Origin of the sequence: Cupriavidus numazuensis (assembly GCF_905397435.1) — a bacterium.
Classification (GTDB): Bacteria; Pseudomonadota; Gammaproteobacteria; order Burkholderiales; family Burkholderiaceae; genus Cupriavidus; species Cupriavidus numazuensis.
In genome coordinates this window covers 112059-165518 of record NZ_CAJPVI010000001.1, presented here as the reverse complement: position 1 = coordinate 165518, position 53460 = coordinate 112059, and the positions used below count along the sequence as shown (strand labels likewise).

Below are 53460 nucleotides of genomic sequence, written 5' to 3'. Positions count from 1 at the left end.
GAGCACGTCGATCAGCTCGCATTTCAGGCCGAGCACGCCGGCCTGGAACGCGGCGAACAGGCCGACCGGGCCCGCGCCCACGATCAGCACGTCGGTAGTGGTGGTGTCGGCGATGCCGGGCAGGGCAGTGGTGTTGTCGGTGGACATTGGCGGGTGCGGCGAGGAGATTCCAAAACCCGACTATACCGCGCGGACGGCGCCATCTTCCCGACGCCAGCGTTGCCGGCAAGGGCTTTGTGTGAGTGGTTGTGCACGCGTGCGGGTCAGCCCGAAAGCACATACAAGAGTAGAATAGTCATATGCCCGACATGCAAACGATCAACGCCGACCTGCACTGCCATTCCACCGTGTCCGATGGCACGATGTCGCCACGCGCCGTGGCTGAACGCGCGTATGCGGGCGGTGTGCGGCTGTGGTCGCTCACCGACCATGACGAGGTTGGCGGCCAGGCCGAGGCGCGTGCCGCGGCCGAGGCACTGGGCATGCGCTATGTATCCGGTGTCGAGATCTCGGTCACGTGGGCCGGGCAGACCGTGCATATCGTCGGGCTGCAGATCGATCCGTTCTGTCCCGACCTGATCGACGGGCTTGCCGACACGCGTTCCGGCCGTGCCCGGCGCGCACGCGATATCGGCGAAGCGCTCGCGAAGATCGGCATTGAAAACGCCTACCAGGGCGCGCTCAAGTATGTGGGCAATCCCGACCTGATCTCCCGCACGCACTTCGCGCGCTGGCTGGTGGATCAGGGCCACTGTGCGACGATCGGCGATGTATTCAGCCAGTACCTGTCCGAAGGGCGGCCAGGCTACGTGGGCCACCGCTGGGCGAAGCTGTCCGAGGCGATCGCCTGGATCAAGGCTGCGGGCGGCATTGCCGTGATGGCCCACCCGGGCCGCTACAACTACACCGATACGCAGCACGACGCGCTGTTCGACGAATTTACGGCCCTGGGCGGCCGTGCGGTCGAGGTCGTGACCGGCAGCCATACGCCGGACCAGTACCGGCGCTATGCCGAGGTGGCGCGCCACTACGGCCTGCTGGCGTCGCGTGGCTCGGACTTCCACGGCCCTGGTGAGGGTCGCGTGGAGCTCGGCGCGCTGCCGCCGCTGCCGTCGACGGTGACGCCGGTATGGCACGACTGGTAGCCTCCGCAGGCCGCCGGGCAGGCACGGCCGACAGGGCCTTGCCGCCGGGCACGAACTTCGTCAGATCCCGTCCCTGAGCCCGGCCATGTCCCAGTACTTCGAAATCCATCCGCAGAACCCGCAGCCGCGGCTCATCAAGCAGGCCGTGCAGATCGTCCGCCAGGGCGGGCTGATCGCGCTGCCGACCGACTCCAGCTACGCGCTGGGCTGCCAGCTTGACGACAAGGCCGCCGTGGAGCGCCTGCGCCGGCTGCGCGGCATCGACGACAAGCACCACCTCACGCTCATGTGCAGCGACCTGTCCGAACTGGGCAGCTTTGCGCGCGTCGACAACCGGCAGTACCGCTGGATCAAGGGCGCCACACCCGGGCCCTATGTCTTCATCCTGGAAGCCACCAAGGAAGTGCCACGGCGGCTGTCGCACCCCTCGCGCAAGACCATCGGCGTGCGCGTGCCCGAGCACGCCATCCCGCTGGCGCTGCTGGCCGAGGCCGGCGAGCCGTTGCTGACCGCCACGCTTCAGTTGCCAGGCGACGAGGAGCCGATGAACGATCCGGCGGAAATCCGCAGCCGGCTCGAAAAGCTGCTGGATCTGGTCATCTGCGGCGGCCCGGCGCCGGCCGAGCCTACCACCGTGATCGACCTGACCAGTGGAGAGCCCGAACTCGTGCGCCAGGGAAGGGGCGATATCGCACGGTTCGGTCTCTGAATTCCCGCCGCATGTGATGCGGCGGCCAGCCCGCCCGGTACAATAAGTCTCATGGATTCCTCCCTCATTCAGACCTTTGCCGTCTATGCCCTGCCCGTGCTGTTCGCGATCACGCTGCACGAGGCTTCGCACGGCTATGTGGCCAAGCACTTCGGTGACACGACGGCCTACGCGCTGGGTCGCGTCAGCCTGAACCCGGCACGGCACATCGACCCGATCGGCACCATTGCCGTGCCGCTGCTGCTGTATCTGCTGACCAGCGGCCAGTTCGTGTTCGGCTATGCCAAGCCGGTCCCGGTCGATTTCGGGCGGCTGCGCAATCCGCGCTGGCACGGCATGTGGGTGGCGCTGGCCGGTCCGGTCAGCAATATCGTGCAGGCCTTCCTGTGGGCGCTGATCGCGATCGGGCTGGCCTGGGGGCGGGTGTCGGAGCCGTTCTTCAGCGAAATGGCTCGCGCCGGTGTGCTGGTCAATCTGGTCGTGGCGGCGTTCAACCTGTTTCCGATTCCGCCGCTGGACGGCGGCCGTGTGCTGACCGCGCTGCTGCCGCCGCGCGTGGCCTATTCGGTGTCGCGCATCGAGCCGTATGGCATTTTTGTCGTGCTGGCGCTGGTGGCGGCAGGCGTGATCACCTCGGTCTGGATGCGGCCGGTGATCAACCTGCTGAGTTCGGTCGTCGAGCTGATGCTGCGGCCGATCATCATGCTGCTGCAGTAGGGGCGAGGTCCATGCTCGCCCATGCGCCGACCGGCGCTCCGTCCGACTGGGTCATGCGCTGGGCGCACCTTGTGCGCCCGGCCGGTCGCGTACTCGATCTTGCCTGTGGCAGCGGCCGGCATGCGCGCTGGTTCGCACAGCGCGGCCATGCGGTGGTCGGCGTCGACCGCGATGCCGAGGCCGTTGCCGCGCTGCCTGCGCCGATTGGCGGGCGCGTGGAAGACCTGGAGCAGGGTGCCTGGCCGCTCGCCGACGAGGCGCCGTTCGACGCGATCGTCATCACCAACTACCTGCATCGTCCGCTGTGGGCAGACCTTGCCGGCGCGCTGGCGCCGGGTGGCGTGCTGCTTTATGAGACCTTCGCGAGCGGAAACGAGACCGTCGGCAAGCCTTCGCGGCCGGATTTTCTTCTGAATCCCGGCGAACTTCTCGAAGTGGCGCGCACGCACGGGCTGCGTGTGATCGGCTATGAGGATGGCGTGCTGGAAGTGCCCCGTACGGCGTTTGTGCAGCGTCTTTGTGCGGTGCGCGAGGTGGCGCACACGGCAGGCGGCAGCGTGCCGCCACGCTACCGGCTACCGGGCTGAAGCGGCGTCTAAGTTGTCCGCGAGAATGCGGCTTCACACGTTGAACCGTTTGGTGTAACCCCTTGTCGGAACATCGGTCGAGCCGGCCGGCTGTTCCGGTACAATCTCGTTATTCGCATCCCGAATTCCCTAACGTTATGACACAGATTACCGGCAGCATTGTTGCCATCGTCACCCCGATGCATGAGGACGGCAGCCTGGATTACCCGGCGCTGCGCGCGCTCGTCGACTGGCACGTGGCCGAGGGTACCGATGCCATCGTGATCGTTGGCACCACCGGCGAATCGCCCACCGTCTCGGTGGACGAGCACTGCGAACTGATTCGCGTGGCGGTGGAGCAGGCTGGCAAGCGGATTCCCATCATCGCCGGTACCGGCGGCAACTCGACCAAGGAAGCCATCGAGCTGACGGCCTTCGCCAAGAAGGTTGGCGCCGATGCCTCGCTGCAGGTCGTGCCGTACTACAACAAGCCGACCCAGGAAGGCATGTACCGGCATTTCCGCACCATCGCCGAGGCGGTGGAGCTGCCGGTGCTGCTGTACAACGTGCCGGGCCGCACCGTTGCGGACATGACCAACGACACCATCCTGCGCCTCGCGCAGGTGCCGGGTATCGTCGGGGTGAAGGAAGCGACCGGCAACATCGACCGCGCCGCGCAACTGATCAAGGATGCGCCGGAAGGCTTTGCGATCTACAGCGGCGACGATCCGACCGCCGTGGCGCTGATCCTGCTGGGCGGCAAGGGCAATATCTCGGTGACTGCCAACGTGGCACCGCGCAAGATGCACGAGATGTGCGTGGCCGCGCTCAAGGGCGACGTGGTGACCGCGCGCCGCCTGCACATGGAGCTGATCGAGTTGAACAAGGCGATGTTCGTCGAGGCCAACCCGATTCCGGTCAAGTGGGCCCTGCAGCAGATGGGCAAGATGGAAGGCGGCATCCGCCTGCCGCTCACGCCGCTGCTGGAGTCCAACTACGAGACCGTGCGCAAGGCATTGGCCGCCGCTGGCCTGCTGCGCTGATTTTCCGGCGCACCCGTGCCGTCCCATCAACTAGGATTGCGTGTCAATGAAACTCAAGCTTAACCGCCGTGGCGCGACGCAAGTCCGCCGCGCCGCACTGGTTGTGCCCGTGCTTGCCGCGGGCGTGATCACGGGCTGCAGCAGCATCAACGATGCGATGCAGCCGGACAAGATCGACTACAAGTCGTCGGCTTCCAAGCGTACGCCGTCGCTCGACATCCCGCCTGACCTGACCAAGCTGGATGGCGATCGCCGCTACTCCGTGCCGGACCAGGGCGGTACGAACACCTCCACGCTGTCGAACTACAGCCAGGCGACCAAGACCCGCGAGGCATCGCCGACGGAAAACGTCCTGCCTTCGGCGCAGGGCATCCGCATGGAGCGCGACGGCAACCAGCGCTGGCTCGTGATCAGCAACGGCATGCGCGCCGACCAGCTGTGGCAGTCGCTGCGTGGCTTCTGGCAGGAAAGCGGTTTCCTGCTGGTCCAGGATTCGCCTGAGACCGGCATCATGGAAACGGACTGGGCGGAAAACCGCGCCAAGATTCCGCAGGACATCATCCGCAACACCATCGGCAAGGTGTTCGACGGCCTGTACTCGACGTCGGAGCGCGACAAGTTCCGCACGCGCGTCGAGCGCTCGCAGAACGGCACGCTCGAAGTCTTCATCAGCCATCGTGGCGCGCAGGAGCAACTGACCGGTGTCGACAAGTCGACCACCGTCTGGACGCCGCGTCCGGCCGATCCGGAACTGGAAGCCGAATTCCTTTCGCGCCTCGCGCAGCGCCTGGGCGTGCAGAAGGAACAGGCTAACCAGATGGCCAAGAACCCGGCGCCGGCGGGCAACGCCGCAGCGGCTGGTGCTGCTGCCGAGGCAACGGGTGCTGCGGCCGCGGGCGATGCCGCATCGGCCGCCGGCAAGTCCTACCTGTCGCAGGTCAATGGCTCGCCGGCGCTGCAGATCCCCGAGCCGTTCGACCGCGCCTGGCGTTCGGTGGGCCTGTCGCTCGACCGCGTGAACTTCACAGTCGAAGACCGCGACCGCGCCCAGGGCCTGTACTACGTGCGCTATGTCGATCCGCGCACCAATGTCGACAGCCGTGGCTTCTTCTCGAAGCTGTTCACCAAGCCGGATGATCCGAAGACCGCCAAGAAGTACCGCGTGGCGCTCAAGGGCACGGGCTCGGGCACGCTGGTGACGGTGCTCAACGATGCCGGTCAGCCGGAGAACGGCGAAGTCGGCAAGCGCATCCTCTCGCTGCTCGACGAGCAACTCCACTGATACGTGGAGTGCCGGTCGATCGAACGGGCCGCACGGCCCGGATTACGCGATATGTCATGAGGCGGGCGCTCGCATGATGCGCTTTGCCTTTCTTGGCAGTGGCAGCGAGGGCAACTCGCTGCTGGTTGAATCCCGCGAAGGAACCACCACCACCCGCATCCTGCTGGACTGCGGCTTCGGCATCCGCGAGACGGCCAGGCGCCTGGAGCGCCTTGGTGTCACGCCGGACCAGCTCGATGCTGTGCTGGTGACGCACGAGCATGGCGATCACGTCGGCTCCGCTTACCCGTTCGCGGCACGCCACGACCTGGCTGTGTATACGAGCCATGGTACATGGCTGGCAACCCGCCATATGCGGGGCGCCGAGTTGGCGGACGTGCGCGTCTGCGGTGCAGACCATGTGTTCAGCATCGGCAGCCTGCAGGTGTTGCCCTATACCGTGCCGCACGATGCGCGCGAACCTCTGCAATTCGTGCTGTCCGATGGGGATGCACGCCTTGGTGTGTTGACCGATATCGGCATGGAAACGCCTTATGTGACGGCGCGCCTGTCAGGCGTCGATGCACTGGTGCTCGAATGCAACCACGATCGCGAAATGCTGCGCAACTCGGTCTATCCGGCATCGCTCAAGCGTCGCATCGGCGGTGATCTCGGTCACCTGGCCAACGAGGTCGCGGCAAGCATCCTCGCGCAGGTTTCCCATAGCGGGTTGAACCGCGTGGTCGCGGCGCACCTGAGCAAGCAGAACAATACGCGTGAACTTGCCACGGAGGCGCTGGCGTCTGCGCTTGGCGCATTGCCGACGGACGTGCTGGTGGCGGATCAGGAAGCGGGGCTGGACTGGCAGTCAGTCCGGGGATAAGAGGCGACCAGATTTGGTGGCCTGAAAGAGCTGGTGGTGGCTAATGCAACCGCCGCAGAAACAAAAAAACCGACCCGAAGGTCGGTTTTTTTGTTGGTGCGAACCAATTACTGCTTGGCAGCCGGAGCCGAAGCGTCAGCGGCCGGAGCCGATGCGTCAGCAGCCGGGGCCGAGGCTTCAGCAGCCGGAGCGGCCGGGGCTTCAGCGGCGGGAGCCGAAGCGTCAGCGGCGGGAGCGGCAGCGGCCGGAGCAGCGGTGTCAGCAGCCGGAGCAGCAGCTTCTTCCTTCTTGCCGCAAGCGGCGAGAGCAACAGCGGCCAGCAGCGATGCGATCAGGAGAGACTTCTTCATTGTTCGTCCTTTAACTTGTAATAACCAAAAAAACAGGCGATGAATAATTACCGGTAATTATCGCTCTTGAACTGCAAAATAGAGGCTCTCCCGGTGCCGACAAATGCAGTGGTACACAGTACTAGCCAGCCGACGATTATATCCGCGTTTTCCCGGCTTGTGTAGCGTGAAAATTTACGGAATTGCAATGTTACGCATTATTACAGTGCAGGCGGTGACAGCTGTAACCAGCCTTCGAGAGACCAGTGATGGAAGGTGTCAAGCAGGTCCGGCAGGTCGGCACATGCCTCCATTTCCTTTGCGGAAAGTTGTCGATAATCGGCCAATCGCCGCAACCACTGTGCCAGTTCCGGCTCGGGTTCGTAGGCTTCGCCATTCAGGAAGAAATGCGTGTTGTCATAGAGCGCAATCGAACCGGGCGCCAATACGACGCCATGCGTGCGCGCAAGCTTGGCGTATTGGCGCATCGCGATATCGGGCACCTCGGCGAACTCGACCGTCGGCTTCGGTTCGGACAGGTAGGTACCCACGAATTCCGACACCATCGCACTGTTCCATTGCAGTGCCTTGAGGCGCTGCGCAACGGCCTTCGCCATGCCGGCGGGCAGTTGCGCGGGATGCTTCGCCGCACGCTCGCCAGGATCCGCGTAACGTCCGCCGAGGTCCTCGTTGTCTTCGACCGTCTCGGACAGCCACGCAAGGAAATGGCCCGCAAGTTCGCGGTACGCAGGCGCGCGGAAGCCGATCGAGCATGTCATGCATTCGCCTTCGGCAATGCCGTCGTGCGCATACTGCGGCGGCAGGTAGAGCATGTCGCCGGGCTCCAGCACCCATTCCTCTTCGGCGCTGAAGTCGGCCAGGATTTTCAGCGGCATGTTCGGCACGAGGTCGAGCTTCGTCTGCGACGAAATGCGCCAGCGGCGCCGGCCCGAAACCTGCAACAGAAATACGTCGTAAGAATCGAAGTGCGGACCGACGCCGCCGCCGTCGGTCGCGTAGCTGATCATCAAGTCGTCCAGGCGCGCGTCGGGCACGAAGCGGAACTGGCCCATCAAGTCGGCCGCGGCTGCGTCATGGAGGTTGACACCCTGCACCAGCAGGGTCCACTGTTTAGTCTTGATGGTCGGCAGGTTGTCGGCGGCGAAAGGGCCGTTCTCGAGCTTCCACCTGTTGCGGAAGTGCGTCACCAGGCGCGACTCGACTTCGTCGCGGTCGGCCAGGGCGAAAAGCGCCTCGCGCGACACAGGCGGCACAATCTCGGGAAATGCCTGTCGAATCAACAGCGGTTTCCGTTGCCAGATATCGCGCATGAATGCAGCGGGCGTCATGCCACCGAGAAGGCCGAGCGGTGCATCCGGATCGACGGGGCCAGGTGGCAGGGCGTGCGCGTATAATGCGGAATCGTTCATGGAGTCAAGAATTGAAAATCGCTAAGAACACGGTGGTGTCCGTGGTGTACAAGCTGTCGGATGCGCAAGGCAATCTGATCGAGGAATCGGATGAGGCCATGGTCTACTTGCACGGCGGCTATGATGGCACGTTCCCCAAGATCGAGGAAGCACTCGACGGCCACGACACGGGCTTCGAGACTCAGTTGCAGCTGGAACCCGAAGACGCGTTCGGCGACTACGACGCCGACCTCGTCAAGGTCGAGCCGCGCGACCGTTTCCCCGAGCCGCTCGAAGTCGGCATGCAGTTCGAAGGCATGCCGGAAGATGGCGATGAAGAAGACTCCGTCATCTACACCGTGACCGATGTGGCCGAAGACAAGGTGGTGCTCGACGGCAACCATCCGCTGGCCGGCATGGCGCTGCGCTTCTGGCTGAAGGTGTCCGAAGTGCGCGAAGCCACGGCCGAGGAAATCGAGCACGGTCACGCGCACGGCGCATCGGGCGTCGAGGTGGTCGACGAAGATGACGACGACACCCCGCGTACGCTGCACTGAGATCTCGCAGTAGCGATGTCAGCAAAAGAGCCGGTCATGCCGGCTCTTTTGTTTTATGGCGAGCGCCGGCTAATTTCCGACCCCGTCCTTCAGCACCACACTGAACGGCGAGGCCGCTTGCGGCGTCACGATCAGTTCGGTCCATTGCGCCGTCGTGCCGACCGGCAACGCCACGCGCGTGAAGTTCGGCATCGGCTTGCCCGCCGAGTCACGTAATGGCTTGTCGGTGCGATAACCACTGCTGCCCGCGTGCACGAGCAGCACCTGCCCACGATAGCGGCCAGCCAGTTCGCGCAGCTGCCGCTTGAACTCCAGATAGCCATCCCGCGGGCGCCGGCGCATGAATCCGTCAAGCAGCGACGGCTTGCCGCGCTTCTCCCAGCCGTTGCCAAACTGCGGATCGCCATGCGCGACGATGATGATCCCCGTCATGCCATGCTGCTGCGCGAGCGAGAACGCGCGCGCGAGCCACTGCCGGTTGGCTTCGCGACGATCCTCGAACTCGCCGTTGCGGCCACCTTCGTTACGGTAGTGGTTGTTGTCGCCCGGGACGTTCAGGCCGACCAGCAGGATGTTGCCGAGGCTGAGCCGCACGTTCTCGCGGAAGCTGCGGAACATGGCCTGGTCCGACTGGCGCACGACTGCGCGTGGGTGCCTGCCAAGCGTGGCGTCTTCCGGAAAGTACAGCTCGCGCAAGCGGTTGAGCCGCTCCATGGCATCGAAGTTGCCATTGACTGGCAGGTGGCATTCGGCCCAGTCGGTTTCGCCAGGCACGTACACCAGCGGCAGCGGCGACTGGTCGAGCAGGTGTTGCCTGGCCTGCAGCACCGCATCGCCGCATGACTCCGTATCGCCCTTGATGCCGCCTGCATGGACAACGAGGTCGAGCTTGCGCTCGGCCAGCAGGTCGAGGAGGGCGGCGAACCGGTCTTCGGCTGCCGGCCATTGCGGCAGGTCCGACAGCAACGCGATGCGGATGGTCTCCGGGGCAGCGGCCTTGCCCGCGCGGCGGGCTGGCGCGGCGGCGGACACTGACATGGCGGCCAGCAACGGCAGCAATGCGGCAATGATCAAAGCCCGGCCACGGAGCCGGCAGCCACAGGCGTTCATGCGGCGTCAACAACCTCGCCAGCCAGCACCTTGAGCCGGTAGAGCGCATCCAGCGCAGCGCGCGGCGTGAGGCTGTCCGGGTCCAGATCCGCGAGCGCGTCGAGTACGGCTGCTTGCTCCGGCAGCAGAGAGGCAATTTGCGCAGGCTTCGTCGTGGCGGTCGGCTCGTCTTCGTCGCTCGTGTCCGGATGCGGCGGCGGGGCGAACAGGTCGAGCTGCGGCGTTGGCGTGGCATCGGCCGACTGCTGCTCGAGCCATGCGAGATGCTTGCGCGCCGCGCGGATCACCGGTTGCGGCACGCCGGCGAGCTGCGCGACCTGCAGGCCGTAGCTCTGGCTGGCCGGCCCGTCCTGCACCGCGTGCAGGAAGACGATGCCGTCGCCATGCTCGACAGCCGACAGGTGCACGTTGGCCGCCTGCGGGAACTCCTGCGGCAGTTGCGTGAGCTCGAAGTAGTGGGTCGCAAACAGCGTGTGGCTGCGATTGTGCGACAGCAGATGGCGTGCGATCGCCCAGGCCAGCGCGAGCCCGTCGAAGGTCGAGGTGCCGCGGCCGATTTCGTCCATCAGCACCAGGCTGGCAGGCGTGGCGTGGTGCAGGATGGCTGCCGCTTCGGTCATCTCGACCATGAACGTGGAGCGCCCGCCGGCCAGGTCGTCGGCGGCGCCGATACGCGTGAAGATGCGGTCCACCGGTCCGATCACGGCGCGCCGGGCCGGCACGTAGGCACCCACGCAGGCGAGCAGCACGATCAGCGCGGTCTGCCGCATGAAGGTCGACTTACCGCCCATGTTCGGGCCGGTGATCAGCAGTAGCTTGCGCGCCTCGTTGAGCTGGCAGTCGTTGGCGATGAACGGCACGGATTCGGCCGCGAGCTGGCCTTCCACCACAGGATGGCGGCCCTGCACGATGTCGACCACGTTTTCGTCGACGCGCTCGGGGCACGACCAGTCCAGCGTCTGTGCGCGCTCGGCCAGCGCGGCCAGCACGTCCAGGCGCGCCAGCGCACCCGCCACCCGTTGCAGCTCGCCGATATGCGGCAGCAGCGCCTGCAGCAGTACGTCATAGAGTTGCTTCTCGCGCGCCAGCGCCCGGTCCTGTGCCGACAGGGCCTTGTCCTCGAAGGCCTTCAGCTCGGGCGTGATGTAGCGCTCGGCATTCTTCAGCGTCTGGCGTCGGCGATAGTCGTCCGGCACCTTGTCGGCCTGGCCGTTCGTGACCTCGATGTAGAAGCCGTGCACGCGGTTGTACTCGACACGCAGGTTGGCGATGCCGGTGCGGGTACGCTCGCGCGATTCCAGGTCGACCAGGAACTGACCGCAGTTCTCGGAGATATCGCGCAGCTCGTCGAGTTCCGCGTCATAGCCGCGTGCGATCACGCCGCCGTCGCGCACGACCGTGGCGGGCTCCTCGGCGACTGCGGAGATCAGCAGATCGAGGCAAGCCTGCGGCACGGCGAGTTCGGCGACGGTCAGCGACAGCAGGGAGCTGTCCGGCTCGGCCTGCAGGCACGCACGCACATGCGGCAACGCGCGCAGCGTATCGCGCAGCGAAGACAGGTCGCGCGGGCGCGCGTTCAGCAGCGCCAGCCGCGAGGTAATGCGCTCCACGTCAGCAAGCTTGCGCAGCGCGCCGCGCAGGTCGTCGATACCGTGGTCGATCAGAGCACCGATGGCCTGCTGGCGTGCACGAGGCAGCGCCGGGTTGCGCAGCGGGTGATGCAGCCAGTGGCGCAGCGCGCGGCTGCCCATCGCCGTCGCGCAGGTATCCAGCAGCGAGAACAGCGTGGGCGATTCGCCGCCACGCAGCGTCTCGGTCAGTTCCAGGTTGCGGCGCGTGGCCGAGTCTAGTCCGACGAATTCCGATTCGCGCTCGACCTTGATGTCACGCACATGGCGCAGCGACTGGCCTTGCGTGGTCGCCGCATAGTTCAGCAGCGCGCCGGCCGCACCGATCGCGGCGCCAAGCCCGGCGCAGCCGAATGGTTCCAGGCTCGCCACGCCAAGCTGTTCGAGCAGGCGGCGCGTGCCGGCATCCTGGTCGAAGTGCCACTCCGGCAGCCGCGTACGCGCGCATGCCACGGCAGGCAAGTCGATGCCATCCGCGTAGAGCAGTTCGGCGGGGCGGATGCGTTCGAATTCGCGCGCGAGCTGTGCCGCTTCGCATTCCATCAGCCGCAGTTCGCCGCTGGCCAGGTTCAGCCAGGCCAGGCCGGTCTTGCTGATGCCGCGCCGCGTGGTCTGCTGATGGACCGCCATCAGGAACGTATCGGACTTGTCCGGCAGCAGCGAGGCGTCGGTCAGCGTGCCGGGCGTGACAATGCGTACCACCTTGCGCTCGACCGGTCCCTTGCTTGCGGCCGGGTCGCCGATCTGTTCGCAGATCGCGACCGACTCGCCGAGCTTCACGAGCTTGGCGAGGTACTGGTCGGCCGAATGGAACGGAATGCCGGCCATGCGGATCGGCACCCCGTTGGAACTGCCGCGCGCGGTCAGCGTGATATCGAGCAGCCGCGCGGCCTTTTCGGCATCGTCGTGGAACAGCTCGTAGAAGTCGCCCATCCGGTAGAAGAGCAAAGTGTCCGGATGGTCCGCTTTGATGCGTAAATATTGCTGCATCATCGGCGTGTGACGCTCTGCGGAAGGTCCCGTCACAGCTTGGTCGGGGGACCTCTTTCCGCGCAATCCCTTTGCTGGCGCGGCCTCCGCGTCAGTCATGAGACTCTCATTCATCTCGTCAACACTCATCGTCACTCGCCTACACTCCAGTCTTTAGCGTAGGTTTTTAGCGTATCATCCCGAAAAACCTACGCCGGGGTGTGTCTATGCCGTTCCGGCAAAACCTACGCTACTGAAAACCTACGCCATGTATTTCGATGCGCGCGCTGCCAAGCTGCTCAAGCCGGGGGAGCACATGACGATCGAAGGCCATCCAGGTCTGCGCCTTGAATGTACCGCCAACCGACGCACGTGGACCTACCGCTACAAATCGCCCGTCGACGGCCGCATGAGGCAGACGAAGATCGGAGCTTGGCCAGCGATGTCGCCGGCGGCCGCCATTGTCAGGTGGGAGGAGCTTAGGCTCGCCCGGGACAGTGGTCGCGATGTAGCCGCGGAGAAGCGCACGGCGAGAGCAAGCGCGCAATCGGTAATGGGCGGAAGTTTACCCCAGGAGGGAGCCTATACGGTCCGAGCTCTCTGCCGGGACTACCTGGTCGAGCATATTGAGCGTAGGCGCGCGCTGAAAGGATCAAAAGAGATCCGCCGTATGTTTGACACGATGCTTGGGTCGGTTGCCGGCCTTCTCCCGGAGCAGGTGACTCGGGCGGTGGCATTTGATCTGTTGAAGTTGTATGTGCACATCCCAGTACAGGCCGGGAAGCTGCGTTCGGAGCTTGGGGCAGCCTGGGACTATGCCCTTGACTCCGGAAAACTCTCGGAAGACGCGCCAAACTGGTGGCGTCAGATCATGCGCGGGCGGTTGCGTAGCAATGGTAAGAAGATTGCAGGCAAGTCGATCGGTGCGGTGAAGCGCGTTCTTACAGAGCAGGATGTTGGCGAGCTCATCTGCTGGCTTCCGAATTTCAGTCGTATCGTGAATGACGCCCTCACGTTGTACCTGTGGACAGGTACCCGCGGCTCGGAGATTGCTGCCATGGAAGCTGCCGAGATCAGTGAGGAAAAGGACGGTCTTTGGTGGACTATCCCGAAGGAGAAGACCAAGAACGCCAGGAACCCCGGCGCAACGGATTTGCGCGTGCCGCTGCTTGGGAGGGCAGAACAAATTGTGCGGCGGCGGCTAGCAGTGGCTGGGGATGGGTACCTTTTCCAGTCACGAGCCGGCGGTCCCATGGAGCAGAAGGTGATTCAGACAGCCGTTCATTACAATCAGCCGTATTCCAAGACTCGGCCGGAATCCAAGCGGCCGCGGTTACCTGTTACGCACTGGGCGCCGCACGATCTCCGTCGCACAGTGCGCACCATGCTAGCGGCTATGGGGTGTCCCAACGACGTTGCGGAGTCTGTCCTCGGGCATATGCTGCCAGGCGTGCAGGGCGTCTACAACCGGCATACGTACGACCGGGAGCGGCGCGAGTGGCTGGAGAAGCTGTCAGAGAAATTGGAGGGACTTGCCCGTTTGCCGAGCACCCGAGTGGGTGCTCAACTGTGTCGTGGACCGGATGGGGCTGAATGAAATTCTTTAGAAAACAATGTGTTATGATCGCTGCGCGAACCTCATGTTAAGCGTGAGTTGCATTCATCCGATTGATGCCGTACCGTTCCGATGGTGTCTTAGCGCACTTTCTTCGACAGAGCAGTGGCCCTAATCGCTGCTTATTCGTGTTGTCGAAGAACGGTGGATGGGGCACCATAACGAGAATATTGGCCCATCCTGGGTACCCCTGTACTGGAGAGCGTATGTCGTTGCCACCAATCGGCGATTGGGAGGTTGATGCCCTGAGGCTAATCTTCTTCACGCAAGAGCCTTCGCGTGTGGAGGGTGCTGGATACTTTCGGTCATTGACGGGCGCGGACCCCGAATCAGTTCTCAAGAAGCCGCACGTAGCGGAGTACAGCGAGATTGGGCCCTGCGAAGACAACCAGTTGGAGATCAAGGGGGGATTCAACCGTACCGAGTTGACGCTCTCGGCCATTCCCAAGCCTGGGCCGACTGCTCCGTCACTGGGAAAGCTGGTTGACCGGATTGAGCCATTTGTCGAGAAGTTTGGTGCATGGTTCTCCGAGGCACAGATTTCTGCGAATCGAATTGCTCTGGCGGTCGGCGTTTGGCGTCCGACAGAGGGGCGGGTAGCGTCAAATACGCTCATTCATGAACTGGCCCACTTTGCAAAGTTTGATCCGGCTGCGATTCGAGATGTGGCTTTGCAGTTTAATTACGCTACGTCATCCTCGTTTTTACCCTCGGTGGAGCTAAATCGCATGGTGCGATTGCTTTCACTTGAGGCGAAGATGCTCGAGTTCAGTCCGTCGGGGACGGTCTCGGAGCACTCGCAATGTATGTGTAGAGTTGAACTGGATTTCAACACGTCCGAGGCTTGTGCGGCTGAGGTGTTGAGCAGCGATGCAAGCCGGTTTCTGCCGGAATTTCGTGATCTGATCCTTTCGGATCTCGCTGAAGGTTTCAAATGACTCACGTCCAGCAATTTCATCCAGCCGTAAACCCATTTTTTGGTGTAGAGATGGGGGGCAGCTCGACGTCTATTGGTATGCACAATAGAGGTCTATATCGGCACGACTGGACCGACGACCAGAATTCGCAAGTTGCACCTTATCCTAACGTTGGTGGGGCCTATCAGCGTCAAAGCAAGCGATTCGTATTGGGTGGAGTGGTCTCTATCGTAGATCCCGATTCCAGTTCGCTAAGCGAGAATCAGGACTGGGTACGTGCCGCACAGGAAAAGATCGCTCGTGACATTGGGAAGATTCTCACTGCTCAGATACTTGCATATGAGGAAGTGGGCAACGGTCGGGCTGCTGCTCGTATTGCCATTCGGTACATTGAGAGATCGTTCAATCAACACGACGTCGCGGCGGTGAGTAGACTTCTCGTATCGCTCGAGCCGAGTCGTCTGAGTGGGTGGACGCTCGTTGCAGTGTTGCGGACGTCATTCCGAGCGCGCCGAATTCTGACTGGATGGCAGGAGTTTCTCCGCCGCGCGCGCATTGCGCTCGTGGCTCGGGGAGAACCGGCTGGCGAAATTCTCTATGGGATGGAAGATTGACGGATGCCAGTGCAATTGGATGTCGTTGATCCCGCAAGGGTTGCAGCGCGTTCGGGAATTGCATTGGCAATTGCTGGTCGAGCAGTCACGAGGACTGTAGATCAGCGGCACATTGCTTTTCTTCTCGAAAAGGATGATGGGTCGTGGTGGCTTGTTCACCTCGGTTGGGACAATCATTTCTTGGCTCAGCCGATCGAAGATGGCCATGCACGCGCCGGTCACTATGGCTATGCACCGGTGAGCCTGCTGCATGAGTACAATGAATTCGCATTTAAGAACTGGTTGTTTGATCTCCAGGCCAACAATGAAGGGCGGATTCCTTATAGTATTGCCTTAAGCGACCAGCCTTATTTTGATCAGCAAGGCAATGTCAAGCCATTTGGTATTGGCGAGGGATTTACTTGCGCTAGCTTTGTGAAGGCCGTCTTTGAGGTCTATGCAATTCGGCTTCTTGACACTGGCGATTGGCCGGTTAGAGAATCGGATGCGCCATGGCAGCGGTATATCTTGCAAAAATTGCGTGAGACTGGGGGCGATCCGGCAAAGATTGCAGCCCAACAACCGTTGATTGGGCAAGTCGCTAGGCTGCGGCCCGAGGAGGTTCTTGGGGCGGCGATAGCGCTGTCTGAAACGCCGGCGGATCAGCGCAGTCCGCTGCCACAGCGCGTCGCTGAGCCTCTTGGGGGCGAAGTGCGAGGCGAACTGGTGCGCCTCAACAAAATTTGAGAGCCGGCTGAGAAGGGGCAAAGAAGGAGAGGGGGCATCGGTCCCCTCTCCTTCTTTCATGGCTGTTCCTGGACAGGCCCCTCGCTCAGCGGCTGCGATCTGCAGGCTTGGCGCCAGTTGTTGTAGGGGAATCCCAACTCGGCATGGAAGCATTGAGCCGCGGCGGGGTTACTGTCCAGTTCGCTGCGGGAGCTGATCTTGCAGGTAGCCCGAACCACGGCGGCTGCCCTATCCACATCCTCTAGATCGGAAAAGTCCTTCCAGTCAATTGGGAAGCGCTCAGCCAGGAAGCGGCGAAACTCGGCGTTACTGCAAAGAATGCCGGCGGTGCGGGCGAGGGCGGGGCGGATCATGGTCATACCTCGAACAGCGCAACCTGGCGCGGGTCGGATTCGATAGGGGAGGGGTCGGCCTTGCTGGTGCGCTGCGCCGGCGCGTCGGGCATCAGTCGCGGCGCCCGCAGGACGCGCCCGCCGGCGTAGACGTGCGCGAACAGCTGCCGGATGGCGTCGATAGGATTCGCGCAGGCCTTCGCCTGGCCGGGGATGAATAGGCCGCTGTTGTGTGGGATCAGATCGCTGAAGGCGCAGCCCAGCTCGCGCGCAAGCTCGTTCATGGCGGCGTCGATGGCGCTGGCCACGTCGGCATTGCCCGCGGCTGCGGTGGCGATCGCAATAGGCTGCTCGCCACGCAGGACCTCGCGCACCATCACGAGCTCGGTCTTTGCGGGGCAGTGGCTTCAGGCACTCGGGCCCAGGCACATCACGCCGCGCGTGGAGCTGGTGATGGCGGCCGTCCATTCCACGGGGGTGCACTTCCGCCGTCATGCTGGGACACCCGAGGCGGTCGAAAGCAGTGTGTCAAACGTGCGCATGATGTTGGCCTGGGCGGGCGTCAGCTCGACGGCGCATCCGTTGGCGGAGATCGATACGCCGCCGTCTTCGCGCACGCTGATGCCGATGCCGCCGACCAGGATCTGCGCGACGGCGGTCGGTGAGGTTTTGTGTGCGACTGGCGCTGGTGCAGCGTGGAAGTGGGAGGCGGCTGGGCGCTTCATGCTGTTGCGCGGCCGTGCAGGAGGTTTCCTGGTCGTGCTGCGTGCGCGTCGCGGGCGCGGTTGCGGTTGGTCGTTGCCGATGGTGTAGCGGTCGCCGTCGGCATGCAGCCTGCCATCAGCCCAGTGGCGTCTTGAGAAAGGACTTCACGTGGCTGTCCGACTCAAGTCCCATGGCGCTGGCCAGCTCGGCGCGCGAGGCCTCGCCGTATTGCTTCACGTAGGCAATCGCGAGATCGACCTTCGTGGTTGATTCGGGCATCGCTGGTGTGGTGGTGGCCGTGGCCACGAGGTCATCGGCGGCCTGGACGGACATGGACTGCCCCAGCTGGAAAACGCTCGACGGGAATGCCGGCATCGCCGGTGCTCCGGCGGCGGGAATGATGCGTTGGGTGGTCGTTTCAGCCATGGTGCTTTTCCCGGGTGGTGGTGGGCTGCAGGGCAGTGCGCGCGATCGCGCGTAGCTCTTCGCGGTGCATGTCCACGGGCTGGCTATTATGGTTCAGCATGTGGGCGATCCGATTGAGCGCGCCAGTGAGCCTGGTGTGTTCGGCAGTGAGTCGCGCATTTCGCGAAGCGAGATCCCATTCGCGCGGCGAGGCGTCATCGATGCCGCGTGGTTGCGGTGCTGGCGCGCTCTCGATTGCCGCGAGCGCACCTTCCCATGGGCAGCTGGCGCTGCTGTGCTCGCCGATATCGACGTGGAAATATGCGGCGATCGCTTCGGCCAGCTTGTCGGCGGCAGCGTGGTATCGGTCGCGCTCGTCGATTGTCTGGCTAAGCGCGGCGTCCAGCTCGTTGATCCGCTTGGACTGGTCCTCGCGTGATCCCTGCAGGAATCCGCGTGTGGCGTGTTTGGAGACAACCAGGTAGTCGGCACGCCGCGCGTGCAGCATGGCAGCGTAGTTCGCCACGTCCACCGGGTCGCCCTTGCAAATGGCGTGGGCCATCAGGCGTGCGAGGCGTTCAACCGAGCATTCGAGCGGGTTGTCCCAGCCGCGTCGGCCAAGAGTGCGGCAGGTGGCCAGCTTGGCCTTCATGGCGGTGGCCAACTGGTCGACGGCGATGTCGTCGACGTGCGGGCGCCGCGTGCCAGGAAAGACCTTCCGCGAGCGTGATGTGGAGGCGAGCTGGCGGCCCTGCTCCTCGGGGATGCGCGCGGCGATGCTGTCGGGCGATGGGCGGCGATTCTGTCGATCTGATTTCATGCTGCGATCTCCTCCCGGTTGGCGACCAGCAGGTCATCAAGCGTCTTGCCGCTTGCCAGTGCCGCTTCCACCCATTTGGGGCGCTTGCCGCGGCCAGTCCATGCATTGCCCGCTGCGTCCCGGTAGCGCACCGCAGCGATAGGCACGACGGAGCCCGACGTGGCGGCGGGTTCCGCTGCTGGCGTCGCAGGCTCGGCAGCGGAGACCGCCGGTTTGCCCGGGCGGCGCAGAATGGCAGGCAGCCAGCGCCGGCCGTCGAGGCGCAATTCGGCCGCGGCGATCATGTCGTCTTTCTTCATGCTGGCGATGGTGTCTGCTGCTTCCTCGCCGACGGCTTCACGCACGGCCTCAATGCGGCGAGACTTGGGCACGCCGGCCAGGTAGGATTCGGCGGTGGCCTGCCACCAGTCGGCCATGTCGAGGTCGACGGCGGCTGCGAGCTGGTGTGCGTGCTTGTGGCCGGCGCAGTCTTCGCGGTGTTCCAGCGTGTTGAGGGTGAGTGCCACGCAGAGACCACGCAGGTCGTCCCGGTCGGCCAGATCAAGGCCCATGCACCAGGCGAACAGATCCGCAGGCTTGCCGTCTTCCTCAGCGGGCAGACGTGCTTGCCAGTAGTCAATGCGCTCTTGCAGGCTCAGCCAGGCGCGCGAGCCTTCGAGATCATCCGTGCCTTGCCTCCCGACGCCGCGGTTGTTTGTGAGGGAGATCTTGGCGACCGAGCTGTAGCTGTAGCGGTACCGATCTTCGGCAGCAAAGAGGACTTGCGGCACCATGGTGGCCAGCAGCAGGGCGTCAGCGACATCGGGCCTGTTCGCCACTACTGCCTGCAGCGCGGCGGTACGATGGGCCGTCAGCGTGGTCACCATACGTTCGGACAGCGAGCGTTCGACTTCCTCGGGCGTTGGAGCGCCCTGGCCTGCGCCGTTGCTGTTGGTCTCGTCCGCTGCCGTCTTCTTCGGCTTGTTGCCGTCCTCACGCTTGATCAGGCCCCGTACCACCTTGAGCTGGCCGCCGTGGTCAATGGTCAGCACGGCGCCGGCCTTGGCCTTCTGGCGATCGGTGAACACGTGCTGAAGGGACTCGATAGCCTCGATCTGCGCCTCGAGGCTGGCCAGCTCGGCGTCCAGCGCTTCGTCTTCGACATCGAGAGCATCGATCTTCTTGTCGAGCGCTTCGGCTTGCTCGCGCAAGGTTGCCAGCATGTCGGCCTCTTCCTCGGTCAAGGCGCGCTTCTTGGGCTGGCTCTTGCTGTAGGCCGCTTCGTCGGAATAGGTCCACTGGTCCGCCGTCTTGACCCAGGCCCAGCCCTTGGCGCGCAAATCTTCGGCTGCTGCCTCGAGCTTCTCCTCGGCCAGGCGCTGCAGCAGCGCTTCATCGCCGATGAAGCCACCGCCATTGCTGAAAAGGTCGCGGACCACGGGGCCGCCAGCGGCCTCATAGGCATCAAGGCCGACAAAGCGGGCTCGCTTGTCGGTTGCGGCATTGATGGAGCCGGACTTAACCAGGGCGCGGCGCAAGGCCTCCGGCGTCTTCTCCCAATTGCCTCGATCTTTCACCTGGTTCCAGAGCTTCTCCTGCGTCTTGTGCTCATCGGTGATCGCCAGCGCCATGAGCTGCTCCAGGCTCAGTTCGCCGTCGCGGTAGCCCTGAACCAGACGCGGCGAAACGTTGGCCAGCTTGAGTCGGCGCTGCACGGTCAGGGGCGTGACGCCGAAGCGTGCTGCGACTTCCTCCACGCCGCTGCCGCCATCGATCATGTGGCGGAATGCCGTGAATTCGTCCGCAGGGTGCATCGGCTCGTGCATGTTGGCGGCTGCGCTGATCTCCTCGGCGCGGTCAGCACTGTCGAGCAGGCAGAGCAGCTCGAAGTCCTCGGGCAGTTTGCCTTCCCGGATGGCCAGCCACGCGCCTTCAGTGCGGTGCCCGCCGTCGATGACTTCGTGCGTGGGGGCATTCTTCTTGCGGCTCACGTGCTCAATGACAACGATGTTCTTGAGCTGGCCATGGGCGGCGAGCGAGGCGGCGAACTCGCGAATCCGCGTGCGCGTGCGGGTGCGCTGGTTCTTCGGCGAGATGATCAGATTCCTGGCTTGGATGCGAAGCAGGTCGCCGGGCTTTGTTGTGGTCATGGTGGGCTCCGTGGATCAGTCGGTGAGCGCCACGCCCTGCAGCTCCAACTTGTGCTGGACGATGGCGTTGGCGAAGGAAAAGGTGTCGAGCTGAACGCGCCAGATGGCAGCTTCGATCTGAGGTGCGGCGGCCCGTAAGGTCACCGCGTCGAGATCCGAAACGGCCAGGGCACCTGTGCGTTCGAGTCGCTTCACGACCGCGGACATGGCGCGGCGTGCCGAGTGGATCTGGACGGCGAAATCCTGCAGGGGCTGCACGCGGAGTGCGATAGCGAGGATGTCCAGGACGCGCAGCAGGCGATCGAAGGCAACTGGTGTCGGGTCGCCGATGAACTGCGCGAGATCCGCGTAGAACGTGAGCTGGTGGCGTGCCTGGAGCTTCATGCTGGCGCCCCACAGAACTCGGCCTCGCCAATCACGCGGTCGAGCACGTCGAAGGCGCGGAAGTAGTCGACCGTCACGGTGACCTGGTGATCGATGTCTCGCAGCACGATGCCATTGGCCGGGCCGAAGTCAGGCAAGCACGGATCGCACAGGTGGACCAGGATGCCGCCGCGCGCAGTTAGGATGTCGGCGTCCACGTGGTCGCGGATCTCGGTCACGACGACGTGGTGATCGCTGAGTTGGTCGACGAGTTCGTCGGTGATGAGGTGGGTGGGGGTGAACGCGTGGGCGCGTGCGAGATAGTCGGCGACAACGTTGTGGCCGGCACCTGGCCGGCCGGTGAGTCCGATCAACATGGTGTGCTCCTCAGTCGAGGTCGTTTGCCTGTCGGCGTTTGTGGTCGGGGATGGAGGGGTCGAAGCTGGGGCGGGCAGTGCGCCGCTGCGGGGAGGCTTTGCGGCGCGCGTCCAGGAAGGCGCGCACCTGCATGGCCACGCGCCATTCGCGGACGCGTAGCTCAGCGTTGCCGGAGCCGTTCATCAGGCGGAAGCCTTCGACCAGCTCGGCAAATGAGTAGCGGACGCGGCGCCGTGCCATGTCAGGCCTGAAGGCGAGACAGCGGCGTGGCCGAAACGCGGCGAGCGCCTCGGTCCAGGCCGTCATTGATGGCGTCGCAGCTGCAATGGAACAGGCCGACGTAGGTGCGGCCGCCGTCGACGGTGATGCGGAAGGCGATCATTGAGGCTTCCTCCTCGACGTGTTCGGTGGCGGCGGGAGATCGGAGATCGGGCGCCCTTCGGCCCATTCCTCTACCTCACGCACCAACCACGCAACGCGGCGGCTCGACACAGCGCGCGGCTTCGGGAACTGCTCTTCGCGGACCAGCTTTTGCACGCTGGTTGCCGACAGCGAGACGATCGCTGCGACTGTTTCGAGATCGACATAGAAAGGCCGGATCACCGCGTCGTCTCCACGATTCCGCGGCGAGTCGCTTCCTCGCGAGCCTCTTCCATTTCGACATAGGCCCAGCAGAACGCTTCGAGCGCCTTCTGTCCGATCGATATGGATGCAGGGTTCCATTCCCATTCATTGATGCCGGCATGGGTGATGCGGATCTGTGCGCCTTGGGCTTGCTGCCACAGCGGCTCGAAGTGTTCTTCGTCCCACGCGGGCACCAACTCGAAGTCAATGCGGATCTCGGCTTCGATGCTCATGCCGATGGGGCTCGCAAAGGCGGCGGATTCGCGCGCGGAGTAGCCCCGGGGGCGGCTTTCGCGCTCCCGGACGACGGCGGGATCGTGATCCTCGCTGAAGCGGAAAGCGAAGCGCATGCGCTGGGCGGGGTCGAAGTCGGCGCCGAGATAGGCTTCTAGGGCGTCATGCTTCGTTCCGAAATCATCGATAGTGACGAAGCAGTTGGGCTTGGCTCTGCCGTGGTGGTCAAAAATTAGATGCATGGCCAGGCCTCACACGTGGCGCGCCGGCACAGCGGCATCGGCCTGGGCGTCGGATTCAACTGCGCAGGCGTGGGCGACGAGGGTCACGGCTACCAGGGCGAGGTAGGCGATCCATGCGGGGATGCGGTTCTTCCTGTTCATATGCGCCTCCTTCAAGATGAGGCGGAGTGTAGTGTACATATGAACTATTGACCAGACATAAATGTACTATTTCGGGCGCGTGGTCTCGAAATAATACCTATCGGACATATATGTACGATAGGGCTATTGCTCGGTGCTGGTGAGCCCTTGAAGGTGGGCTGTGACGAGGTTGTTCGCGGTGGAGGTCCCCCGAGCGAACAGCGCGAGGGCTTCCATCGGATGGCGCCGCGAACTCCCTTTGACGCCGATCCGGTAGTCCCCGTTATCGAGAGCGAGGCCGAAGGTTAGCCCCCGAAGTCGCCCTTCGCCATTCAGGCGAAGCAAGGCGATTAGAGCATCGTGAATTTCAGCGCGTTCCCTTTCGTTGATGTCGACCAGTTCCACTACGTGATACCCCTTCCAGCCCGTGCCCTTCTTTTTCTGTCGGGGCGTGGGGCTCGGTCAAAGTATCTAAGTCGACGGCAGAACGGGACTTTTCAAGACGTGCTTTAGAGGGGGATGCGTAGGCCTCTAGCATTTGAAAAACGCGCTGCAGTTCGGGTGCTGGGAGGCCCCGCAAAAGGTCGAGGCTTTCCAGGACGAGGCTGTGAGCTGGCTCGACGTCACCAGCTTTGGGGTCCAGCAGGGTATCGGGCCGAAGGCCGAGGCCGCTGGAGATGTGGTCGAGCATCGAAAGTGTGATGTCCGATTCCATGCTCATGTAGCGGCGCAGTGTTGTTGGGTGCATGCCCAACTCGACCGCCATAGCGTTGATGCTCGCGAACCGTTTGCCCGGGCCGATCATGGAATTTAGCTGAGCAATCAGTGTGCTCATGCTTGGGGTGTTGACGAGGCTTTTCCGCATCCTCCGATGGTACGAATCGTAGTGGTTCCTATGTGAACTAGAAAGCTGTTGAGAAATGTACATATGTGTACTACCATCCCCGGCTATGAGAGACACCAAACAGGTTCGTGAATGGTTGCGGAGGCAGCGTGGTCGGCGCGGTGCAATCGCTGAGAAGCTGGGAGTCAATCCCAAGACGCTCGAGCGGATTGCTAACTCTGACGACTACTACCCGCGATCCGACACGCTCGAAAAAATCGACCAGTTCATCTCGGATGAGGCCGGCGATGAGGCCGTCTGAGCCCAACGGCCATACCGGTCAGTCCCTTCCGTCGACTTCCAGTACGCCAAGTTCAAGAACAATGATCAGTAGCCCTAGTACAGGCACGACAACGACGGCGCCGAGCGAGTCAATTCCCGCGCAGAACGACCTTATTGCTGCAGGCGGAGCAGTGCCAATACGGGAGGTAACGACGGCCGCTTATGTAGCGCTCGGGGATCAATTGCAGGACGACCTTTCGATTCGGAACCTGGTCGAAGCAGGGCTGGCAGATGTAGTGCTGGGGCTCCGTCGCGATTGGATCACCGGCCTCGGAAAGTACTGGTCTGGCATCTGCGCGATAGACATGGCCGCCGGGACTGAGCTCGAAAAGCGTATAGCGACTGCGCTCCGCTATGGCTTCTTTCACTACGCGCAACTCTTGTGTGGCTTGGAAGTACTGCTGCTGCAGTTGGAGGAGTTGGGCGTTGTGCGCGAACAGACTGTCTTGGGCCTTGAGGAGTTGTTCGTTCATCCGACTGACGACGTCCGCGAGTTGGTTTGCATCGCGGAGTCCAATGGCGGCCTTCCCGATGTCCTTGGCGACGCCGATGGCGGTCGCAACACCGCTTAGAAGTGCGAGGTCCATGCGCATCCCCTGTTCAGGTTGGTTGTTGAGGTCAGAGCCGACCACCATTACCTGATCTTGGGGTGCGCGCCAATTCTTCCGACGAGGGGTACTTCGCCGCCTCTCGACTGGGGTCAAACGGCGAAGAAATATCGGCTTGGGTTGGAACACAGATTTCTCCCTGGCTGCGGCGCTTCGATGGAGCCGATTTGTTGTGTAGGCAGTCTAGTCACCGGGGAACAAGAAAGCATGCGAATCAATTCGCAACAGACTTTGATCGGCCTGCTGCGCGCGAGCGTGACCACTTGGCGCACTCGTGAACGCTGGGGGCGCGAGACGGTCGCGCAGGAAATCGTCATCACCCACGAATCGCTGGGAGTAGGGGACCGCACCGGTATCCGGTTCGATCCGCGCACGCCGGATGCATACGAGCGGATGAAGGTCAACGCTGACCGTATCTTTCGCTGGCTTGACGACGAGACCAAAGACAACGCGCTCCTGCCGGCCAATTTCATTCCGACCATCCTGGCGGCCTTGCCGGGAGATCTGCGACTCAAACTGCTGGGCCAACTGCTCGCGCCGTTTGGCCTGACCGTGCGTCCGCTTTGCGCGGGCGTCGCCGCAGAGCTGCAGGTCCCGCTGCTCCTGGCGGCCATGCTCAAGGAGGACAGCGAGGCGCACCTGGCAGTGACGAGTCTGATGTCGGACGCGTCGCTCGAGGCGCTGCGTACAGCCTACCGTGAGGTCAGCGAAGCAGTGGCTTCGCAGCAAGGTGTCCTGCGCCATATCGAGGCAGCCATGGCCTCGCACGCGTTCACCGAGACGCAATCAGTATGACCCGTGTTGATTTGCTCCCGGGTGCCGACAAGTTGGCGCCCGATACCGGCTCGCGCCCACGTCACCGGAACCTGTATCGCCGGGAGAGACCTCTCACGACGCGGGAGCGGAACGAGCTGATGGATCGCATCGCCGACTACGTCGAGCGCCAAATCAAAAAGGGCCGGGCTGCGGAGAGGTTCGCGGTCTTCGCCATGCCGAAAAGGAAAGACCCGCCTGCAGCGGTCGGTGAAAAGGCGGCGCGCACCAGGCGGGTTCGTCGTGAGGACGCGCGCATCTTCGCCATCATCAACGAGAAAGATCCCAATTTCGCCAAGCAGCGTCGACGGGCGGTGTATCAGAACCACCGCCTGGGCGACGAGTGGGATGGCAATGCGGATCTTCTGAAGATCTGGGATGCGGTGTGCGCCTTCGATAGGAGAGTGTCGCGGTGAAGGTCGAGTTCGTGTTTTGGCGCGACATGAGCTGCTGCAAGTCGACGCGGGCCGGAATGGGCCGCGCGTGCGACCGCGGCAGCCAGCTCAGCTGCGCCTGGCATTGGCTGGAGCGCGTGCGTAAGCCGAAGGGCCTGCAAGCGCTGCAGGCCTTCGCGCGCGACCTGCTCGAATTCTGGCCGCTTTCTGACGTGTTCTGGGTCTTCAACGCCGGCGGCGAGATGTCTGCGCTGGCGCTTGTTTGTGCGGCGCGTAGCGCCTCCATGCCGGCCGGCGCCGCGCGTGAGGCCTACCGCGCCGCTCTTGTCGCTGCGACCTCGCCCGAGTTCGTGGCCACCTTCGATGTTCTCTGTGAGGCCGCCAGCGTGCGGCCGTGACTGGTTATGGACCTACCAATTCAATCGATCGAATCCCTGCGCGCCGAGGGGCGTGCTGCTGCAGTGAGAGGCGAGCGACTCGAGTCGAACCCGTATCTCCCGCGCTATGGCAGTCACTACCGCCAGTGGGAGCACGGCCACGACTGGGCAGTGATCGCCATGATTGACAACGTGGAGGGCGATTGATGTCGACGATCCGTATCAGTGCCGCCGAGTTCGAGGCCCTTGACGGGGAGAGCGACGAACTGTTTCGCCTGTACATCGGCGCGCTACGGCCGCGCATGGACTTCGCGACGGGGGTGGTGGGGCGTCGCCCGCGGCTGTCCTACCAAGCACTCAAGGAGTGGACTGAGCGAGCGGCGCGCCCTGGCGTGAAGTACCTATCGCACGACAAGAGCAAGCTGCAGCGGATGCTCGCACGCCTCCAACAGATTGGGCTGCTGCGCAGGATGGGCCGCGTCGGCGAAATGATCTTTGCCTGCCCACTCGCGGACCGTGATAGCACTGGCCCAAAACAGGCCGATACGAAGTCGATACAGCGTCCGGGTGCGGCGAAACCTCGGCGTGGCAAGGGTTCGCGGGACTTGTCCACAGCGGGCAAAAACGCCGAAGCCGCCACACACCCGGCGTCCGGTAAAACCTATACCCCTCCCAACCCTCCCCACGATGCAGATGCTGGCGGCTCCGGCGGAGCGGTTCATCTAGCCCCCCACGCCTGCGGCGCGGGAGGTGAGCAGGACCCCCAACACCAACAGCCTGCAGAGGCTGTTGCCTTCGTTGCGCCGCTCCAGGGCGAGTCGGTGTCCGAGGGAAGTGCAAATCCACCCCCCCACGCCGATGGCGCGGGGGGCAAATCGGACCCCCAACAGCGTGGTGCAGACACGCCACGGCCCTCAGAGGAACGCCACGAGGCAACGAACGTCGGTGGGGAAGGGCCTTCGGCCCGGCTTGCAGAGAGGGGGGTAGGTCCGGTTACGTGGGAGGCAGATAGGGCGTGGCCGGTGCGCATGGCCAGCGAGGATCGGCGCTACCTTGTGCGATCACAGAGCGAGGTAGGCGAGCCGTTGTTCCAGCGAGTTTTGGACGAATGGCGCGGCGCTATGGCGGCCGGTGTGGTCAAGTCTCCGTGGCCATACTTCGCAAAATTGTTGCAGAACGCGCAAGAAAAGGGCGAGGCATGGCGGACCGACTATGCCGACAAAATCGCGCTGGCGCGGCAGGAAGTTGCGCAGACCATGGCGCGGCAGAAGGCCGACGACGAGGCGTTCGCGGCAGCGCTTTGCGATGCGCCGGGATACCCGGGAGCGGGCAAGTTACGGCAACTCGTGCGCGGCGCGGCTCAGCGATGACGACGCGCGAACTCAGCCCGGAGGCTGCATATGCGGAAGCCGTCGAGCAGCTGCCGCTGCGTGTCAGCCAGTGCGACCGATGGAGTGACCGTGCGGTGTACTGGGCTGCGGTGCGATACGGTGTGGGCGAGATCCGGCCGGGTACTTGGCCGGCCGCGGCCGAGCGATGGACGCGGCTGTGGCAGATCGCGCGGCGTGAACACCTGGCGCCGATCCCTGGCGTGCCGGAGGTGGACAACCTGCCGAGGGACGCATCGGCAGCCGATCGAGGTCTGGCGCATATGCGCGCCATTGTGGGCAAGCGGAGGTGAGCATGGCGAAGGGCGACGATGCGCAGGACGCGTGGGTGGTGGCGAGTCTGCAGTCGTGGGCGAAATGGGCCAAGTCGGGCGGGGTCCGGAATGGCTACGGCGAGAGCTGTCTGACGCTCGAGGAAATTCGCGCGCTGCCGGTGCGGGCGTATGTGCCGGTGTTCCAGGAGGCTTGCGAGCGGACGCACGACGCCATCCGCAAATTGCCCGGCGAACTCCAGCAACTGGCGAGCGCCTGGTACATCCGCGAGTGGCCGAAGTCGATGATCGCCGCTGAGATGCGCGTAAGCGAGAGCCATGTGTGGCGCCTACATGCGACCTTGACAAAGATAATCGGATTTCTCCTTAAGAATCCGGGTGTTAGTACACCCCCCCTTCGCATCTTGCTCAAATCCTGACAGAGTGGTGATAGATTTCGGCTACGCTGTGGTTTCAGTGCGTGCAGCGAAACGAAGCCCGATCCGGTTGATGCCAGGTCGGGCTTTTTGCTTTCCGGAGCCTGCGATGATGATGACTTACGGCTACTTGGCCTGCGGCGTGTGGACGCGGATGTGCATGAGTGCACGCCTGCCTTGGTGGGGCGTGCGATGACGCCGGCGAAACTGGACGCGAAGCTGCAGGGCCAGTCTGCGATCGCGCGCAAGGTGTACGACGCCGTGCCGATCCAGGCGGCGTGGTCGGTGCCGCAGATTGTTGGCGCGGTGCGCCGCGCGACGGGCGGTAGCGTCGACCATCGCACGGTGGTTGGTTGCCTCATCGCGCTCAAGAGCGGCGGCGTAGTCGGTGAGTCGCAGCCCGGCCTGTTCAAACGCGTGGAGGTCAAGGGAATGACAGTCGTTGGGAAGGCGGCGCAGGAATACGAGTCAGTCGTGAAGGCCGTAGGCAGTGTGCCGTCATTCGTTGGTCTGAAGAATGCCCCGCGTCCTATCGACGTGATCGCGCAAATCACAGTGGGTCTGACTGCCGTGTGCGAGCAGCTCCGCAAGCTGGTCACTAACCTGGAGGATGCGGCGCTGCTGATCGAGGGCAGCATGGCCGAGCAGGATGCGAACCTCGGCAAGCTGCGGCAGCTGCAGACGCTGCTCAAGAGTTTGAGTCTGGCCTGATCGGACTCGATCTGGTGTCTCCCGCCTGCCGCGCGTCGTGGGGTCGCAAGGCAGGCTTTCCGTCGGGCCGGTGCAATGCGCATCGGCCCGATTTCTTTTCGATTTCCATTTCGATCATGCGGACCATCACCGATCACATCATCAACCCGGCAAGCGATAAGCTGACCATCACCGTCACGGATCAACCTGGCTCGGGTGGTGCAAATCATCGCTATGTCGTGCAGGGCTTCGACGCTTCGACCAACGTGTCCAGCGATGGCGCCGAGACGGCGCTGGCGGTCCTATTCCAGAACGGCCCGATCAACGAGGCCGGCATCAACGGCATCACGCAGGAAGTGCTGCTGGCCATCGTGGCGGACCGGCTTCGCTCGTTCCAGGCTGGCCCGTTCGCCTGCCGCGAGAATGCGATCGCGCTGACGAAGATCGAGGAAGCGATGCACTGGCTGCAGCAGCGCACCATCGCGCGCATGCGCCGCGGTGTCGAAGGCACGCATACGGTCTGATATGCCGGGCCCCGAATTCACCGTCCGCGCCGAGGTCGGGGCCGTCATCGGCGCGATGCGAGACCAGCTCGGCCGGCAGTTGCCCTATGCCTTGCGCGTTGCGCTCAATGAGACCGCGAAGCAGGCCAAGCAGCGCCTGGTCGACGAGATGGCGCGGCGCTTCGATCGGCCCACGCCGTACACCCTCAACTCGATCTGGATCGCGTATGCGACCAAGGATCGGCTTGAGGCCAAGGTGTGGGTCAAGGACGAGGCGGGCAAGGGCACGCCGGCCGAGCGGTATCTCGGTCCCGAGGTCATTGGTGGTCAGCGTCGGCAGAAGCGCTACGAGCGCGCGCTGCAGGCGGCAGGAGTACTCCCGTCCGGCATGTACACCGTGACCGGGCAAGCCGCACAGCTCGATGCCTTCGGCAACTTGAGCCGCGGCCAGATCGTGCAGCTGCTGTCGTACTTCCGTGCGTTCGGCGAGCAGGGCTACCGTGCAAACATGACGGACAAGCGGCGCACCAATTTGCTCAAGGGCAAGCCCAAGCAGGGCGTACGCGGCTTTTCGTATTTCGCGCTGGCTCGGCAGGAGGGCAAGTTGCCGCCGGGCATCTACCAGCGCATGGCCTACAGCACGGCGGAAAGCGGACGCATCGCGCATCTGCAGCGCGGCGGCGCGAAGCCCGTGCTGCTGTTCGTGCGGCAGCCGGCCTACCGGCCGATCTTCCCGTTCTTCGACCTGGTGCGCGAGACGGTGGATGCCAACCTCGTGCCCAACTTCCAGGCGTCGGCCGCGCACGCCATGGCCACGGCCCGGCCGTGATGCCCTGGGGCTGGGTCGGGCCTGCCCAGGGTTGCGGGTCCTTCCGGGCTCGCTCGCATGGGGGTGATTCGAGCCGCGTTTTGTTTCTAGATAAAGGGGGCTCTAGGGTTAGTTAGTTTGGGGAGTCCGATGGGCAAGACAGTCAACCTGCAGGAGCTGGCGGAGATCACCGGCTTCGCCGTGCAGACGCTGATTCGCTGGCAGAAAGACGAGGGCATGCCCGTCAAGCTGTCTGGCCAGCGCGGTCGCGGCAACGAGTACGACACCAGCGCGGTGATTGGCTGGCTCACACAGCGCGAGCTGCATCGCGCAGGCCTGTCGAGCCCGAAAGACGAACTGGATCGCGCACGCAAGATCGAGGTCGAGATCCGCATCGGCGAGAAGCTAAAGATGCTGGCACCAGCAGCCGAGTTCGAAAGCCGGTGGAGCGGCCACATCGAGGCGGCCAAGACCGAACTGCTTTTGCTGGGCGGAAAGCTCGCCGACGCTGTCTTCGAGAAACACGGCGTCGAGATCGACGAGCAGCTGGTGTTGCCCTATATCGAGGAGTGCCTGGCGAAACTCCAACACCTGGACGAGGATGACGATGGAGATCCCGACGCTGAGCATCCTGACGATGCCTTCGACGATGAAGAGGATGACGACGACGGCTAAACGCGCGCTGCGCACGGCCGTGTCATGCTGGGCACTGCCGCCGCGCATGAATGCGCTGGAATGGGCGCGCAAGTATCGCTACCTGTCGTCGATCGAGGCCGACCGCGCCGGCAAGTACGACCCGGAGGTGACGCCTTACCTGTGCTGGCCAGGCAATCCGCTCGAGGCGCTGGACGATCCGAGCGTGATCGAGGTGTGCTGCCAGAAGTCGGCCCAGGTGGCCTGGACCTCGGGCGTGCTCGGCAACGTGCTCGGCAAGTGGATCGACCTGGACCCGTCGCCGATCCTTGGTCTGTTCCCGAAAGAGGGCGCGGCCAAGGAATACATGGCCGAGAAGTTCGAGCCGATGGTCACCGCCACAGCGCGCCTGCGCCAGGCGGTGGATCTGCGCAGCCGCAAATCGCAGCAGCGCATGCTGTTCAAGCGCTTTCGCGGCGGCTTTCTCAAGCTGGTCGGCTCCAACTCGCCCAGCTCGGTGAAGTCGAGCCCGATTCCGCGGATCTTCATCGAGGAGCCGGACGACTGCAACTTGAACCTGCGTGGCCAGGGCGACTCGATCAAGCTGGCCAAGGAACGGACCAAGACGTTCCGGCGCTCGCGCGTCAAGATCGTCATCGGCGGCACGCCGACGGTCGAGGGCACGTCGACCATTGCGGCCGAGATGGAGCTGTCCGACAAACGCGTCGGCATGGTGCCGTGCCACCACTGCGGCGAGGAGCACGCGCTCAGCTTCGACAACCTGAAGTGCCCGGAAGACCCGGACGCATCGCATCCGATCTTCGGCAACAAGGTGCCGGAAAAGGCGTACTACGTCTGCCCGCACTGCGGCGGGATCTGGAACGACGCGGAGAAGCGCCGCAACGTGCGCGGCGGTCGCTGGATGGCCACCGCACCGTTTAACGGCATCGCCGGTTACTTCATCAACGAGCTGTACAGCCCGTTTCCGGGCTCGACCATGCCGACCTTGATGGAGAACTGGCTCACGGCGCTGCATCACCTGGCAATGGGCGACGAGAGCAAGCTGGTGGCTTTCACCAACAGCTCGAAGGGCGAGGCCTACTCGTTCAAGGGCGACCAGGCGAAGCCCGAGCAGCTGGCCGATCGCGCGAAGGACTACCAGCCACGCACGGTGCCGGCCGGTGGTCTGGTCCTGGTGATGGGCGTCGACGTGCAGCCGGATCGCCTGGAGGTCATCATCCGCGCCTATGGCCGCGGTGAGGAGTCCTGGCTGGTGCTGTATGAGCGCCTGTATGGCCAGACCGGGTTGATCTCGGACGACTGCTGGAATCAGCTCGACAAGCTGCTCTTTGGCAAATACCGCAACGAGCGCGGCTTTGCGCTGGGGATCGGCGCCGCGTCGATCGATAGCTCGGACGGCAACACATCCGACGCGGTCTACAAGTACGTGCGATCGCGCCAGGGCCGCGGCGTGCCGCACGTGATGGCCATTAAGGGCGCGCGCAGCCCGGACGCGGAGATTTTCCGCAAGCCGGGGCCGGTGCTGGAGACCAACAAGAAGAACACCAAGGCCGCGCGCTATGGCGTGTCGGTGTTCATGGTCGGTGTCGGACGCGCCAAGGATCTGCTGATCGGTGAGCGCGGGCGCGTCAGCCTGGAAGGCAAGGGGCCGGGCCGCTTTCACGTCTACAAAAGCGTGATCGCGGACTACTACGAGCAGCTCCTCGCCGAGGTCAAGGCGCCGGTGCGGCAGCAGAACGGGCACGTGATCCGCGTCTGGCAAAAGAAGGTCGGCAAGCGTAACGAGGCACTGGACTGCGAGGTCTATGCGCTCCACGCCACGCGTGCGGCCAAGGTCCACCTGATGCAAGAGCGCGACTGGTCGATTCTGGAGTCGCGACTTTCGCAGGGCGGTCTGTTCGATGAGCCAGAAGCCGTGGAGGCGCCGCCGGAGCCACCCGCGACGACAGCTGCATCAGCCGAGTCGGAAGACGCCGCCGACGACGAGCCGAGCGGCGACGACGTCGTACAGGTGCCGCCGCCGGCGCCCATCGTTGACACCGATTCACCCAACTTGCCACCAGTACGTCGGCGCCGATATGGCACCGTGTCGCGTGGCGTGGAGATTTGACCCATGATCACAGCCGAACAGGCGCAGGCCCAACTCGATGTCTGGCTGGCCGCCAGCATCGCCGTGGCCAAAGGCCAGGCTTACGAGATCGGCGGCCGTAAGATGACCCGCGTGGACGCCGCCGAGATCCGCCAGCAGATCGACTACTGGGAAGCGCGCGTGGCGCGAGCCCGGCGCGGCGGTCGTCGCATGACGATCGGTTACGGGGTGGTGGAATGATGGCCCCGAAGCCCGTCCCCAAGCTGACGGTGATCGACCGCGTCGTCAACTACTTCAACCCGACCGCTGGCAATCGCCGTGCGCACGCGCGTACGGTGCAAGCCTACTCGGGTGCGTACGAGGCTTACTCCGGCGCATATGAGGGCGGCTCGACCACCAAGCGCTCGCTCAAGAACTGGTTTGCGTTCGGTGGTTCGGCGGATGCCGACCTGATCCCGCAGCTGGCCATGCTGCGTAACCGCAGTCGTGACCTGGCGCGCAATAACCCGCTCGCTCGCGGCGCGATCAATACGTTGGTCACCAACGTGGTCGGTACCGGCCTCGCGCCGCAGCCGACAGTCGATGCGGACGTGCTGGGCCTTACGCAGGAGGAGGCGACTGCGTGGCAGCGCCAGGCGCAGCGAGAGTTTGCGCTGTGGGCCGAGAGCAAGGAATGCGACGCGGCATTGGGACAGACGTTCTACGAGCTGCAGAACCTGGCCTTTCGTTCAACGGTGGAGAACGGTGATGCTTTTGTGCTGACGCCGATGATTGATCGTCATCGCACGCGGTACCGCACGCGCCTGCAGCTGATCGAGGCCGATCGTTGTTGCAACCCGCAGGGCCGGCGCGACGACGACAAGTTTGCGGGTGGTGTCGAACTCGACGAATTCGGCGCTCCGACCGCGTACCACTTTCTGCGTAAGCACCCCGGTGCCCTCGGCGCCGCCGGCGGTCAACGCCAGTGGGATCAGCGCGATGCGTTCGGCAGCGGCACTGGCCGGCGCAATGTGCTGCATCTGTTCGAGCGGCGGCGCATCGGCATGACGCGCGGCGAGCCTTACCTGGCGCCAGTAATCGACCCGCTACGCCAGCTCGGCACCTATACCGATGCTGAGTTGGCCGCGGCGGTGGTCTCCGGCATGTTCACCGTCTTCATCAAGTCGGGGGACGGCGAGGGTCCACTGCCGCCGGACCATAACGAGCCTGATCCGGACTACAAACTAGGCAAGGGCGCGGTGATCCAGGGCGCGCCGGGCGACAGTGTCGAGGTGATCAACCCTGGCCGGCCCAATGCGCTGTTCGATCCGTTCGTGCAGTCGATCCTGCGGCAGATCGGGGTGGCGCTGGAGCTGCCGTTTGAGGTACTGATCAAGCATTACACCTCGAGCTATACCGCGGCGCGGGCAGCGATTCTGGACGCGTGGCGCTTCTTCAAGATGCGCCGGTTCTGGCTGGCCACCAACTTCTGCCAGCCGGTCTATGAGTTGATCATCGACGAGGCGGTGGCCAACGGCTATCTGTCGGCGCCGGGCTACTTCAACCATCCGCTGATCCGCCGCGCCTGGCTTGGTTGTCAGTGGGTGGGCGATGCGCCAGGTGCGATCGACCCGATGAAAGAGGCGCAGGCCTCCGAGCTGAACCTCAAGATCGGGCGCACCACGCTGGCTAAGGAAACGATGGCCTATGACGGCAGTAACTGGGAAGACAACCACGCTCAGCAAACTCGCGAGCATGCCGCGCGTGAGCGCGACGGTCTCCTGCAGCCGCCTGGACAGGCCACCGCGCCGCCGGCGCCGCCCGATAACGCGAACGATCAATGACAACCCGAACCCGCCCATGTGGCGGGTTTCGCTTTTCTGGAGCGACGATGAACCGACTACTGGACGTGGTCACGGGCGCGTGGGCAATCCTGCCCGACAAGCTGGTGGCCATCGTAGACGCATACGACATGCGTATGCGTGGCGATGCCATCGATCTGAAGGCGGTCGAGGCGAGCATCGGCAAGCCGCTGGGTAGCACGCCGCAAGACTACGAGATCCTCAATGGCGTGGCGATTGTGCCGATCATGGGCACGATCGCGCAGCGCGCCAACCTCTTCACCGATGTCTCGGGCGGAGCCTCCAGCGACCTGATCAGCCGGGACTTGCGCGCCGCGGCAGCCAATCGCCAGGTGGGCGCGATCCTGCTGCATATCGATTCGCCAGGTGGCACCGTGGCCGGCACGCAGCAGCTCGCCGACATCGTGCGCGAAGTCGGTGCGATCAAGCCCGTGGTGGCGCTCGCCGACGGCACCATGGCCAGCGCGGCCTACTGGATCGGCAGCGCCGCCCAGGCCGTGTATGTCGCCGACAGCACCACGCAAGTCGGCTCGATCGGCGTGGTCAATGCGCACCGCGATGTGTCCGGCGCTGAGACGCAGCGCGGCGTCAAGACGACCGAGATCTACTCGGGCAAGTACAAGCGCATCGCCAGCAGCTATGCGCCGCTCTCGGATGAAGGCCGGGCGACGATGCAGGCGCACTCCGATTACATGTACGAGCAGTTTGTCGACGCCGTTGCCAAGAACCGCGGCGCGTCAGTAGACACCGTGCTCTCCGATATGGCGGATGGCCGCATCTTCATCGGCCAGCAAGCCATCGATGCCGGACTCGTGGACGGAATGGCCACGGCCGAGCAATTGATCGCCCGGCTCGCCGCCGGCGAGTTTCAACTCCCTGGCGCGAAGCCCGCGCCTGTCAAGAACCGGGCAGAACTGCCCACCTCTCCGAAAGGAACCACGATGAGCATCACCCGCGAAGATCTGGCGGCCCAGTCGCCCGAGCTGTTGGCTGAAATCCAGACCGAAGCCCGCGCCGCCGGCGCCACCGCCGAGCGCGATCGCATCCTCGGCATCGAGGCGCACGCGATGGTCGGTCATGAGGCGCTGATCGCCTCGCTTAAGGCCGATGGCAAGACCACGCCGGACCAGGCGGCTGTGCAGGTCCTCGGCGCGCACCGTGCTGCGCTCTCGAAGCAGGCCTCGGCCATGACCGCGGACGCACCGCCCCCGCTGCCGGCCGCACCTGTCAGCGAGCCCGCGTCGGCGGCCGCGACCAAGCCGGACCAGAAGGCGATCGCCGCGCGCGCCCGCGAACTGGTGACCGCGGCCGAGGCCTCGGGCCAGAAGCTGAGTTTTGCGGCGGCGGCTACCCGGGCGGCTGCCGAACTGGCGACGGCCTAAGGCCGGCACCGTCTCTCTCGATCCACTACCGGAAGACATCATGAGCAATCCGATCCTGATCAAGACCCACAGCGCCGAGGGCGCGCTGGCCAAGAATCGCATCGTGGCGCAGGGCGCCAATGACGGCGGCGTCAAGCAGGCCGCAGCAGCCACCGACGCGCTGCTGGGCGCCACCGAAGGCTTTGCCTACGCCGACGGTGATCGCGTCGGTGTGGTGCGCGCCGGCATCGCTGACATCGAGTACGGCGGCAACGTCACGCGCGGCCAGCCGCTGACTGCCGATGCCAGTGGCCGTGCGGTGGCCGCTGCGCCCGCTGGCGGCGCCAACGTTCGCCTGATCGGCTTCGCCGAGGTCTCGGGCGTCTCCGGCGACATCTGCCCCGTGTTCCTGGCGCCCGGCCTGATGCAGGGCTAAGCCGCTGGCCAGCCTGCTGTTCCCATTCCATTTCTAGGAGTCTTTGATGACGACTGCTGTCGCGCCGTACCCGATTAATGCCCCGCTGATCCAGGCGGTGGTGATCGCCTATGCCAACCGCCAGATGATCGCCGATGCGATCATGCCGCGCGTGCCGGTGGGCAAGGCTGAGTTCAAGTACCTGGTCCAGAACGTGGCCGAGCAATTCACCGTGCCCGACACGATGGTGGGCCGCAAGTCGGCGCCCAATCAGGTCGAGTCCAGCGGCACCATGCAGACCGCCTCGGTGGTCGACTACGGCCTCGATGAGGTGGTGCCGGTGGAGGACGTCCGGAACGCACCGGAAGGTGTCGATCCGATGGCCACGGCGGCCGAGTTCGTGATGAAGCTGGTCACGCTGGGCCGCGAGGTGCGCGTGGCCAATGCGGTGTTCAACCCGGCCAACCACGTCAACAAGGTGACGCTGTCGGGTACTTCCCAGTGGTCGGACTACACCAACTCGGACCCGATCTCGGCCATCCTGACCGCGCTCGATAGCCCGATCATGCGTCCGAATGTGATGACGATCGGCCGCGCGGCGTGGACCAAGCTGATCCTGCACCCGCGCGTGATCGACTACGTCAACGGCAAGGGCGGCACCTCTGGCGGTGTGACCCGCCAGCAGCTGGCCAATGCGCTGGAGCTGGAGGAGATCCTGGTGGGCGAGGCCTTCGTCAATACCGCGCGCCGTGGCCAGGCCATGAGCCTGCAGCGCACCTGGGGCAAGCACGCGGCCTTCACCTACCGTGAGGTGCCGTCGGAAACGTCGCGTTCCACCACCTGGGGCTTTACCGCCCAGCAGGGCGAGCGCATCTCCAATACGACCTTCGACGAAGACAACGGCGGCCTGGAAGGCGGCTACAAGGTCCGCGCCGGCGAGCGCGTCAAGGAACTGGTGACCGCGCCGGATCTGTCGTACTTCTTCCAGAACGTGATCGCCTAAGCGGCGCCACAGCAACCTGAAAGGCCCGCCGCGTGCGGGCCTTCGTCATTTCGAGGGCTGACATGAGAGTCAAAGCGAATTGGCCGGTCGACACCGGCAACAAGGTGCATCCGACTGGCGCCAAGTTCGATCTGCCGGATGAAGAGGCCAAGCAGCTCGAGCGTCTGGGCGCGGTCGAGATCCTCGGCGGCAAGAAGCCGGCGGCTGCCGCTGACGATGGCGAGCAGAGCGAAAGCACCGCAAGCGGCGAAAGCAGCGAGGGCGGCACCGGCGAAAGCGCGGAACCGCAGAGCTGATGCTGGTCGACGAGGATCTCGACGCCTTTGTCGAGGACTTCGGCGATCCGGTGACGGTGGCCAGCCGTGGCATCAGCAGTCAGAAGGCGCTGATTGACCAGGGCTGGAAGGACGTCATCTCGGGCACCGTGCGTGGCCTGTCCTTCACGCTGCTGGGGCGGGCCGACGTGTTCGGCCAGCTCACCGGCAACGATCTGGTGGTGGTGGAAAGCGGTTTCTCTGCGGGCAGCTATTACGCCTTCGGTGCGCCGATGCCGGTGGGCGACGGGGCCTTCGTGGCCGTGGAACTGAACAAGGTGGCGACATGACGACCCTTCGTGAAACCTACGCGCAGCAGCTGTACGACGCGCTGCGCCAATCGCCGGAGCTGCTGGCGAAGAATGCCCAGTTTTCCCGCTCGCTGTACGCCGCGCTGGACATGCGCAGTACTCGCATCGTGGTGGTGGTTCACCACGGCGCCGATGCGCCGGAGGAGCGCGTGGTCGGGATGATGGATCGTCATAGCGAGGTGCTGATCACCGTCGTCGTGCGCGATCCGGAGCCCGATCAGGTGTCCGAGTCCGTGCTCGAGCTGGTCCAGCCCGTGGTGATGGACTTCGTTGCCGACGGCCTCATTGACGTGGCCGAGCTGCAAACCGACTCGCCGGCCTACGACAACGCCGGCGGCATCGTGTCGGCACGCACGGTCCACTACGACCTCCACTACCGCACCCAGCGCAACAGCCTGAGTGCCTGAAAGGAATCGCCATGAAAACCCTGAAGGGCCAGCCGCCCGAGACGCCTGCGCCGCAGGACTCGGCCGACGTGCTGGCCACCGACCAGTACGCCGGCCAGGCCGGCCGCTACCTGTTTGATCCGGTGACCGGCACACGACAGCGGATCGATGAAGACGGCAACCCGCTGGCCGATCCGGAAGCGCCGGGCCTGCCCGTCGTGTCCACCGAGCCCGCTGATGCGGCTGCTGAACAACCTCGCGAGGAATAAATGCCAAAACTCATGCGGAAGCAGATCTTGCTGGCCAAGATCGAAACCGTGTCCGGTACCGACCCGACGCCGACCGGCGCCGCCAACGCCATCCTGGTGCGCTCGACCACGCCCCAGCCGCTGGTCGTCGACAACGTGCCGCGCAACCTGATCCGGGCCTACTTCGGCAACAGCGAAAGCATCCCGGTCGGCGAGCACAGCGAAATGGATGTCGAGGTCGAGCTGGCAGGCTCCGGTGCTGCCGGCACAGCGCCGGCCTACGGGCCGCTGCTGCGCGCGTGCGCCCTGTCGGAAACCGTCACGGCGGCCACCGACGTGAAGTACGCGCCGATCACGGGCGCCAACGAGACCGTGACGCTGTATTTCCACCTGGACGGCCTGCTGCACAAGATGATCGGCTGTGTCGGCTCGGTGGCCTTCGACATCACGGCGAAGCAGGTCCCGGTCATGCGGTTCAAGTTCCTTGGCGCATTCTCGGCGGTGACCGATACGGTCAACCCGGTGGCGGACTACTCAAAGTTCATCGCGCCGCGCATCGCCAACAAGACCAACACGGCCGCCTGGTCGCTGCACGGCTACACCGGATCGTTGTCCGCCCTGCAACTGGACCTCGCCAACGATATCGCGTGGCGCGCCTTGATCGGTGCCGAGTCGTCGGTGCTGACCGATCGCAAGCCGGCCGGCAGCGTCACGCTGGATCTGGACACGGTCGCGGCATCGGACTGGTGGACCAAGGTGCGCGGGGCCGTGCTGGGCGCGCTGTCGATCACGCATGGCACCACGGCGGGCAACATCATCAAGATCGATGCGCCCAAGGTGCAGCTGTCCAATCTGCAGTACTCCGACGACAGTGGTGTCGCCCAGGTGAGTGCCAACCTCATCCTGGTGCCGAATGCCGGCAACGACGAGTTCCTGCTGACCGTCAAATAAGCGGCCCCGCCGCGCTACCCCAAAGGCCCGCCAATCGTGCGGGCCTTTTTCCATTCTGAGGAGCTATCCCCATGACGATGAAAATCCGTGCCTCTGGCGGCACGATCAAGGAAAAGGTCAAGGTCGAGCGTCGCAATGACTTCGGCAAGTTCGAGACATTCGAGTTTGTCGGCGAGTTCCGCCGCCTGGACCGCCCCGAGCGCCTCGCGCTGGCGAGCGCGCACAAGGAATACGTCGACGCGCTGCCGGAGACGATGTCGGAGCTGGACAAGGTTTCGGCCGCGGCCGACGACTACGTCAAGCGCTGGATGGTGGGCTTCGAGGACGTGGTCGACGAGGCCGGCAACGCCTTCCCGTTCTCGCCGGAGAACCTGCTCGCGCTGATCGCCGATCCGGAGGTGCTCGCCGGTGTGCGCCTGGCCATCGATCGCGTCGTCGAGATCAAGGCGCTGCGCACAAAAAACTGATCGAGGCCGCGCGCTACTGGGCCGGCGAGCGCGACGAGTTTGCGGCCGATGACGACATCGTGCGCCAGCTCGTCGAGGCCGAGGCGCCGGCCGAAGTGATCGAGGCCGCCCGCGCGCAGGCCGCCGAGGCGGTGTTCTACCTGTGGGAGGAAAACCTGCCCGTCTACGAGTTTTTCTGCTCGCTGGCCACGCAATGGGAGAGCACCAGCGCGGGCATGGCCGGCTCGATCCCGCGTGGCTTGAACTACGCCTCGGTGCTCGCGCAGATCGCGCTGCAGGTCGATGGCAAGTCGCGTCAGCGCAAGCTGTTCGAGCGCATCCAGCTCATGGAGCGCGCGGCGCTCGCAGTGCTCCACCAGCGGCTGGAGCAGTCGTAACGAAAAGGCCTGCTCCGCGCAGGCCTTCGCATTTTGAGGGGAGGGGGGAATGGCGGATCTGCCGAAGCTGGTCATGCGCATGGGGTTCTCCATGGGCGACGTGGACCGTGGCCTGGAGGCAGCGGCGCAGAAGCTGTCGGAGTTCGGCCAGGCAGCAGTCGGGGCCATGGGCGGCGCCACCAAGGCGGCGCAGGAAACCGGCAACGCGACGCAGGCGGCCGGCGGCGCAGCAGCCAAGCTGGCCGAGGCCGAGAGCCGCAAGGCGGCGGCGTTGGCCGCGGCCAGCGGCGCGGTGCGCGAGCAGGCGCAGGACATGGCGGGGCTGACGGCCGAGCAGGCCCGGCAGATCGCCGCCGGCTCCACCTTCCTGAAGACACTGCGGCAACAGGTCGACACCCTGGGCATGACGCAGACGCAGCTGCTGCGGCACAAGGCCGCGCTGCTGGGCGTGGGGCAGGAAGCGGAGCCGATGATCCGCTCGATCGACGCCGCGCAGAAGGGCTTGCAGCAGTCGACCAAGCAGGTCGGCACCAGCGTCGGTCAGACCACGCAGGCGATGCGCATGCTGCCGGCGCAGCTCAGCGACGTGGCCACCCAGCTCGCTGGCGGCCAGAACCCGCTGCTGGTGCTGATGCAGCAGGGCTTGCAGACGCGCGACATGTTCGGTGGCTTTCGCGAGATGTTTTCCGGCATCGCCTCGGCGCTCTCGCCGGTGGTGCTGGGCTTCGGGGCACTGGCTGCAGCGGCGGGCCTCTTGGGCGTGGCGATCTACCAGGGCCACCAGGAACAGAAGGCGTTTAACAGCGCGCTGGCGCTGACCGGCAACTATGCCGGCGTGACAGCGGACGCGTTTAGCACCTCGGCGCAGCGCATTGCGAAGGATGCGGTCACCGATATCGGCACGGGGCGCGACGCGCTGCAGGCGCTGATGGCCACCGGCACGCTGACGGGCGCGGCACTGGAGGTGCTCGGTGCGGCGTCGGTGCGTCAGGCACAGCTGACCGGCGAGAGCCTGGAGACGATCGCCAAGGATTACGCGTCGATGCCGGACGGTGTCGCGAAGTGGGCGGCCGAGCACAACAAGTCGCTGCACTACATGACGCTGGCGCAGTACGACTACATCAAGGAACTGGAAGACCAGGGCAAGACGCAGGAGGCCGTGCTCGTGAATGCCAGGGCGCTGCACGATCACCTGGCCACCAAGGGCGTCGAGAGCCTGGGCTACCTCGAGCGGGCCTGGCGCGCGGTGGGTCGTGCAGTGTCGGGCACGGCGGAGGCGATGAAGTCCATCGGGCGCGATGGTCCGGATGCAGCCATGGCGGCGATCAATGACAAGCGCAACGCGCTGCTGCGTCGCGCTGGCGCTGCTCGGGGTCGCGGGGATGCCGCGCAGGCCAAGGCGCTCGAAGAGCAGGCCGCGCAGGTCGAGGCCTCGATGCAGCAGATGGAGGTCGAGAAGCGGCGCTTGGCGGAGGAGGCTTCCCGCAACCAGCAGAAGCAGCAGGCCGCCATGAAGGCCTCGGACTTCATCGGCAACCTGGAAGACGGCGCTTCGAAGACCGCGCGCCTGAACAAGGAACTGCGCGAGTACCGGCAGAACCTCGAGGCGATCCGGGCCGTCAACCCGAACGACGAGCGCCTGGACCCGTCGCGCGTGTCGCGCATGGAGGCCGATATCCGCAAGAAGTACGCGGAGAGCGGGGCGGCGGCCAAGGAAGCACTCAACGCGCAGATCGCGATCTATGAGGGCTACCAGCAGACCCTCGAGGAGATCAAGAAGGGCGAGGACCGGGATCTGGCCAGCCAGCGCAAGCAAGGGCTGATCAGCGAGCGCGACTATCTGGACCAGTCTTACCAGCTGCAGGACAACTACCTGGTCGACCGCCAGGCGCTGGTCGAGCTGGAGATCGAGGCGCTGGGCGGCAAGAAACAGACCGCCGCCTACCAGAAGTACGTCGGCGAGCTGCAGAAGCTGCAGCAGGAGCGGCTCAACAACGAGCAGACGCACGTCAATGCGATCGCCGAGCTGCAGGCGCGCCTGGCGGCGGAATACGCCGGCGGGATCGACCAGAACGTGGGCGCGTTGCAGAAGTCGACCGATGCGCTGCGCCTGGAGAACGAAAACTACGGCATGACCAAGGGCCAGCTCGCCGCGGTCACGGCCGGGCGCTACGAGGAGTCGCTGGCGCTGCTCGAGCAGGGACGTGCGCGCGCGGCCATGCTGGGCGGCACCAAGGCCGAGCTGGACTACTACGACGAGGCCATCGCGGGCGTGTCGCGCCTGGCACGGGCACAGCGCGAGTACGCCGATGCGCTGCAGGGCAATGAGTACCGCGACAGCGTGCGCAAGGCGGCCGAGGAGTCGGTCAAGGACTGGAAGCGCGGCAGCGAGGAGATCAACCGCTCGCTCACCGATGCCTTGCTACGCGGCTTCGAGAGTGGCAAGGGGTTCGGCCAGAACCTGATCAGCACGCTCAAAAACATGTTTGGCACGCTGGTCCTGCGCCCGATCATTTCCGCGATCGTGGCGCCGGTCGGGGCCGTGGTCAGTGGCGCCCTGGGCGCGCCGGGTTCGGCCTATGCATCGGGCGGGGCCAACCTGCTCGGCGCGGCCAGCAACCTGCAGAGCGCCTACAGCGCGCTGACGGGTGGAGTCGGGGCCACCCTGTTCGGATCGTCGGCGGCATATGCGGCGGCCGTGCCGGGCCTGACCTCGTTCGGGGCGGGCTCGCAGGCGGCCATGCTGGCGGCGCAGACGGGCGAATTCGGCGCGGCAGGCCTGGCGTCGACGGCGGCGGCGGGCGGGGCCGGCACGGGCACCACCGGCATGATCGCCGCCATGGGGCCAGCGGCAGCGGCAGCCGGCGGCATCGTGGCGGGCTATGGCCTGGGCTCGATGATCTCGGGTCAGTTCTCCGCGATCGGCAACAACCAGGCCTACGCGACGGGCGGCGGCACGGCGGCCGGCGCGGCCATCGGTACCGCCGTCCTGCCCGGCATCGGCACGGCGATCGGCGCGCTGATCGGTGGCGTGGCGGGCGGCCTGGTCAATCGTGCCTTTGGCATGGGTCCGAAGCGCTACGGCGACAAGGGCTTCGAGGGCGTGGTGACGGCCGACGGCTTTGATGGCCGGGCCTTCGCCGACTGGTCGCAGAAGGGCGGGTGGTTCCGTCGCGGTCGCAACGGCACAGATTACGCCGCGGTCGACCAGAACACGCTCAACGGCGTCAACGCGCAGTTCGGCGGCATGGTCGGCACCTACCAGGCGCTCAACAGGGCCTCCGGCATCACGGGGGATCTGAGCGGCTTCCGGTACGCGATGCGCGATGACTGGAGCAACCCGGAAAACATCGCCAAGTCGTTCGGCAAGCTGTCGGACGCGCTCGGCGATCACCTGGTGCCCGGCATCGAGGGCTTCCGCAAGGAAGGCGAGCAGCTGCTCGACACGGCGACCCGGCTGACGGGGGTGTTCACGGCCACCAATCAGATCGCCATGGTCTTCGGCAAGGACGTGGTCGGCGTGTTCGGCAGTGTGGGACTCGCCAGCACGGACATGCGCCAGCACCTGGTCGACGCCGCCGGCGGCCTGGACGCCTTCACCTCGCAGCTCACCGCGTACTACGAGGCGTACTACAGCGAGGAGGAAAAGCTGCAGCGCCTGCGCAAGACGCTGGGCGACCAGTTCGCGGCGCTGGGCATCGCCATGCCCAGCAGCAAGGCGGCCTTCCGGTCGCTGGTCGAGGGGCTGGATCTGACCAGCGATTCCGGGCAGCAGGCCTACACGGCGCTGATGGCGATGGCGCCATCGTTCGCGACGCTGGTCGACGGGCTGGATCAGGCCAAGCAGGCGATGTCCGCCTTTGCGCAGCAGGTGTCGGACTTCCAGCAGTCGCTGATGGGCGGCGACCTGTCGACGCTCACGCCGGAGCAGAAGTACGCCGAGGCCAAGCGCCGCTATGACGAAACCTCGGCCGCGGCCATGTCGGGAGACAGCACCGCACAGTCGCAGTGGACGCAGATCGCGCAGGCCTTCCTGGAGGCCTCGCGCGGCTACTACGCCAGCGGTGGCCAGTACGCGGACGACTTCGCCTCGGTGCAGGGCTTCCGCCCCAACGGCTCGCACGCCGGCGGCCTGAACGACGTGCCGTTTGATGGCTACGTGGCCGAGCTGCACAAGGGCGAACGCGTGCTGACGCGGGCAGAAAACGCCCGCTACAGCGCGCCGATGCCGAACTGGTCGCAGTACGGGCGCGGGTCCAACGCGGCGCTGATCGAAGAGGTCAAGGCGCTGCGCACGCAAGTCGCTTCCTTGCAGGACATGCAGGGGCGGCTCGCGCAGGCCACGGAGCAGAGCGCTCAGGCGCGCCACGGCGAAACGATGGCCGCACAAACCAAGCAGGTTCGCCTGCAAAAACAAATGGTGGATAAGCAATGACCATTGCAATTGAAGTCAGCGCGTACCGGCTGTCGACGGGCCTGGTGGAGACTCTGCGTTTTGCAGATGACGGATTCACCACCAAGCCGAGCGATACGCCGCCCAATGCGTATTTCGAGCCGCGCCTCGATGAGGTGCCGCGGCTGTCGCGCACGCTGTTTGACCAGGCTACCACCTACGGCGCTTCGCGGAGCACCGCCGGCGAGATCCTGCTGGACAACGTCGACGGCGGTCTCGACCTGCTCCTGACCGACTACGCCTTTGACGGCCGTGCCTTTGTGGTGCGTGTGGGCGACCGTGCAGCGGCAGTGTCGACCTGGCCGGTGGTGATGTCGGGCGTGCTGGACGATGTGCGCTGCGATGGCGGCGAGCTGAGCCTGGTGGTGCGCGATCGCCTGGCGGTGCTGGGCAAGGTGCTACCGCGGTCCAAGTACGCCGGCAACAACGTGTTGCCCGATGGCCTGGAGGGCACCAAGGACGATCTCAAAGACGGCTACAAGCCGCGCGTGTACGGCAGCGTGCTCAACGTGCTGGCCAAGTGCGTCAACACCAGCAAGCTGGTCTATCAGGTGTCCGACCAGGCCTGCGCGGTCAGCGCGGTCTATGACAATGGCGTCGCGCTGGCGCTGGGGGCCGACTACACCAGCTCGGCGGATCTGCTGGCCAACGCGCCGGCGGCCAGCACCGTGCGTCGCTGGGGTGGCCTGTTCCGGCTCGGCTCGACGCCGGCGGGGCAGGTGACGGCGGATGCCGCCACCGCCGAGACGCGCACGGGCGCGCTGCTGCAGGCGGTGGCGCTCGATGCGGGCATCCCCTCGGGCGATATCGTCGCGGCCGACGTGACGGCGCTGAATGCGGCCAACGCGGCGCCGGTGGGGGTGTGGGTCGATGGCGAAGCGAGCGGCCAGTCGGTGATGGATGCCCTGGCCAACGCGATCGGCGCCTGGTACGGCTTCGATCGTCTCAACCGCCTGCGCATGGGGCGGCTGACCGCGCCCAGCGGCACGCCGACGACGCTCTACGCGGACTCGGACATGGCGCTATCGGTGCGCTCGGCGGGCGTGCCGATCTGGCGCGCGGTGGTGCGCTACGCGCGCAACTACACGGTGCAGGACCAGCCGGCCGGCTCGGTGAGTGCGGCGCGGCGTGCCTTCCTCGCGCAGGACCAGCGCCAGGCCGCGAGCGAGCGCACGGCGGTGCAAACGGCCTGGCCTTCGTCGGATGAAGTGTCGTTCGATGCAGCGCTGGTGGCGGAGGCAGACGCGACCGCAGAGGCCAGCCGGCGCGCCGATCTGTACAGCGTGCGTCGCATGCTGGTCGATATCGAGATCCCGCGCACCGAGCTAGGCGCGCTGGATCTCGGCAGCGTGGTGACGATTCAGACCACGCGCTACGGCTTGAGCGGGCGCCTGCTGTGTGTGATCGGCCTCGATGCCGGCGCCGATCGCGGCACGGCCAAACTGACCTTGTGGGGCTAAATGGCAAACGTACTTCTGGCGCACCCCAACGTCGCCGACAGCGGCACCCTGTCCGGGGGCAATTGGCAGGTGGCGCTCAACAACCTGAAGGACCGGCGCCTGTCGCGCGTGGCGCGCAGTGCCACCGCGCTCAAGGCGGACACGCAGTTCGTGCTGGATCTCGGGCAGAGCCGGCTGGTGTCGGTGATCGCGGTGGTGCGGCACAACCTGTCGACGGCGGCCAAGTGGCGCCTGCGGATGGCCAACGATCCGAGTTTCGCGACGCCGGTCTATGACAACGCGACGCCGGCGCCAAACGACGGCACGCCCTCGCTGCAGATGGATTTCCTCGCCATGAGTTTTACGGTGTGGGAGCCCGATTGGCCGCTGGCCTGGCCGACGCTCTTTCCCCCGGCGGCGCTGGAGTGGGAAGACGACAACTTCTGGACGGGCTCGATCACCGAGGAGGAGCGCAAGCAGTACCCGTCGATGCTCCTGGTGATCCTGCCCAAGCCGACGGCGGGGCGCTACATCAAGATCGAGATCGACGACGAGGCCAACCTGGACGGCTATATCGAGTTCGGGCGGGTGTTCGTGGGTCGCGCCTGGCAGCCGCTCAATAACGCCAACTGGGGCGCGTCGATCGGCTGGGAGACGGATACCACCACGCAGCGCGCGCTGTCCGGTACGCCGTACTTCGACCGCAAGGATGGCCGGCGCGTGACCCGCTTCGAGCTGGGCTATCTGTCGCGCGACGAAGCGCTCGGCCAGGTGTTCGAGCTGCAGCGGCGCGCCGGCATCGATGGCGAGATCCTGCTGGTGTGGGACAAGGACGATCCCATCAACCTGCTGCGCCAGTCCTACCTTGGGCACCAGCGCCAGCTCAACCCCATCGCCCGCGCCTTTGTCGGCAACCACAGCAACGCTTTCGAAATCGAGGAGCTATGACCAGCGTAACCTTTACCACCGATGTCGGCGGCGACAACGTCACGATCGACGATACCGACAGCGCCACCACCGGCCTGGCGAACGGGGGCCACCGCACCCGCTTCATGATCGCCCTGCAGCAGTTCATGAAGGTGGTGCTGTGGGTCAAGCTCACCGCCGCCACCGTGCTGGGCTACCGCGACGCGGCGGCCACATCGGCCAGCCAGGCGCAGACCTATGCGGCAGCGGCGCAGTCCGCGGCGGGCGTGCCGTCCTACGCGGCCAAGCAAAACTATGTGCTTGTGGTCAACTCGGGCGCAACCGGCGTGCAGTGGAGCAATGCGCTGTCGATCGACACGCTGGCGGCAAAGAGCGCGACCTACGCCCACACGGCGCCCAGCGTGACGCTGGTAGAGAGCGACCAGTCCGGGGCGGTGGGCGTGTTCCGAATGCTGGCCGAAGGCGGCGCTTGTCGTATTGATCGCAACACTGCGACGGCGCGCGACTTTTCCACGCTGGTGACGGAATGGCAGGTCAACAGTGCCGGTCGGCACCTGTTCGGCGGAGGCGCTGACGACAACTCGACCAAATTCCAGTACAGCGGCGATGTGAAGGTCACGGGCACCTTGACGGCAACCGTTGGGGTCACGGCCGCCAACGTGACGCGCACCTCGGACCGTCGGCTGAAACGGGACATCACGCCGCTCGTCGGTGCCTATGCGCGCGTCCGGAAAGTCCGGGCCTATCGGTACATCAAGGGCGGGCAGGAGGAACTCGGCGTGATTGCGCAGGATTTGGCCGAGATCTCGCCGACACTGGTGCGCGAGGGTGCGGATGGCATGCTTTCCGTGGACTATGAGGGGTTGAGCGTGGAGCTGCTGGCCGCGTTCAATGAAATGGCGGATCGTCTGGAGCGCGCATGACCACGCCTTCTTCGCCGCCGATCTCGATGGACCATATTGGCGATGAGCTGCGGATTGCGCGCGGCGTGCAGTTCGAACTCGGCGATGCGCTGGTCAAGCGCTTGGCGGGACTGCCGCCCAGTACGGTGGCGGTGTCGATGGACCAGTTGCTGGGAAAGACGCGCGGTTATTGGGGCACTGCTGTTGTCACGCAATACATCAACAGCCTGCAGGCGGCCGTGAGTGGTACCGGCGGCTCGAGCTTGGCGCCGGCGAGTGATGCCTATTTTCCGGGTGCCAGCATCGTGAAAATCGATTGCTGGGACGGTTCCAGCAATGGCACGGATTATCGTACCGACGTGGAGTTCAGTGGCGCATGGTTGGACAGCTCCATGGACGCGCTGCTGCAGGTGTTGGATCTCTCGACCAACACGGTTTTGCGCCAGATACGTTGTACGGTCGCCGGGAACAACATGACCTCGGCGGACCCGAGTGGGCCGACCGGAAACGATCGGAGCCATCAGATCTTTCTCTCGCCTGGCACGTATGACATCCGCATCGTCTACGTACCGAAGTTGTAATCGATTGTTCTCCCAATCTGGCCACCTTCGCGGTGGCCTTTTTCTTTTGAGGCCTTGGCGCAGGACGGGCAATGTACGCAAACAAGAATCTGACCGATATCGCGACAGCGACGCGCAGCACGGCGCGCTGGCGCTATGACGCGTCCGGCATCCTGGTGCAGGACGCGTCCAACGTGTTCCAGCCGGGCTACGATCCGCTCACGCTGGAAAAGCTCGGCGTGCCGATCGAGGAGCAGCGCACGAATGTGCTGCTCCAGTCCGAGGACTTGACCGTCACCGGAAACTGGCCGCGAACGCGAGTGGCAGTGGCGGCAAGCGGCGGCATGTTCAAGGTCACCGAAGACGCGTCCAACAATACCCACTACTTCGGCCAATTTAATCAGACGGTGGGCGCTGATGGCATCGCCGTAACGTCATTCCTCGCCAAGGCGGGCGAGCGCGACCGGCTGACCGTCGAGTTTGTCAGCGAAGTCGGTTCGAGCGGCTTGCGCGCGGGCTTCGATCTGTCGGCGGGGACTGTCACGCTGCAGCAGGGGATCGGCACGACGAACGGCACCGGCTCGGCCGGCATGGTCTCACGTGGCGGCGGCGTGTACTTCTGCTGGATCATTGCTACACCAGGCACCACGGGGAACACCAAGCGCTCGGCCATTTTCTACATCGGAAACGGCGGCTCGACCAGCTACCAAGGGGATGGCGTGAGTGGGCTGTTCCTCGCCAAGCCGCAGTTGGAGGCTGGCCCCTTCCCAACCAGCTATATCCCGACCACCACCGCTCAGGCTACCCGCGCCGCTGATAGCGTCATCGCCAGTAACATCGCCCAGTGGTTCAATCCCAGTGAGGGGACGATGTATGTGGAGGCGGTGGCTAACCGCGCTGCATCGGTGCTTCAGGGTGGCTCCTCGCCGCGCCTTTTCCAGTTCTACAACAGCGGGAACGTCGGGGAGAGCCTCGCGATGTATCGGCGCGCCACAGACAATCTGATTGGCGCATCCGTGTCAACAGGCGGGGCGGGCTATCCGGTCGCCGGCGCGGCGATTCCGGACGGTGCGGTGTTTCGCGCGGCGTTCGCCTACAAGGCGGGAGATTGCGCCCTCTCCATGAATGGCGGTGCGGCGCTGGCGTTGTCATCCAGCCTTCCGACGGGCATTGATCGCCTAGCGATTGGATCGACCGGCGCCGGCGCCGGCGCCTGGGCGGGTCACCTCCGCCCCCTGCGCTATATCCCCCGACGGCTGTCCAACGCCGATCTGCAGGCGCTGACGGTCAAGGGCGATCCGGGCTTCACGCTCAATTTTGACTTTGGTGCCAAGACCTACTTCATGGGGCTCGCATGACGCAGCGCGCATTCTCGGATTTCATTGGCTTCTCGCGGCCGTCGGCAGCCTGGCGTTTCAATTCGTCGCTCGTGCTGGTGCAGGAGGGGCCTAATGTCTGGCGGGATGACTATGATCCGGTCACCTCGGCGTGGCGGGGCTTCCTCATCGAGGAGCAGCGGACCAACAGCATCCGCAACAACTCGATGGTGGGTGCAGCGGCTGGCACACCGGGCACCTTCCCGACAAACTGGGCCGTGCAGAGCGGATCGGATGCCGGCATTTCCACGCAGATTGTGGCCGTCGGCACGGAGGACGGTATCCCCTTTGTGGAAATCCGCTGCTACGGCACCGCGACCGCCACCGTGTTCGGCCTTCGTCACGACTTCTCCGGCAATATTGCGGCGTCGCTGGGCCAGGTGTGGACGGCGACCGCTTACCTCAAGCTGGTGGCTGGCTCGCTGACCGGCGTCACACCAAAGATTGCCGTCTATGAGCATGATTCCGGCTCGCTGTTCGTGCGCAGCAGCTCTGGCGCCGTGACGGTTGGCGGCGGCCCGCTGAAGGCCGGCCGATCCGCCTATTCGGTCACGATTGGTGCAACCACGGTTTATGCCTACAGCGACGTGCTCTTTACCTGGTCGGTGGGTGCGGCGATTGATTTCACGCTCCGCATCGGTGCTCCGCAGTTCGAGCAGGGTGCCTTCGCGACGTCGACCATTCTGACGACGGGCGCCGCCGTCACGCGAGCGGCTGATACGCCGATGGTTGGCAGCCTGCCGCCCTGGTTCAATCCGAACGAGGGCACGTTGTATGCAGAAGCGGTGCTGCCGAATGCTGCCATAAGCAATTCCATCGGAATTTTCTCCATTGATGACGGCACGGACAGCAATCGCCTAACCATCTCGAAGGATGTGACTGGCAAAGCGGGATTCGCATCGGTCGTTGGTGGAAGCGTAACGGCAAACTTGAGTAGCGCAGGGCTTATCCCCGTCGGCACAGTGGCGAAAATTGCGGCGGCCTATAAGGCGTCCGATTTTGCACTCAGCCTGAACGGAGAGGCTGCCATCACCGCATCAGCCGGCGCGCTACCGGCAGGGCTTAACACAACGCGTATTGGTCGGCGGTACAACCCAGCTCTCAACTACATCAACGGCTGGCTCCGCGTCCTCAAATACAAGCCGCTGCGTATGACCAATGCCGACCTGCAGGCGCTCACCACGTAAAGGAGTCTCATGGAATTTTTCGACTACTACCTCAAGGGGCTCGATCGTGACACCACACGAGCCGGACTACTGGCCGCCGGCCTGACCGTGGACGTCACCGACGAGGACGGCGAGCCGCGCCGCGTGCCGGCCGAGCGCGTCAACCTGTCGACGATCGGCACCGTCGCTGTCGGCGGCGAGTGGGATGCCGAGGGCAACATGATCACGGCACCCGTCGAGGTGCCGGGCTGGCACGTCAATCTGCGTCTCGATCGCCCGCTATCCGAGGCCGAGCTGGCACACATCGGCGACTGGGTGCTCGACCCGGCGCCGGCCACACCGGTGCGTGTATGGGCCTGAAGCTCAGCCTGCGCCCCCTCGCGGTGGTGATCACCACCGGCCGGCTGATCCCGGCGCGCTTCGATGGCTACACCGTCGGCCCCGTGGTCCTGGTGCGGCCCGGCACCAGTGCGGCGCTGCTCGCGCACGAACTGACGCACGTGCGCCAGTTCTGGCGCACCGGCGGCCTGTATGGCTGGCTGACCTGGTGGAGCCCGCACTGGCGCGAGCGCTTCGAGGTCGAGGCCTACCGCGCCCAGCTCGCGGTCACGGGCCCGGCTCCGGCGCTGGAGTTTGCTGCCATGCTGGCCACCAACTACGACCTGGATCTCTCGCAAGAGGAGGCCTACCGCCTGCTGACGGCCTAGCGCGCCACTGGACCGATATCGGCCACCCTTCGCGGTGGCCTTTTTCATGCCCGCTACACGCGGGCGTTTTCATTTTGGGGTCATGGATAAAGCAACCTTTCAGAAAGCCGCCGGCCTCTCGGCCGAGCTGGCGGAGCGCTGGTTCGAGCCCGTCTCGGCGGCGCTGTTCGAGTTCGGCATCCTGCAGCCGCAGCGCGTTGCCGCCTGGATTGCCCAGGTCGGCCATGAATCGAAGGGCTTCTCCACGCTGGCGGAGTCCTTCGATTACGCGGTGCCGGCGCTGGTGGACCAGTTCGACAAGCGCATCACGCCGGCGCTGGCGCAGCAGCTCGGGCGCCAGCCCGGTGAGCGCATGGTGCCGATCGAGCGCCAGGCGCGCATCGCGGCGATCGTCTATGCCAAGCGCTACGGCAACGGCGAGGCGGCCAGCGGTGACGGCTGGCGGTTTCGTGGCAGGGGGCTCAAGCAGATCACGTTCCGTGCGAATTACGAGGCGTGCAGCCACGCGCTCGGCGTCGACCTGGTCAGTGAGCCGGATCGCCTGGCCACCGACGATGCGCTGGCCGCGCGCAGTGCCGCCTGGTTCTGGTTCGCCAACGGCTGCAGCGCGCTCGCCGACCGCGGCGACTTCGTGGGACTCACGCGCCGGATCAATGGCAGTGTCAACGGCCTGGCGGCGCGCGAGGCGCGCTGGGAGCGGGCCAAGCAAGTGCTCAACGTCTGAGGAGGGATGCGATGGTGGAACAGGAATACGGCACGTGGGGCACCTTGATCGGCCTCGGCGTGGTGGCGGCGATCGGCAAGCTGCTGGTGAGCAATGACCCGATCACGCCGCGTGTGGTGATCGGTCGCGCGCTGCTCGGTGGCGTCACGTCGATGGTGGCGGGCGTCGCGCTGATCCAGTTCCCGGCCTTGCCGCCGGCCGGGCTGTGCGGCATTGCGGCGGTGCTCGGCATCATCGGCTCGCAGAGCCTGGAGGTGTACTTGCGTCGCTGGGCCGACCGTCAGGGAGGCAATCGCCATGGCAAGTCTTAAGGCACTGCTGGCCGAGCTGGCCGGCTATGTCCTGGTGGCGGCGCTCGCGGCCGTGCTGGGTGGGCTCGCCGCCGGCGCGTGGCAGGGCAACCGCTACCAGGCGCAGCTGGCCACGCTGCGGGCCGACCACACCGAGGCGCTCGCCGCGGCCGAGCGCGAGGCGCGCATGGCCACCGAGCGCTACCGCGAAGCCGAACGTAATGCGGGCCTCGCCCGCGACAACATCTGGGCGCAAGCCCGAAAGGAATCCGATGCGGAAAATCAAACTGTGGTGGCTGAGCTGGCTGCCTTGCGTGCTGGTGCTCGCCGGCTGTCCCTCCCCGTCCGTGCCTGTGCGCCCGGACCCGGTGATGTGCCCGCGGATGCCGCCGCTACCGGCGGAGCTGGTGCCGCGCGCGCCGAACTTACTGCAGAGGCTGGAGCGGCTCTCGTCGGCATCGTCGCCGACGGCAATGCCGGCATCCGCGACGCCAACACCTGTATCGGCATTTAC

69 protein-coding genes (2 of these 69 running past the window's edge) are annotated in these 53460 nt (G+C 64.9%); 48 read left to right on the top strand and 21 right to left on the bottom strand.

Annotated features, from left to right (window positions below; translation table 11 throughout):
• On the bottom strand, positions 1-147 hold the start of the coding sequence (locus tag KHO41_RS00875) for an NAD(P)/FAD-dependent oxidoreductase (RefSeq protein ID WP_211951425.1). Its footprint begins 942 nt before the window's first position; only the first 147 of its 1089 coding nucleotides appear in the window; it begins with the start codon at positions 145-147; its stop codon lies off the left edge, out of view.
• Between the two features lie 152 nt (positions 148-299).
• Here KHO41_RS00875 and KHO41_RS00870 point away from each other — a divergent pair, with 152 nt between their 5' ends.
• The 7 genes from KHO41_RS00870 to KHO41_RS00840 all read left to right on the top strand — a co-directional run bounded on the left by KHO41_RS00870 (position 300) and on the right by KHO41_RS00840 (position 6324).
• Positions 300-1145, top strand: coding sequence for a 3',5'-nucleoside bisphosphate phosphatase (locus KHO41_RS00870; protein ID WP_211951424.1), 846 nt, complete (start codon positions 300-302; stop codon positions 1143-1145).
• An 85-nt stretch (positions 1146-1230) separates the two neighbouring features.
• Positions 1231-1854, top strand: a complete 624-nt coding sequence (locus tag KHO41_RS00865; protein ID WP_211951423.1) for an L-threonylcarbamoyladenylate synthase — start codon at positions 1231-1233, stop codon at positions 1852-1854.
• Positions 1855-1905: 51 nt separating this feature from the next.
• The gene (locus KHO41_RS00860) at positions 1906-2571 is read left to right on the top strand and encodes a site-2 protease family protein (protein ID WP_211951422.1); all 666 of its coding nucleotides are present in this window, start codon (positions 1906-1908) and stop codon (positions 2569-2571) included.
• 11 nt (positions 2572-2582) lie between these two features.
• A complete protein-coding gene (locus KHO41_RS00855) occupies positions 2583-3158 on the top strand; it encodes a class I SAM-dependent methyltransferase (RefSeq protein ID WP_211951421.1) in 576 nt (191 codons plus the stop codon).
• A gap of 137 nt (positions 3159-3295) precedes the next feature.
• Positions 3296-4180: a 4-hydroxy-tetrahydrodipicolinate synthase gene (gene dapA, locus KHO41_RS00850; RefSeq protein ID WP_211951420.1), complete on the top strand. Its 885-nt coding sequence runs from the start codon at positions 3296-3298 to the stop codon at positions 4178-4180.
• A gap of 46 nt (positions 4181-4226) precedes the next feature.
• Complete coding sequence (gene bamC, locus KHO41_RS00845; protein ID WP_211951419.1) at positions 4227-5462, top strand: outer membrane protein assembly factor BamC; 1236 nt, start codon at positions 4227-4229, stop codon at positions 5460-5462.
• 73 nt (positions 5463-5535) lie between these two features.
• Positions 5536-6324, top strand: a complete 789-nt coding sequence (locus tag KHO41_RS00840; RefSeq protein ID WP_211951418.1) for an MBL fold metallo-hydrolase — start codon at positions 5536-5538, stop codon at positions 6322-6324.
• A gap of 107 nt (positions 6325-6431) precedes the next feature.
• On the opposite strand, the gene KHO41_RS00835 is transcribed toward KHO41_RS00840, so the two are convergent.
• Positions 6432-6674, bottom strand: coding sequence for a hypothetical protein (locus tag KHO41_RS00835; protein WP_211951417.1), 243 nt, complete (start codon positions 6672-6674; stop codon positions 6432-6434).
• A 200-nt stretch (positions 6675-6874) separates the two neighbouring features.
• The gene (locus KHO41_RS00830) at positions 6875-8083 is read right to left on the bottom strand and encodes a ribosomal protein uL16 3-hydroxylase (RefSeq protein WP_211951416.1); all 1209 of its coding nucleotides are present in this window, start codon (positions 8081-8083) and stop codon (positions 6875-6877) included.
• A gap of 11 nt (positions 8084-8094) precedes the next feature.
• Between KHO41_RS00830 and KHO41_RS00825 the strand changes: the two genes are divergently transcribed.
• A complete protein-coding gene (locus KHO41_RS00825) occupies positions 8095-8619 on the top strand; it encodes an FKBP-type peptidyl-prolyl cis-trans isomerase (RefSeq protein WP_211951415.1) in 525 nt (174 codons plus the stop codon).
• Positions 8620-8688: 69 nt separating this feature from the next.
• On the opposite strand, the gene KHO41_RS00820 is transcribed toward KHO41_RS00825, so the two are convergent.
• On the bottom strand, positions 8689-9729 hold the full coding sequence (locus KHO41_RS00820) for a metallophosphoesterase family protein (protein WP_211951414.1): 1041 nt from the start codon (positions 9727-9729) through the stop codon (positions 8689-8691).
• The gene (gene mutS / locus KHO41_RS00815) at positions 9726-12350 is read right to left on the bottom strand and encodes a DNA mismatch repair protein MutS (RefSeq protein WP_211951413.1); all 2625 of its coding nucleotides are present in this window, start codon (positions 12348-12350) and stop codon (positions 9726-9728) included. Before mutS ends, KHO41_RS00820 begins: the two co-directional genes overlap by 4 nt.
• A gap of 244 nt (positions 12351-12594) precedes the next feature.
• Between mutS and KHO41_RS00810 the strand changes: the two genes are divergently transcribed.
• The 3 genes from KHO41_RS00810 (at position 12595) to KHO41_RS00800 (ending at position 16198) form a co-directional block, all read left to right on the top strand.
• A complete protein-coding gene (locus tag KHO41_RS00810) occupies positions 12595-13923 on the top strand; it encodes a tyrosine-type recombinase/integrase (protein WP_211951412.1) in 1329 nt (442 codons plus the stop codon).
• A 224-nt stretch (positions 13924-14147) separates the two neighbouring features.
• Positions 14148-14879, top strand: a complete 732-nt coding sequence (locus KHO41_RS00805; RefSeq protein ID WP_211951411.1) for a hypothetical protein — start codon at positions 14148-14150, stop codon at positions 14877-14879.
• A gap of 596 nt (positions 14880-15475) precedes the next feature.
• A complete protein-coding gene (locus KHO41_RS00800; protein WP_211951410.1) occupies positions 15476-16198 on the top strand; it encodes a hypothetical protein in 723 nt (240 codons plus the stop codon).
• A 56-nt stretch (positions 16199-16254) separates the two neighbouring features.
• Here KHO41_RS00800 and KHO41_RS00795 read toward each other — a convergent pair whose 3' ends face one another.
• The 15 genes from KHO41_RS00795 to KHO41_RS00730 form a co-directional block, all read right to left on the bottom strand.
• On the bottom strand, positions 16255-16551 hold the full coding sequence (locus tag KHO41_RS00795) for a hypothetical protein (RefSeq protein WP_211951409.1): 297 nt from the start codon (positions 16549-16551) through the stop codon (positions 16255-16257).
• Positions 16552-16553: 2 nt separating this feature from the next.
• Positions 16554-16907: a hypothetical protein gene (locus KHO41_RS00790; RefSeq protein ID WP_211951408.1), complete on the bottom strand. Its 354-nt coding sequence runs from the start codon at positions 16905-16907 to the stop codon at positions 16554-16556.
• Positions 16908-17021: 114 nt separating this feature from the next.
• On the bottom strand, positions 17022-17255 hold the full coding sequence (locus KHO41_RS00785; RefSeq protein WP_211951407.1) for a hypothetical protein: 234 nt from the start codon (positions 17253-17255) through the stop codon (positions 17022-17024).
• A gap of 115 nt (positions 17256-17370) precedes the next feature.
• Positions 17371-17661 (bottom strand): hypothetical protein, encoded by a 291-nt coding sequence (locus KHO41_RS00780; protein ID WP_211951406.1) that lies wholly within the window; start codon positions 17659-17661, stop codon positions 17371-17373.
• Positions 17654-18460 carry a hypothetical protein gene (locus KHO41_RS00775; protein WP_211951405.1) on the bottom strand — a complete coding sequence of 269 codons (807 nt, stop codon included), beginning with the start codon at positions 18458-18460 and terminating at the stop codon, positions 17654-17656. The genes KHO41_RS00780 and KHO41_RS00775 overlap by 8 nt, the downstream gene beginning before the upstream one ends.
• Positions 18457-20589, bottom strand: a complete 2133-nt coding sequence (locus KHO41_RS00770) for an H-NS family nucleoid-associated regulatory protein (RefSeq protein WP_211951404.1) — start codon at positions 20587-20589, stop codon at positions 18457-18459. The genes KHO41_RS00775 and KHO41_RS00770 overlap by 4 nt, the downstream gene beginning before the upstream one ends.
• A gap of 15 nt (positions 20590-20604) precedes the next feature.
• Positions 20605-20973, bottom strand: coding sequence for a hypothetical protein (locus KHO41_RS00765; RefSeq protein WP_211951403.1), 369 nt, complete (start codon positions 20971-20973; stop codon positions 20605-20607).
• The gene (locus tag KHO41_RS00760) at positions 20970-21329 is read right to left on the bottom strand and encodes a DEAD/DEAH box helicase family protein (protein ID WP_211951402.1); all 360 of its coding nucleotides are present in this window, start codon (positions 21327-21329) and stop codon (positions 20970-20972) included. Before KHO41_RS00760 ends, KHO41_RS00765 begins: the two co-directional genes overlap by 4 nt.
• A gap of 10 nt (positions 21330-21339) precedes the next feature.
• Positions 21340-21570 (bottom strand): hypothetical protein, encoded by a 231-nt coding sequence (locus KHO41_RS00755; RefSeq protein WP_211951401.1) that lies wholly within the window; start codon positions 21568-21570, stop codon positions 21340-21342.
• Position 21571: 1 nt separating this feature from the next.
• A complete protein-coding gene (locus KHO41_RS00750; protein WP_211951400.1) occupies positions 21572-21712 on the bottom strand; it encodes a hypothetical protein in 141 nt (46 codons plus the stop codon).
• Entirely contained in the window at positions 21709-21933 is a 225-nt protein-coding gene (locus tag KHO41_RS00745) for a helix-turn-helix transcriptional regulator (protein ID WP_244873675.1), read from the bottom strand. The genes KHO41_RS00750 and KHO41_RS00745 overlap by 4 nt, the downstream gene beginning before the upstream one ends.
• Positions 21930-22430, bottom strand: coding sequence for a hypothetical protein (locus KHO41_RS00740; RefSeq protein WP_211951399.1), 501 nt, complete (start codon positions 22428-22430; stop codon positions 21930-21932). The genes KHO41_RS00745 and KHO41_RS00740 overlap by 4 nt, the downstream gene beginning before the upstream one ends.
• 9 nt (positions 22431-22439) lie before the next feature.
• A complete protein-coding gene (locus KHO41_RS41610; RefSeq protein WP_280519683.1) occupies positions 22440-22571 on the bottom strand; it encodes a hypothetical protein in 132 nt (43 codons plus the stop codon).
• 123 nt (positions 22572-22694) lie between these two features.
• A complete protein-coding gene (locus KHO41_RS00735; RefSeq protein ID WP_211951398.1) occupies positions 22695-22955 on the bottom strand; it encodes a hypothetical protein in 261 nt (86 codons plus the stop codon).
• The gene (locus KHO41_RS00730) at positions 22918-23385 is read right to left on the bottom strand and encodes a helix-turn-helix domain-containing protein (protein ID WP_211951397.1); all 468 of its coding nucleotides are present in this window, start codon (positions 23383-23385) and stop codon (positions 22918-22920) included. Before KHO41_RS00730 ends, KHO41_RS00735 begins: the two co-directional genes overlap by 38 nt.
• A gap of 115 nt (positions 23386-23500) precedes the next feature.
• Between KHO41_RS00730 and KHO41_RS00725 the strand changes: the two genes are divergently transcribed.
• Positions 23501-23695, top strand: a complete 195-nt coding sequence (locus KHO41_RS00725) for a hypothetical protein (protein WP_211951396.1) — start codon at positions 23501-23503, stop codon at positions 23693-23695.
• A 109-nt stretch (positions 23696-23804) separates the two neighbouring features.
• Here KHO41_RS00725 and KHO41_RS00720 read toward each other — a convergent pair whose 3' ends face one another.
• Positions 23805-24302, bottom strand: coding sequence for a hypothetical protein (locus KHO41_RS00720; protein ID WP_211951395.1), 498 nt, complete (start codon positions 24300-24302; stop codon positions 23805-23807).
• Positions 24303-24554: 252 nt separating this feature from the next.
• Here KHO41_RS00720 and KHO41_RS00715 point away from each other — a divergent pair, with 252 nt between their 5' ends.
• From KHO41_RS00715 to KHO41_RS00540, 36 genes are all read left to right on the top strand, one after another.
• Positions 24555-25118 (top strand): toxin YdaT family protein, encoded by a 564-nt coding sequence (locus KHO41_RS00715; protein WP_211951394.1) that lies wholly within the window; start codon positions 24555-24557, stop codon positions 25116-25118.
• A 119-nt stretch (positions 25119-25237) separates the two neighbouring features.
• Complete coding sequence (locus tag KHO41_RS00710; RefSeq protein WP_211951393.1) at positions 25238-25552, top strand: hypothetical protein; 315 nt, start codon at positions 25238-25240, stop codon at positions 25550-25552.
• Positions 25549-25929, top strand: a complete 381-nt coding sequence (locus KHO41_RS00705) for a hypothetical protein (protein ID WP_244873674.1) — start codon at positions 25549-25551, stop codon at positions 25927-25929. Before KHO41_RS00710 ends, KHO41_RS00705 begins: the two co-directional genes overlap by 4 nt.
• Before the next feature lie 6 nt (positions 25930-25935).
• Positions 25936-26115, top strand: coding sequence for a hypothetical protein (locus tag KHO41_RS00700; RefSeq protein WP_211951392.1), 180 nt, complete (start codon positions 25936-25938; stop codon positions 26113-26115).
• Positions 26115-27278 (top strand): hypothetical protein, encoded by a 1164-nt coding sequence (locus KHO41_RS00695; protein ID WP_211951391.1) that lies wholly within the window; start codon positions 26115-26117, stop codon positions 27276-27278. Before KHO41_RS00700 ends, KHO41_RS00695 begins: the two co-directional genes overlap by 1 nt.
• Positions 27275-27589: a hypothetical protein gene (locus KHO41_RS00690; protein ID WP_211951390.1), complete on the top strand. Its 315-nt coding sequence runs from the start codon at positions 27275-27277 to the stop codon at positions 27587-27589. Before KHO41_RS00695 ends, KHO41_RS00690 begins: the two co-directional genes overlap by 4 nt.
• Before the next feature lie 2 nt (positions 27590-27591).
• Positions 27592-27987, top strand: coding sequence for a hypothetical protein (locus KHO41_RS00685; protein ID WP_211951389.1), 396 nt, complete (start codon positions 27592-27594; stop codon positions 27985-27987).
• 189 nt (positions 27988-28176) lie between these two features.
• Positions 28177-28695: a hypothetical protein gene (locus tag KHO41_RS00680; protein WP_211951388.1), complete on the top strand. Its 519-nt coding sequence runs from the start codon at positions 28177-28179 to the stop codon at positions 28693-28695.
• A 116-nt stretch (positions 28696-28811) separates the two neighbouring features.
• A complete protein-coding gene (locus KHO41_RS00675) occupies positions 28812-29198 on the top strand; it encodes a hypothetical protein (RefSeq protein ID WP_211951387.1) in 387 nt (128 codons plus the stop codon).
• 1 nt (position 29199) lies between these two features.
• Positions 29200-30006, top strand: a complete 807-nt coding sequence (locus KHO41_RS00670) for a hypothetical protein (RefSeq protein ID WP_211951386.1) — start codon at positions 29200-29202, stop codon at positions 30004-30006.
• 129 nt (positions 30007-30135) lie between these two features.
• Positions 30136-30660, top strand: a complete 525-nt coding sequence (locus KHO41_RS00665; protein ID WP_211951385.1) for a terminase small subunit — start codon at positions 30136-30138, stop codon at positions 30658-30660.
• Positions 30593-32749, top strand: coding sequence for a phage terminase large subunit family protein (locus tag KHO41_RS00660; RefSeq protein WP_211951384.1), 2157 nt, complete (start codon positions 30593-30595; stop codon positions 32747-32749). Before KHO41_RS00665 ends, KHO41_RS00660 begins: the two co-directional genes overlap by 68 nt.
• A gap of 3 nt (positions 32750-32752) precedes the next feature.
• The gene (locus tag KHO41_RS00655; RefSeq protein WP_211951383.1) at positions 32753-32968 is read left to right on the top strand and encodes a DUF6148 family protein; all 216 of its coding nucleotides are present in this window, start codon (positions 32753-32755) and stop codon (positions 32966-32968) included.
• A complete protein-coding gene (locus KHO41_RS00650; protein WP_211951382.1) occupies positions 32965-34551 on the top strand; it encodes a phage portal protein in 1587 nt (528 codons plus the stop codon). Before KHO41_RS00655 ends, KHO41_RS00650 begins: the two co-directional genes overlap by 4 nt.
• Before the next feature lie 47 nt (positions 34552-34598).
• Positions 34599-35951 (top strand): signal peptide peptidase SppA, encoded by a 1353-nt coding sequence (sppA, locus tag KHO41_RS00645; RefSeq protein ID WP_211951381.1) that lies wholly within the window; start codon positions 34599-34601, stop codon positions 35949-35951.
• Positions 35952-35991: 40 nt separating this feature from the next.
• Positions 35992-36366: a DUF2190 family protein gene (locus tag KHO41_RS00640; protein ID WP_211951380.1), complete on the top strand. Its 375-nt coding sequence runs from the start codon at positions 35992-35994 to the stop codon at positions 36364-36366.
• A gap of 46 nt (positions 36367-36412) precedes the next feature.
• Positions 36413-37348, top strand: a complete 936-nt coding sequence (locus KHO41_RS00635; RefSeq protein WP_211951379.1) for a hypothetical protein — start codon at positions 36413-36415, stop codon at positions 37346-37348.
• A gap of 62 nt (positions 37349-37410) precedes the next feature.
• Positions 37411-37644: a hypothetical protein gene (locus tag KHO41_RS00630; RefSeq protein ID WP_211951378.1), complete on the top strand. Its 234-nt coding sequence runs from the start codon at positions 37411-37413 to the stop codon at positions 37642-37644.
• Positions 37644-37952, top strand: coding sequence for a hypothetical protein (locus KHO41_RS00625; protein WP_211951377.1), 309 nt, complete (start codon positions 37644-37646; stop codon positions 37950-37952). The genes KHO41_RS00630 and KHO41_RS00625 overlap by 1 nt, the downstream gene beginning before the upstream one ends.
• A complete protein-coding gene (locus KHO41_RS00620) occupies positions 37949-38380 on the top strand; it encodes a hypothetical protein (RefSeq protein WP_211951376.1) in 432 nt (143 codons plus the stop codon). The genes KHO41_RS00625 and KHO41_RS00620 overlap by 4 nt, the downstream gene beginning before the upstream one ends.
• Positions 38381-38391: 11 nt before the next feature.
• A complete protein-coding gene (locus KHO41_RS00615; protein ID WP_211951375.1) occupies positions 38392-38628 on the top strand; it encodes a hypothetical protein in 237 nt (78 codons plus the stop codon).
• A 12-nt stretch (positions 38629-38640) separates the two neighbouring features.
• Positions 38641-39558: a phage tail tube protein gene (locus KHO41_RS00610; protein ID WP_244873673.1), complete on the top strand. Its 918-nt coding sequence runs from the start codon at positions 38641-38643 to the stop codon at positions 39556-39558.
• Between the two features lie 71 nt (positions 39559-39629).
• Complete coding sequence (locus KHO41_RS00605; RefSeq protein ID WP_211951373.1) at positions 39630-40025, top strand: hypothetical protein; 396 nt, start codon at positions 39630-39632, stop codon at positions 40023-40025.
• A 59-nt stretch (positions 40026-40084) separates the two neighbouring features.
• The gene (locus KHO41_RS00600; RefSeq protein WP_211951372.1) at positions 40085-40402 is read left to right on the top strand and encodes a DUF1799 domain-containing protein; all 318 of its coding nucleotides are present in this window, start codon (positions 40085-40087) and stop codon (positions 40400-40402) included.
• A gap of 49 nt (positions 40403-40451) precedes the next feature.
• Complete coding sequence (locus KHO41_RS00595; RefSeq protein WP_211951371.1) at positions 40452-44837, top strand: phage tail length tape measure family protein; 4386 nt, start codon at positions 40452-40454, stop codon at positions 44835-44837.
• Positions 44834-46315 carry a hypothetical protein gene (locus KHO41_RS00590; RefSeq protein WP_211951370.1) on the top strand — a complete coding sequence of 494 codons (1482 nt, stop codon included), beginning with the start codon at positions 44834-44836 and terminating at the stop codon, positions 46313-46315. Before KHO41_RS00595 ends, KHO41_RS00590 begins: the two co-directional genes overlap by 4 nt.
• Entirely contained in the window at positions 46316-47242 is a 927-nt protein-coding gene (locus KHO41_RS00585) for a hypothetical protein (protein ID WP_211951369.1), read from the top strand. It begins immediately after the preceding gene.
• Positions 47239-48144: a tail fiber domain-containing protein gene (locus tag KHO41_RS00580; protein WP_211951368.1), complete on the top strand. Its 906-nt coding sequence runs from the start codon at positions 47239-47241 to the stop codon at positions 48142-48144. The genes KHO41_RS00585 and KHO41_RS00580 overlap by 4 nt, the downstream gene beginning before the upstream one ends.
• Positions 48141-48704, top strand: coding sequence for a hypothetical protein (locus KHO41_RS00575; RefSeq protein ID WP_211951367.1), 564 nt, complete (start codon positions 48141-48143; stop codon positions 48702-48704). The genes KHO41_RS00580 and KHO41_RS00575 overlap by 4 nt, the downstream gene beginning before the upstream one ends.
• 71 nt (positions 48705-48775) lie before the next feature.
• The gene (locus tag KHO41_RS00570; protein WP_211951366.1) at positions 48776-50041 is read left to right on the top strand and encodes a phage head spike fiber domain-containing protein; all 1266 of its coding nucleotides are present in this window, start codon (positions 48776-48778) and stop codon (positions 50039-50041) included.
• Positions 50038-51246, top strand: a complete 1209-nt coding sequence (locus KHO41_RS00565; protein ID WP_211951365.1) for a phage head spike fiber domain-containing protein — start codon at positions 50038-50040, stop codon at positions 51244-51246. Before KHO41_RS00570 ends, KHO41_RS00565 begins: the two co-directional genes overlap by 4 nt.
• Before the next feature lie 9 nt (positions 51247-51255).
• Positions 51256-51585, top strand: coding sequence for a hypothetical protein (locus KHO41_RS00560; RefSeq protein WP_211951364.1), 330 nt, complete (start codon positions 51256-51258; stop codon positions 51583-51585).
• A gap of 23 nt (positions 51586-51608) precedes the next feature.
• Positions 51609-51932, top strand: coding sequence for a DUF4157 domain-containing protein (locus KHO41_RS00555; protein WP_244873672.1), 324 nt, complete (start codon positions 51609-51611; stop codon positions 51930-51932).
• Positions 51933-52014: 82 nt separating this feature from the next.
• Positions 52015-52656: a glycoside hydrolase family 19 protein gene (locus KHO41_RS00550; protein ID WP_211951362.1), complete on the top strand. Its 642-nt coding sequence runs from the start codon at positions 52015-52017 to the stop codon at positions 52654-52656.
• Positions 52657-52667: 11 nt separating this feature from the next.
• Positions 52668-52967 carry a phage holin family protein gene (locus tag KHO41_RS00545; protein WP_211951361.1) on the top strand — a complete coding sequence of 100 codons (300 nt, stop codon included), beginning with the start codon at positions 52668-52670 and terminating at the stop codon, positions 52965-52967.
• Positions 52954-53460 carry the 5' portion of a hypothetical protein gene (locus KHO41_RS00540; protein WP_211951360.1) on the top strand. It continues 39 nt past the right edge of the window, so 507 of the gene's 546 nt are visible here — the first part of the coding sequence; the start codon lies at positions 52954-52956; its stop codon lies off the right edge, out of view. The genes KHO41_RS00545 and KHO41_RS00540 overlap by 14 nt, the downstream gene beginning before the upstream one ends.

Bases quoted from the DNA above. Each gene is read 5' to 3' on its own strand.
- KHO41_RS00870 (WP_211951424.1), top strand. From the start codon at position 300: ATGCCCGACATGCAAACGATCAACGCCGACCTGCACTGCCATTCCACC.
- KHO41_RS00865 (WP_211951423.1), top strand. From the start codon at position 1,231: ATGTCCCAGTACTTCGAAATCCATCCGCAGAACCCGCAGCCGCGGCTC.
- KHO41_RS00860 (WP_211951422.1), top strand. From the start codon at position 1,906: ATGGATTCCTCCCTCATTCAGACCTTTGCCGTCTATGCCCTGCCCGTG.
- KHO41_RS00855 (WP_211951421.1), top strand. From the start codon at position 2,583: ATGCTCGCCCATGCGCCGACCGGCGCTCCGTCCGACTGGGTCATGCGC.
- dapA (WP_211951420.1), top strand. From the start codon at position 3,296: ATGACACAGATTACCGGCAGCATTGTTGCCATCGTCACCCCGATGCAT.
- bamC (WP_211951419.1), top strand. From the start codon at position 4,227: ATGAAACTCAAGCTTAACCGCCGTGGCGCGACGCAAGTCCGCCGCGCC.
- KHO41_RS00840 (WP_211951418.1), top strand. From the start codon at position 5,536: ATGATGCGCTTTGCCTTTCTTGGCAGTGGCAGCGAGGGCAACTCGCTG.
- KHO41_RS00835 (WP_211951417.1), bottom strand. From the start codon at position 6,674: ATGAAGAAGTCTCTCCTGATCGCATCGCTGCTGGCCGCTGTTGCTCTC.
- KHO41_RS00830 (WP_211951416.1), bottom strand. From the start codon at position 8,083: ATGAACGATTCCGCATTATACGCGCACGCCCTGCCACCTGGCCCCGTC.
- KHO41_RS00820 (WP_211951414.1), bottom strand. From the start codon at position 9,729: ATGAACGCCTGTGGCTGCCGGCTCCGTGGCCGGGCTTTGATCATTGCC.
- mutS (WP_211951413.1), bottom strand. From the start codon at position 12,350: ATGATGCAGCAATATTTACGCATCAAAGCGGACCATCCGGACACTTTG.
- KHO41_RS00810 (WP_211951412.1), top strand. From the start codon at position 12,595: ATGTATTTCGATGCGCGCGCTGCCAAGCTGCTCAAGCCGGGGGAGCAC.
- KHO41_RS00805 (WP_211951411.1), top strand. From the start codon at position 14,148: ATGTCGTTGCCACCAATCGGCGATTGGGAGGTTGATGCCCTGAGGCTA.
- KHO41_RS00800 (WP_211951410.1), top strand. From the start codon at position 15,476: ATGCCAGTGCAATTGGATGTCGTTGATCCCGCAAGGGTTGCAGCGCGT.
- KHO41_RS00795 (WP_211951409.1), bottom strand. From the start codon at position 16,551: ATGATCCGCCCCGCCCTCGCCCGCACCGCCGGCATTCTTTGCAGTAAC.
- KHO41_RS00790 (WP_211951408.1), bottom strand. From the start codon at position 16,907: ATGGTGCGCGAGGTCCTGCGTGGCGAGCAGCCTATTGCGATCGCCACC.
- KHO41_RS00785 (WP_211951407.1), bottom strand. From the start codon at position 17,255: ATGAAGCGCCCAGCCGCCTCCCACTTCCACGCTGCACCAGCGCCAGTC.
- KHO41_RS00780 (WP_211951406.1), bottom strand. From the start codon at position 17,661: ATGGCTGAAACGACCACCCAACGCATCATTCCCGCCGCCGGAGCACCG.
- KHO41_RS00775 (WP_211951405.1), bottom strand. From the start codon at position 18,460: ATGAAATCAGATCGACAGAATCGCCGCCCATCGCCCGACAGCATCGCC.
- KHO41_RS00770 (WP_211951404.1), bottom strand. From the start codon at position 20,589: ATGACCACAACAAAGCCCGGCGACCTGCTTCGCATCCAAGCCAGGAAT.
- KHO41_RS00765 (WP_211951403.1), bottom strand. From the start codon at position 20,973: ATGAAGCTCCAGGCACGCCACCAGCTCACGTTCTACGCGGATCTCGCG.
- KHO41_RS00760 (WP_211951402.1), bottom strand. From the start codon at position 21,329: ATGTTGATCGGACTCACCGGCCGGCCAGGTGCCGGCCACAACGTTGTC.
- KHO41_RS00755 (WP_211951401.1), bottom strand. From the start codon at position 21,570: ATGGCACGGCGCCGCGTCCGCTACTCATTTGCCGAGCTGGTCGAAGGC.
- KHO41_RS00750 (WP_211951400.1), bottom strand. From the start codon at position 21,712: ATGATCGCCTTCCGCATCACCGTCGACGGCGGCCGCACCTACGTCGGC.
- KHO41_RS00740 (WP_211951399.1), bottom strand. From the start codon at position 22,430: ATGCATCTAATTTTTGACCACCACGGCAGAGCCAAGCCCAACTGCTTC.
- KHO41_RS41610 (WP_280519683.1), bottom strand. From the start codon at position 22,571: ATGAACAGGAAGAACCGCATCCCCGCATGGATCGCCTACCTCGCCCTG.
- KHO41_RS00730 (WP_211951397.1), bottom strand. From the start codon at position 23,385: ATGAGCACACTGATTGCTCAGCTAAATTCCATGATCGGCCCGGGCAAA.
- KHO41_RS00725 (WP_211951396.1), top strand. From the start codon at position 23,501: ATGAGAGACACCAAACAGGTTCGTGAATGGTTGCGGAGGCAGCGTGGT.
- KHO41_RS00720 (WP_211951395.1), bottom strand. From the start codon at position 24,302: ATGGACCTCGCACTTCTAAGCGGTGTTGCGACCGCCATCGGCGTCGCC.
- KHO41_RS00710 (WP_211951393.1), top strand. From the start codon at position 25,238: ATGGATCGCATCGCCGACTACGTCGAGCGCCAAATCAAAAAGGGCCGG.
- KHO41_RS00700 (WP_211951392.1), top strand. From the start codon at position 25,936: ATGGACCTACCAATTCAATCGATCGAATCCCTGCGCGCCGAGGGGCGT.
- KHO41_RS00695 (WP_211951391.1), top strand. From the start codon at position 26,115: ATGTCGACGATCCGTATCAGTGCCGCCGAGTTCGAGGCCCTTGACGGG.
- KHO41_RS00690 (WP_211951390.1), top strand. From the start codon at position 27,275: ATGACGACGCGCGAACTCAGCCCGGAGGCTGCATATGCGGAAGCCGTC.
- KHO41_RS00685 (WP_211951389.1), top strand. From the start codon at position 27,592: ATGGCGAAGGGCGACGATGCGCAGGACGCGTGGGTGGTGGCGAGTCTG.
- KHO41_RS00680 (WP_211951388.1), top strand. From the start codon at position 28,177: ATGACGCCGGCGAAACTGGACGCGAAGCTGCAGGGCCAGTCTGCGATC.
- KHO41_RS00675 (WP_211951387.1), top strand. From the start codon at position 28,812: ATGCGGACCATCACCGATCACATCATCAACCCGGCAAGCGATAAGCTG.
- KHO41_RS00670 (WP_211951386.1), top strand. From the start codon at position 29,200: ATGCCGGGCCCCGAATTCACCGTCCGCGCCGAGGTCGGGGCCGTCATC.
- KHO41_RS00665 (WP_211951385.1), top strand. From the start codon at position 30,136: ATGGGCAAGACAGTCAACCTGCAGGAGCTGGCGGAGATCACCGGCTTC.
- KHO41_RS00660 (WP_211951384.1), top strand. From the start codon at position 30,593: ATGGAGATCCCGACGCTGAGCATCCTGACGATGCCTTCGACGATGAAG.
- KHO41_RS00655 (WP_211951383.1), top strand. From the start codon at position 32,753: ATGATCACAGCCGAACAGGCGCAGGCCCAACTCGATGTCTGGCTGGCC.
- KHO41_RS00650 (WP_211951382.1), top strand. From the start codon at position 32,965: ATGATGGCCCCGAAGCCCGTCCCCAAGCTGACGGTGATCGACCGCGTC.
- sppA (WP_211951381.1), top strand. From the start codon at position 34,599: ATGAACCGACTACTGGACGTGGTCACGGGCGCGTGGGCAATCCTGCCC.
- KHO41_RS00640 (WP_211951380.1), top strand. From the start codon at position 35,992: ATGAGCAATCCGATCCTGATCAAGACCCACAGCGCCGAGGGCGCGCTG.
- KHO41_RS00635 (WP_211951379.1), top strand. From the start codon at position 36,413: ATGACGACTGCTGTCGCGCCGTACCCGATTAATGCCCCGCTGATCCAG.
- KHO41_RS00630 (WP_211951378.1), top strand. From the start codon at position 37,411: ATGAGAGTCAAAGCGAATTGGCCGGTCGACACCGGCAACAAGGTGCAT.
- KHO41_RS00625 (WP_211951377.1), top strand. From the start codon at position 37,644: ATGCTGGTCGACGAGGATCTCGACGCCTTTGTCGAGGACTTCGGCGAT.
- KHO41_RS00620 (WP_211951376.1), top strand. From the start codon at position 37,949: ATGACGACCCTTCGTGAAACCTACGCGCAGCAGCTGTACGACGCGCTG.
- KHO41_RS00615 (WP_211951375.1), top strand. From the start codon at position 38,392: ATGAAAACCCTGAAGGGCCAGCCGCCCGAGACGCCTGCGCCGCAGGAC.
- KHO41_RS00610 (WP_244873673.1), top strand. From the start codon at position 38,641: ATGCGGAAGCAGATCTTGCTGGCCAAGATCGAAACCGTGTCCGGTACC.
- KHO41_RS00605 (WP_211951373.1), top strand. From the start codon at position 39,630: ATGACGATGAAAATCCGTGCCTCTGGCGGCACGATCAAGGAAAAGGTC.
- KHO41_RS00595 (WP_211951371.1), top strand. From the start codon at position 40,452: ATGGCGGATCTGCCGAAGCTGGTCATGCGCATGGGGTTCTCCATGGGC.
- KHO41_RS00590 (WP_211951370.1), top strand. From the start codon at position 44,834: ATGACCATTGCAATTGAAGTCAGCGCGTACCGGCTGTCGACGGGCCTG.
- KHO41_RS00585 (WP_211951369.1), top strand. From the start codon at position 46,316: ATGGCAAACGTACTTCTGGCGCACCCCAACGTCGCCGACAGCGGCACC.
- KHO41_RS00580 (WP_211951368.1), top strand. From the start codon at position 47,239: ATGACCAGCGTAACCTTTACCACCGATGTCGGCGGCGACAACGTCACG.
- KHO41_RS00575 (WP_211951367.1), top strand. From the start codon at position 48,141: ATGACCACGCCTTCTTCGCCGCCGATCTCGATGGACCATATTGGCGAT.
- KHO41_RS00570 (WP_211951366.1), top strand. From the start codon at position 48,776: ATGTACGCAAACAAGAATCTGACCGATATCGCGACAGCGACGCGCAGC.
- KHO41_RS00565 (WP_211951365.1), top strand. From the start codon at position 50,038: ATGACGCAGCGCGCATTCTCGGATTTCATTGGCTTCTCGCGGCCGTCG.
- KHO41_RS00560 (WP_211951364.1), top strand. From the start codon at position 51,256: ATGGAATTTTTCGACTACTACCTCAAGGGGCTCGATCGTGACACCACA.
- KHO41_RS00550 (WP_211951362.1), top strand. From the start codon at position 52,015: ATGGATAAAGCAACCTTTCAGAAAGCCGCCGGCCTCTCGGCCGAGCTG.
- KHO41_RS00545 (WP_211951361.1), top strand. From the start codon at position 52,668: ATGGTGGAACAGGAATACGGCACGTGGGGCACCTTGATCGGCCTCGGC.